We start from the raw sequence: 43,290 nt of genomic DNA, 5'->3' as shown, positions 1-43,290 counted from the left end.
GTGCATCTACTGTGTCACTTCAATGTTTCGTTGGGGCTTATGCCTGTCTTGGACCGCAATCTCATGACCCAACATGAAAATGGGCGAACCGCAAGTTACCGATATGAGTGGCAGTCTATGCGCTTAAACGCCAGCAGACCTGTTCAGATTCACAGCAGCGATAGTACGCTGGATCAGCGTTAAGCCCCCTGAAGCCATTGACTTATTCAGTCGTATCCATATTCTGTTCAATACTATCCATGGCTTGTAGATAGGCCGGATCATCAGCCTGTGCCGTGGTTTCTTCTAGTTCAAGGTCCTGAAATTCTAAGGCTTTGCGGGCGTTATCGGCAATGATGGCATTAGCTAGCTGCTCTAAAGATTCAGGCTTATCCAGATTGTTGAGAATACCGGCATATTTGCGGCTATAGGGCGGTCGAACCGATTCTTGGCAATAGTTAGACAGCTCACGACTTTTGGTCATCACTTGAAAGGCAAAATCTTGCTCTTTGCCATCCCCGCAGATCACCATATGCAGGAGATTAATCATCGAAGCATCATGGACTTGAATTTTGTACTTAGTCGTAATCTGGGGCCAATAGCGCAGTGCTTTGACGCCCTCTAAGCCCCCTTTCTTCAGTCCTGCTTCTTCGCACCACTGTTCAAATTCTTCGATACTGTAGGGGCAGCGTCCATGTTCTTTCATGGATTGGGCCAATACTTGTCCGGCTCGGAAGTTGCGGGTCGGTTTGCCAGTGGTAGGGCTGGTCATACTCCCTCGTACATCAGCCACCATCGCGGTTAATTGTGAAAAGGTATGGTCACGAACTTTTTCTTTATCTCCTCCTTGATTCAGGGTGGCTTCAATCATGGGCACACCGTACCCTAATTCCGTTAAATCAATCGGTTGTTGAGTGTAAAGCTTCTGCCGATCGCGGCGATACATGGAAACCGTTGCCGCTTGATCCAAGCATTGATCTAATAGCAGAGTCAGGAGGGTTGGCAAAATGCCCGTGTTATCCCAGTGAAACTTATAGCCAAACCCCGCAAAGATCGAGGCCATGTTTTTGGCTGCTTTGATATATTGGGCTTCGACATTATGGACACCGGGCGACACTTGAATATTCAAAGAGATACCATCTAGAAGAAAGGCACCAATCAAGGCCGTTAGGGCATTAGGATGACAAAAATTAGCCGTGAAGCTATCCACGGGATCTCTTAAGGCCCCATCCCGATGAAACCCTGAGAAAAAAGCCAGGTTCGGATTTTTTTCACAAAGAACGTAGGAGGTATTGGTTATCTTGTCATGGCTAAAGGACCCTGCCAAACAAGCTAATACGACATTGGTGCGGCCCAGATCTCGCCGAAGGGTACAGGCTTCTTCTAAATCCTGTTCGATATAGTTACTGTTGGCACTCAGAACCACCAAATCACAGTTCTGAATCAGATACTCTAGGGTATTTGTCACCGAGGCATGGCCTTCCGTGTGGCGAGCCATACGATGTAAATTCACTACATGATCTGGATCCATCCCGCTTTTAGCGTCTTCTGAGAAGGCCCCCATGAGATCTCGGCCCGGTCGGGGGGCCAAAATTAATGGAGTCCCCCCCGCTTGCATGACGGCATTGTAGGCTAGGGATCCAGGATAAAGACCAATACTATAGAAGCCAACGGTGGCCTGCTTTAATTCGCGGATGCGTTGTTTGATCGAGGCTTTGTCCAGGGAATCGTCAAAAAAGCTGTTCCGCATTAATTTCTAAGCTCAATACAATCGGGAAATAAGGAGTTCTGGCCATCTATCTAAAATGCTACCCTCAGATAGTCATTGTAAAACGCCGACCCTGAATGACCGACTTGATTCATCCCACTGCTGTGATTCATCCAGGTGCAAATTTACATAAAACGGTCCACATTGGGGCCTATGTGGTGATCGGTCAACAGGTGACTCTTGGCCCTCGAACACGGGTGGGGCATCATGCTGTAATTGAAGGCTGGGCTGAGATTGGGGCCGATAATCATATTTTTCCAGGTGTGGTCATTGGCATGGAACCCCAAGATCGGAATTATCGTGGGGAGCCGAGTGGGGTGAAGATTTGCGATCGCAACCAGATTCGCGAATATGTCACCATTCACCGAGCCAGCGGGGACCAACAATTTACCTGCATTGGTAGCGATAATCTGCTGATGGCAAATGTCCATATCGGCCATAACTGCCAAATTGCAGATCAAGTGGTGATGGCCAACGCCGTCGCCCTCAGCGGCCATGTCCAGGTGGAATCCCAAGCCAATATTAGTGGTGTTCTGGGGATCCATCAATTTGTCCATATTGGACAGCTGGCCATGATTGGGGGGATGAGCCGGATTATCCGTGATGTCCCGCCTTTGATGCTGGTCGAGGGTAATCCCGCCCAGGTCAGAGCCTTAAATCAAGTTGGGTTACGACGTTATGGCATCTATGATCTCTTGCAGGGGGAGATGAGATCAATTCTCAAGCAAACTTTTCGGTATCTCTATCGGTCGGGTTTAAAACTAGAAGAAGCCCTTGCCCAAGTCGAGTCACTCTCGGATCATCCGCTGGTTCAACATTTGTGCCAATTTATGCGAGCAGCGCAAAGCAGACGCGGCTTAACGCCTGGACGGCAGCGCTGGTCTGCGGTCTAATCCACTATGGGGCGGTCCTACCGAATTTTAATTAGCACAGGAGAAGTCTCTGGCGATTTGCAGGGGAGTTTACTCGTACCGGCTCTTTATGCGGAAGCGCAATCGCGGGGATATTCCCTGGACATTCTGGCTCTTGGGGGGCCAAAGATGGCCGCCGCAGGCGTACAGCTCCTGGGTGATACGAGCCAGATTGGCGCCATTGGCCCCATCAATGCCTTGCCCTTTGTCTGGCCCACGCTCAAAATGCAAAGGCAGGTGATGGACCAGTTAAAACAGACGCCTCCTGACCTTACGGTTTTAATCGATTACATTGGCCCCAACCTTCGCCTGGGCAAACGTCTGAAGCAAATGTTCCAGATGCCTGTGGTCTACTATATTGCCCCACCCGAATGGGTCTGGTCTCAGGGGTTAGGGGTAACCCGACAAGTGGTCGATCTCAGCGACAAAATGCTGGCGATCTTTCCCCAAGAAGCCACCTATTACCAGACGATGGGGGCCAATCTGCAGTGGGTGGGACATCCCCTAGTGGATCAGCTGCCCCAGTTCCCGACCCGTGAGCAAGCCCGCCAACAATTAGGCATTGACGCCCGACAGCCTATGGTTGGCCTGATGCCTGCTTCTCGGTCACAAGAACTGGAGCATTTGTTACCCGTCATGCTCGAAGCAGCTCAAATCATCTCCCAGAACATTCCAGATATTCAGTTTTGGATGCCTTTAGCCTTACCGGCCTATCGCTCCGATGTCACAAGAGCTATCCAGAATACAGGGCTGCCGATTTCGATCACGCCCGATTCTCAAGCCGTGATAGCAGCAGCCGATATGGTAATTACGAAATCTGGAACAGCTAATTTGGAAGCAGCTCTGCTCAATATTCCCCAAGTGGTGATTTATCGGGTGGGTCCTATCAGTGCTTGGCTGTACCAACACCTCTTAAGCTTCAAGGTTGATTTTATCTCTCCCGTTAATCTGGTCGCGGGTCAGGCGGTGGTGCCGGAATTATTGCAGCAAGAGGCGACACCGGAGAAGATCGCCATTTTGGCCTGCCAACTTCTAGAGGATGAGGTCGCAAGACACAAGATCAGAGTGGGATATCAAAAGGTGCGATCGCAACTGGGTTGCCCAGGTGTGCTGCAGCAAACGGCACAGGCAATTCTGGATGTTCTAGAACGGGGATACCCCACTAATCCTTAGTTAGGATTGAGATCCGTAGGGAGTTCACCAATAATCGTTTGCCGACTCGCAAACGTAGCCGTACTCAGATTGGGTTTTATGGCTAAGAGTGCTGCAGATAAAGGGCCTTGCTCAATGGGACGCCAATTGAGCGTCGCCAGCACAATCCTGACCTTGGCCATCACATCAATCAAATTTGAGAAGATACTATCTTCATCAAAGGCTGCAATCAGTTCTGAAGCGCCCTGGTGGGTGGCCCATTTTCGCTCAGATGCGGGGACAAAGGTCCGGGTCCCACTGGTAAGAATAATGTTGAGCGTGGGGTGAAGATTATGGCACCATCGACAGAAACTGTAGGGGTTGGGTTTCAGGATCGTCATATCTAACAGCAATAGATCGGGTATTCCTTGTCCCGACCTCATGGATTGAGTCAGATATTGAGCCAAATCAATATTTTCATTGAGCCAAGTCAGTGAAATCCCTTGAGAACTCAATGCTTCTTTCCAAACCTGTCCTTGCAGGTGCGAAGACTGCACCATCAACACATTTTTGGGGGCTGTTTCGATGGCACTCAAAGCCGATTCGCTCACACGATGATGAAATTCCAGTTGGGAGTGACCGATGGTGATCAGGTCCCCGTCCTTCAGCGCCACTGGCATGGTGACGCGTTCACCATTGACCACAGAACCATTGCCGCTTCCCAAGTCAATCAGATAAAACTCGCCAGTTTCCGTTGCCCGAAGTTGGGCATGATTGCGAGAGGCCCACCGATCAGGGAGCACAATCGAGTTATCAGGACTTCGACCAATGGTCCAGGTTCGCTTGCCCACTAAGGGAACTTGAGACTGACCAATCGGACTAAAGATAATCAAAAGTGACATGGAGGATGGAGCCATATTGTCAAGAGGTTGGGAGAATGAGGGTTCTAGCCAAGGATCAGCGGCCTGGGCCGGGAGAGCAGCAGCAATATGAGGACCTTGTCCATAATCGCATTTCAACGCGCTCATTAACATATGCTGTTTAGGCGTCTGAAGGTGGTCAGCCAGCATACGAATTCCCGAACGCTTTGCCAGCGTGAATATCGGGCGAATCGCGTCTAAATAGCCTTGTTGATTCAAGTTATCTAGTAGCGATGAAGACAGTTTTATCCATTCTATGGGCAATGGCAGGTCTGTGGATAACCAGTCATAGTCTTGATTCGTTTGGATACGAGCGAAGTGAACCCCTTGAGATCGCACCGCTTTTAAATTCGCCAGCACCTGTTCGGACGGTTGGGGCCACAGGGAATCTGGCAATTCCAAGATTAAGTGTTCTGGATTAATCTGATCCTTGGCTAACATCCGCTCAAATTTGGCCTGAAACTTGGATGAAGCCAACTGTGGTTCAGACGCTGGAACCCAAATAAATAGAGGTTTTTGGCTGGGAATTCGCTGCCATTGATGGAGCTGCTGACAGGCTTTACGTAGTAACCACCAGCTCATTGAGGCTTGCAAGCCGGACTCTGTCACGCCGTGAATAAACTCAACGGGAGGGAGTAGTCCTTTGGTGGGGTGTTGCCAATACATCTGCAGGGTAAATCCCCCCACTTCGCTGGTCTCGAGCGATAAAAAGGGTTGGCAGTATAGACGAAATTCTTCATCTTCTAGGGCCTGGCGCAACTCGGTTGCCTTTTGCACCTGAGCCAACGGTTGCATGGGCAGCTCTGGCGTGAAGACCGCATAACACCCTTTACCCGAGGCCTTGGCTCGATATAGGGCAATGTCAGCATGGCGGATCAAGTCTTCAGGTTGGTGGTTAAGACTGCCACTCATGGCAATGCCAATACTGGTCGAAATGAAGACTTCGGTATTGTCGAGGGTAAAGGACGCACTCAGGGTCTGGAGAATGCGATCGCTAATATGTATCGCATCCTCTACCCGCTCAATATTGGGTAGCAAAACCGTAAACTCATCTCCTCCTAAACGAGCCACGGTATCTTCAGGACGGAGACAGGCTTGGAGACGATGGGCCACAGCCATCAAAAGCTGATCCCCCACTAAATGGCCGAGAGTATCGTTAATGATTTTAAAGCGATCCAGATCGAGAAATAGGACGGCAAAAATCTCCTCTGGATGACGTTGAAAAGAGCGACAGGCCTGCTGTAGTCGGTCCGTAAACAGAATGCGATTGGGGAGATCCGTTAAGCCATCATGTAAGGCATCGTGTAAGAGTTCCTGTTCAGCTTGCTTCCGTTCAGTGACATCCACTAAGGTTCCGGCAGTGCCGACACAGCTCCCATCTTCAGCCTGGAGGACTTGGCTATGTATCTCTAGCCAACAGCAGCCTCCTTGCTTGCTTAAATATCTCAGTTCATGGTGATAGCCTGTTTTGGTTCGATCAACCAGGCTTTGAAAGGCTTCTTGAAGCCCTCGGCGATCATCCGGATGCACAAACTCCCACATCGGGTGTCCCAGGCTGTCCTCCACTGAGTACTTCGTGAGCGCAGCCCAAGCCGGATTGAGATAGGTCCAATTCCCGGTTTGATCAGTTTGGAACACCACAACCTGAATCTCAGACAGAAAGCTCTGATATTGGGACAATTGCTGCTGATGCGTGATGTCTGCCTGTTTCCGCTTGGATATATCGAGGAGGGTACCCACCACCCGAGTCGGGCGTCCTTGCAGATCCCGTTGGATCAGTCCGCGATCGCAGATCACAATTTGATCATCGACCTGTAGGCGATATTCGATTTCAAACTGCTCTTGCCCTTCAAACTCTGTTGCGATCAGAGATTCAAAGATAGGGCGATCATCGGCATGAATCTGATTGATCCAAGCTGTATGGGTCAATTCTTGAGTCGGTCGCGCTGCTGAACCCGTCCCATTGGCAAACTGAATAATGCGGTTAGCGGGCAGATCCCAATCATAAAAGCACCCTTCAACACTGGTCGCTGCTAAGGTCAATCGGGATTCAGCTTGGGCCAGATGATCTGCGCCTTGTTCAGCTTGAATGAACCAGGCTAGGTAGCTGGCTAAGTTTTTCAGCCAGGGGCACAGGCTGTCTGGTGCAGGGAACAGCTCAGAACTGGCCAAGCTCAAAATACCCACGACGGTAGAACCCGCCACTAAGGGCAGTTGAATAATCGTCTGGACAGAGACTGATGTGGATAGATAGGGCGCTAAGTTGGTCTGGGTCGTAACCCCTTGCTCGTCCGTCTGGGCAATGGGGGTTAGCGCTCGGAGGGCCTGCTCGGACAGTGGATCGACGGGCTGAGAGGTTATCCCGCCCTCAGGGAGCAAGCAGATCGTTCCAGCTTGAAATTGAAGGCTGTGCTGTTTGGCGTCATAGAGATCCAGCACAACAATGGCAAACCCTAAGGTCTCGCTCAGAATTTCAACCGACTGTTGCAGACGTTCGGAAAGAGATAACAGCCGGGAATCCAGATCGGTGAGTTTCTGGTAGGCCAGTAAGATCTGACTGCCCGTCATCAGGGATTGCGTAACCTCGGGCAAGGGTAGGGCAGAGGTTTCTAGATAATGGATAAATGATTTTATCCCCGAGGACATTTGCTGGGGAAGGGTTGTTAACTGACTCCAAATTTTCTGAATTGCCGCCAACCTGATTTACTCTGCAACCACAACGTAAAGACTTAAATCTGGACCGCTAAGCATAGACGAGCGTGTCCACTGCAGATACCATTGAGAACCAACATTCCTTAATGCTCTGCCACCCTCAGAGTTAAGGAATTGCCATGCTCTAGCGTAATAGCATTACCAAAATAAAGTTAAGGTTGCCCACTATTCCCTGAGACTGGATCATTCCCAATCGTTTGAAAACCCCACCAGACCTAGTGTACCCTTGTAGGCCGCGGACTATAAACTCGATCGATGCAACCTTGATAGAGTACTCATCCCTAATTTGATTGAGGGAGAAGAATTATTGAGTCGCAAGCTGACTGAGCTGCACATGCTCCGATTCCATCAGCGCTTTCCAAGCTTGCTTGACGGTTGGGCTTTGGGGATTGATTCGCTTTTGCGCGACCAGCTCTCGCACGGCATCATACCAGTACCCTGCTTCTGCATAGATATTGTATTGATCTTCAGGTGGGGCGCTAGCCAACTGATTCATCACCTCTGGACTAGGGGGAATATAATTCAGCCAGCCCATTGCCGATAAGCCTCGCCGACTTGTTTCAGAACAATGGAGCTTAACCACCCATCGATAGTTCACACCAGGCTCTAAAGCAGCCGTGTCCTGTTCAGGAATGGTGACACTGGCTAATTCTGGCTGACCCGATACCTCTAACCTGGACGTGTAAATGAGGTCTTGAGGGTTATCTTCTGCATCCATGACGTATAGCGAGAAGGTCATGAATTTATAGGTGTTTTGAGGGATAAACCAGTGTAGCGTCGGGGTGGCTGAGGCGGATAATCCCATATTATTCTTGGGAACTAATGCCGTGAGTGTAGGTTCCCCACTGACCTTACAGCCGCCGCCTCGGGTCGCTAGACCTCGGCGATTGCCAGGTTTACCTACGGTCCCTCCTGGATTAAAGCGGGCATCGCTGGGCAATGCTGGTAAGCACAGTCCGATCATGGATGCGATCGCAAAACTCTTCACAATCAACGGTAGGCGATGGGACGACTTTTTAGACATACAGCCTGCACTTCTTTAAACCCTTCTACTATTTTAGGGGACTGAATTCTGATACGCTGTGTTCCAGTTCACTCATCCGTTGTGACCAGCGATATTTTGGGTTTCAGCCCTTTGAATCAGCGATTCAACCCTGACAATATGTAAAGAAGGCTGTCCATCATCCTGGGAAAGGCATCAAGATAATGATCTCTGCATCGGGTTAGTTCAAAGTTGGGTTGGAAACGATTGAGGAGGAAGAGCAATGGCCAATGGAGTTGCTTCGCAGCAGGCCGTAGGAGCACTAGAAACATCGGGACTACCCGGCAACCTATCGATTGCCGATGCCATGATCAAGGCAGGCCGAGTGACTTTGGTCAGCTATATCAAGGGAGGAAGTGCTCGATTTGCCATTTGCTTTAGAGGCGATGTGTCTGAGGTGAAGCGAGCCATGGAAGCTGGGATTGCCGTAGTAGAAAAGACCTATGGGGCGACGCTACACACCTGGGTGATTATCCCCCGTCCTCATCCCAATGTGGAGCGCGTTTTACCCATTGGTTACCCCCCCGAAGTGGAAGACTATCGTCTGCAAGCGAATGCAGGGAAATAGCTTCAGCTTGTCTGACGACTAAATAGGTTGATTGCAGCCATCCTTTGGGTGGGCTGTCGGTATAATTTTTTCGGAATTTGGCAATGGCACGTTTAGCGCTCTTAAGTACATCGGATAAAACGGGTCTGGTTGAGTTAGCCCAGCAGCTGATCAAGGTCTATGGTTTTACCCTGATCAGCAGTGGCGGCACAGGGGCAACGCTGGAACAAGCTGGATTGCCAGTGACCAAGGTGTCAGACTATACCGGATCACCGGAAATTTTAGGGGGGCGCGTCAAAACCCTCCATCCTCGGATTCATGGTGGTATTCTGGCCCGTCGGAGTTTAGCGTCAGATGCCCAGGATCTGTCGGATAACGATATTCAAGGGATTGACTTAGTGGTGGTCAATCTCTATCCCTTTGAGGAAACGATTGCCCAACAAAAGGCTCAAGGCATCGCTGATCCCCATCAAGCCCTGGCGGATGCAGTGGAACAAATTGATATCGGTGGGCCGACGATGATTCGGGCCGCCGCCAAAAATCATGCTCATGTGACGGTGTTATGTGACCCTCAGCAGTATGGCACCTATTTACAGGAGCTGAAACAGGGTGAAGGAGAGACGTCTCTATCTTTCCGACAAGCTTGTGCCCTGAAGGTATTTGAGCGAATGGCGAGTTATGATAGTGCGATCGCAACCCACCTTCGCCAATCCATTGCCTCTTCCGATCCCCAAACCCATCTCTCCATCTCAGGTACAGCTAAACAAACCCTGCGTTATGGTGAAAATCCCCACCAAGATGCTATTTGGTATCAAGATAGCGATACGCCTTCAGGATGGGCGGCTGCTCAGCAACTCCAGGGTAAAGAACTTAGCTATAACAACCTGGTGGATTTAGAAGCGGCTCGACGCATTATCGCCGAATTCGCCCAGGCCGAAACCCAACCTACGGTAGCGATTCTTAAGCACAACAACCCTTGTGGTGTTGCCCAAGGCGACACCTTGCTGCAAGCCTATGAGAAAGCCCTAGCCGCCGATTCCGTCTCCGCCTTTGGCGGTATCGTTGCCATGAATCGTCCTATTGATACCGATACGGCTCAGGTGCTCACCAAAACCTTTTTAGAATGTATTGTGGCCCCTGAGTGCCAGCCTGAGGCAGCGGCTGTTCTCCAGGCCAAGTCTAATTTACGGGTGTTGGTGCTGCCGGATTTAGTCAGTGGTCCTGCGGTTACGGTAAAAGCGATCGCAGGCGGTTGGCTCGCTCAAGCCGCCGATGAAACCTTAACTCCCCCCGCAGATTGGCAGATTGTTACCCAAGCAAAACCCACTGAAGCTCAGTTAGCAGAACTTCTGTTTGCCTGGAAAGTAGTCAAACATGTCAAATCCAATGCCATTGTCGTCACCAAAGATCACACCACGTTGGGCGTTGGCGCAGGCCAAATGAACCGAGTAGGCTCGGTTAATATTGCGTTGCAGCAAGCCGGAGACCAGGCCCAAGGCGGGACCTTAGCTAGTGATGGTTTCTTCCCCTTTGATGATTCAGTACGAACAGCCGCCGCTGCCGGAATAACGGCTATCATCCAACCCGGTGGCAGTATTCGAGACAAGGACTCTATTCAAGCTGCCGATGAGTTGGGAATAATAATGGCCTTAACGGGCACTCGCCACTTTCTTCATTAACGTCATCATCAGGCGGTTTGCAGGGAGGTTTTAGGTTGAGATCGCGCCCCTTGTTTTTGGATCTGGATCGGCGTTATCGGGCCTGATGTAATGCCTCGTCGCCCCGGTTGGACCGTCTTTCGGTTCAGTAAGCCAAAACTAAACTGCGTCAACATCGTCCCGAGAACAATTTTGAGTTCGTATTGAGCTAACGCAGCCCCCACACAACAGCGCACACCACCGCCGAAAGGCATATATTCGTATGGGGAGAACTGGTTTTGTAGAAAGCGTTCTGGACAGAACTGTTGGGGATTGGGAAAGAGATCCTCCCGCTGGTGCAAGCTGTGGATACTACCGACCACCAACGTCCCTGGTTCTAACGGGTATCCACCCAATTCCATCGGAACTTTAACCCGACGAGGGAAGGTCACCATGGCAATCGGATGGATACGCAACGTTTCACTGCAAACGGCAGCAAGGTAAGAAAGTCGTAAGAACTCAGCCGAATTCTGTGGATTCGTTACGGTGTCCAGCTCAGCCATCAGCTTTTCCTTAACGTCTGGCAATGCGTGAATCCAATACATCGCCCAAGCTAAGGCGGTTGCAGTCGTGTCATGTCCTGCGGCTAACAGGGCCATCAGCTCATCCCGTAAATCTTGATCCGTCAGGCCCTTTTCTTCTTCGTCCGTCGCCGCTAGGAGTAACGAGAGAATATCTGTACGATTTGGGTCAAGATTAGCTCTTCTTTCCTGAATTTCACTAAATAGGAGCTGGTCAGTTTGGACTGCAAATTCCAAAAAACGATGACCTGGACTCCAAGAACCAAAGTCTTGTTGTAACCACGGTAAAAATATAATGGCCGACGTGATTGGGGAAGCCGTGATGCTGAGTCGCGAATGAAGCAAGTGCTCAATTTGCAAATAGCGTTCGCCTTCATGCATGCCAAACACAACTTGGAGAATGACGCGCATGGTAATTTTCTGCATTAAATCGCGAATGTCCAAGGAGGCTTCCATGGGCCACTGCTGGAGTAAGTCTAAGGTAATCTGGCGAATAACTTGGCCATAAACATTGAGACGTTCACCATGAAAGGGGGGCATCACTAACCGTCGGCGACGCTGATGTTGTTGACCACTGAGCAAGATGAGATTCTGCCACCCCATCACCTGTGCCAGTATAGAATTCACCTCTCCTGGGGCCGTAAATTCTTTCCCTGTATCGTGAGTCAAAATATACTGCAACGCCTTCGGATTGTTGATTAAAACCCAAGGCTCACCACTTCCCGATGGAACTTGGGCCTGAAACAGATCTCCAAAGCGGCTGAAGTTAGCGTTCATGTAGCTGAGGGGATCCAGAATCCACTGAGTGGCTTGCCAGAACTTAGGGGTTTTTGGAGTGGGTATCGCCTGCATCGTGTTGGTAATTTAGCGGTACTGGACTGATAGCTACGATCATTTTAAGTAATGCTGAAAAATTTGACTTCGGCAAGTCGATGGGACAGCTATTGGCGACATCTGAACGTATAGTAATGGGGTTGATCAGACACCAGTCACCACCATGAAAATTTCCGGCACTTTTTTGGATGAGATTACCCACGATATTCCATCCAATAATTGGGGAAGAGCCGAATGGGCCGAAGATTTCCGAATTATGAAATCCATCGGTATCGATACGGTGATTATGATTCGGGCGGGAGTGGGACGAATTGCCGTCTGCCCTTCACAAGTGCTCTTGGAGCAGGCTGATATTTTTCCAGTCTATGAAGATCTAGTAGAGCTGTTTCTAGACCTAGCCGAAGAGAATGAGATGGCCTTTTTCTTCGGCACCTATGATTCAGCCACTCGACCGTCTCGGGAACGCACCTTAGATCAAGAGGTGCAGTTGGGTAAAGACTTTATCGATGAAGTCTGGCAGAAATATGGGCATCGGTCCGCCTTTAAGGGCTGGTATCTCACCTTTGAGCTGGGCAAAATGGAGAAACACCGGGTTGAGTGTTTAAGGCAATTGGGTGCCCACTGCAAAGGGCTCTCCCCGCATCTACCGAATATGATTTCCCCCTATTTGCATGGCCGCAAATTAGTCGATGATCCGATTTCCTTGGATCAGCATTGTCAAGACTGGAATGAAATTCTAGGGGTGTTGGCAGGCGCTGTTGATATTGTCGCCTTCCAAGACGGCCAGGTGGATTATGATGACTTGCCCGATTTCCTGCGGGCTAACCGAGAACTCATTGCTAAACATGGGATGCAGGCTTGGTCTAATTTAGAAAGCTTTGATCGAGATGTTCCCTTTGATTTTCCGCCTTTAGACTGGCGAAAGCTGTGGTGGAAAATGCAGGCGGCAGAGCAATCGGGGGTGGAAAAGCTGATTACCTTTGAGTTTTCCCATTTTATGAGCCCTAACTCTTGCTGGCCAGCGGCAAAAAATCTCTTCAATCGCTATTGCGACCATTTACATCGGACAGGTGAATTAAGCTAGTTTTCGAAGCTTAAGGTAGAACAAGTTCGAAGGGAGATAGGCGACCGATGGTTGATGGCGAACTTTTTGTGATCGCAAAGCATTGCTTGGCATTTTGGCTTTGTTAGACGAGAAGCGTATCAAAGCACGTCAGCTTAATCTAATCCGCACTAACAAAAATTAGGGGACTGTTCAATAAGCCAACAGCCCCCTATTTAACCTTTATGCTTTTATGGTTTTAATCCACTTCACTAATTGGAAGGCGCCATATCAGGTGCAGTAGAACCATCAGGACTATCTGGTGTCATTCCTTCACCAGAAGGCTCCATAGTTCCACCAGGTTGTTCAGCGCCCCCTTCTGAAGGGACTTCCACGGCATCAGGACTATCCGGTGTCATTCCTTCACCAGAAGGCTCTATGGTTCCGCCAGGTTGTTCAGCACCTCCTTCAGGAGGGGCTTCCATAGCATCAGGACTATCCGGTGTCATTCCTTCACCAGAAGGCTCTATGGTTCCACCAGGTTGTTCAGCGCCTCCTTCAGAAGGAACTTCCATAGCATCAGGACTATCCGGTGTCATTGTGCCCTCGGGAGTATCAACGGCCCCTGCCTCAGGAGTATCAACAGCTCCCTCAGGATTTGAATCCTCTGGAGCAGCCTCCGTCTGGTTAGTTCCAGCACAACGAGAATTGAGTGGGAAATTTTTACAGAGAACTTCCATCACTCCTGGTGGCAACTCTTCATCCTCTGCTCCAGCTTCGGCCTCATCAGCCTGGGCAATACGGACATCAATACTATTGGAAGCAGACATCACTGAAGACACATTTGCACCAGCAGGCAAACTCGCCAAAACACCTACAAGGATAGAAAGTAGTGGCCATGAAAAGTTAGCTCGTGACATATAGATTTCCTCCACCTTAGAGCACTTACTGCTCCTGAGATTACGATGCAAAAGTGAATAATATGGGAATTGTGCCTTAATCCCTGGGAGCATGTCACTTTTACAGATTGAGCTGTTTCAGCAGAGGACATCAAGTGTTGCTCAAAAATCTTCTTCATCAATGAGCTTCAACTCAAAAGCCGTCTCGATGCAATTGCTCAATCTCTTGATGAGGAAATTGGTGATTCCCTCCAACGTCTCTACAAGGCAAAACAACACTATATTGCAAGAGAAGGTTGATGAAACCCTCGCTCTGTTTGAGCCTTCGAGAAAAAGCAAGCCTAGGTCTTTGGCGACTATAATTCGTGAACATCGGCATCGGATCGCCAATTATGACCATTTCCAGAATGAGTAAGTCTGCTCCATTGGGGCGAGGGCCGTCGAATCTGCTATCCAACAAATTAGTCGTAAAGTCAAAATCTCAGGAACTCGGTGGAATGAGAGCAATATTCCGCAGGTGCTGGTACATCCGTGTGCTTATTCTCAATAGACTTCTTGCATGAATAGCAACCCTACATTGGCCCCCCGGCCCCCCAGTCATGAGGGGCCAGGGGGCTAATGCAACCCGTAATGGATCGCGAAATAGGCAAAGGCAATAACCGCAGAAAAGGATTCATGCAAGAGGCCCAATGGCTTAATTGGTTTGCAAAGGTGACATGTTCCGTCAATACCTCTTAACTCTCAACCTGGATTTCTCACAAGCAGTTATCAGACTTACCCTAATCCTCAACAAAAAACTCAACTAAAATACAAAACTAGGGAATTAGGTGTCTAAAAAGGGGAAATACTAATCAGAAATCTTGTATACACTAGAGTATCTCTCGTAGATTGATAGATAATTCAGCTGCTAGACAATTAAATTGCCAACGATTTACCTGAAGAATTAGACATGTCATAACCTTCAAAAGCAGTGGGCAGAAGAGTTTCTTTTTTATTCTCCGAAAAAACAAGTAAGAGATCAAAACAAGCCTCATTCACCTGGCTTTCCCCAGAGATGTAACATAGACTACTCGATAATACATTGGGATATGTGTATGATGACCGCATTAGAGGATTCAGTTAAAGTAGCCTAAAAGCCTCTCCTGGTAGTAAATACAGAAAAATGTGAACTCATTGAAACGAACCTAATCTTGGGAACTATCACTCCTATATAATTCGTCCCTTCTTATATTAAAACCTTAGATTTTGGGTGATTGCTGTATATCGTAGCTAGATCGTTCGCGCTGACATACAAATAGTCCTTTACAAAGCGGTATTTTTCTTGTAAATTAAAATCTTTAGCATACGCTGGTATAGTAATTCGAAAAACTAACAAACCAGTCTAATTCGTTCAATTGCTGTTCTACGTTTTTTGACTTGAGTTCACCGTACCCTCGAACCAAATGACCTGAATTGAATCATTCAGTTTGCGCTCTCCATAACCTTACTAAACAAGTGAGTTTATGATTTTCGCCTTTCCCCTAGCCTGAATGCCAAACTATTAAGTTAGTATGCTTTATTAATGCAGAATCTAGTATTAGTAACTATTGATCGAATAAATCCTTCTATTGCCAGCATATTTGGCAATAGAAGGATTACTAAAAATGTCAGAGGGTATTTACATCAAGGAGTTGATACTAAGCTAGTTAGGAATACCGCAACCACAAATTATTGCTTTGGTTGCCAGAAGGTTATCAAAGTCGAGCAGGGGAAAGAAATTTCTCTAGACTCTTCTCGCGTAAAAGATAGCTATGTCAGGCTTCCTACAACACCCACTACCCCTAAAAGTGTTTTCTCTCAAATCTCAAATTTTAATGCAAGCTTTCCAATTAATCCCTTTCACGTTCTAGCTACATTTTATTGTCGTCGGCGCGAGCAAAAAGTGTTTTTAGTGCGTGATGGAAGTCTAGAGCAGACAAAGGGCCATGCTATTTTATGGAGATGCCTGTCAATCGCTCACTTTAACTTTGAGCATTTTCTATCCAAGAATTTCTCTGAGGTGACGTGGCTACATATCAAATCATGCAAACTTTTCGAAGCCGCTTATTTCAGCTTCGCAAATACATTGAAACAAATTAGCAATACTGTTAATGGCAAAATCCTCCTCTATAGTTCAGTAGATAAAAAGTGCCATCGAGGGTATTGCTCCATTAATGTTAAAGCTTTCCTCATTGAATCTGCATAGTCTCCCAATCAAGCCCATGCAGAACGACAGTATTTGAATTTATACCAAGGAGATTATCAACAATGAAAAAATGGTAGACAAAGATTCAGTAAACTATGCTCAGCTGATTCATTTATGAACTCTTTGTCCACGAAAGGAGACCAGCCCTTAATCAAGGAGTTCAAAGACTGAAAGCATAGCTCGAATACCTTTTTAGAGAGCAGCCCCCGACGCCAATCTTAGACTGCTCTCTTGTCTTTTAACCAAGCACCTACATTTAAGGAGCCTTAACCAATGCTAGCAGAATTCTATCAAAATCAGACATTTATCACCAAATAAATCCTGTTTCTAACGTTTTGACGCTTTCAAGGCGTAGATTCGGCGAGTACTTAAGTTTTTTTTGTTGTGGATGTCAATTAGTTGACAGAATCAAGTATTGATAGTGGTTCCATATATTTCTTTGATAAACGGCCCCGACGCCAATTTGAGGCCGTTTTCTCCAAGTACTTAATCATCAAAATAGGATAGCCGAAATGAAAGTTGCTGTTATTGGTCCTAAAGGTTTGCCTGCGAAACAGGGTGGGATAGAGCATCACTGCTCAGAGGTTTATCCACGGATGGTTGCACAAGGCACCTCAGTTGTGTTGTTTGCACGTTCTTCCTATACAAATTTTCCTTGGTTTCAAAGATATGACTATGAAGGTGTAGAGGTTGTAAATCTTCCCAGCCTATGGTTGCGCGGCATCGATGCTTTTATCTCTTCATTGTTAGGTTCAGTTTCAGTCTGCTTAGGGCAATACAATATTGTTCATTTCCATGCCTTAGGACCTGCCTTGTTTTGTTGGTTGCCAAAACTAGTCCCTTTTGTAAAAAAACCAAAGATCGTAGTGACTTGTCAAGGATTAGACTGGCAGCGGGCAAAATGGGGGAAATTTTCTAGTACGCTAATTCGTTTAGGCGAAAGATCTGCTGCTCTCTTTGCCGATGAAATTACAGTTGTATCGAGAGACTTAGAAGCTTATTTCTGGCAAACCTATCAAAGGAAAACTGTTTATATTCCCAACGCTCCAGCAAGCTATTCAGACTCAGATCCGGACTTTAAATTTGGCACTTCACTAGGATTGGAATCAGGAAAATACATTGTCTTTTTAGGTCGACTTGTTCCTGAAAAACGTCCAGAGCTTTTGATAGAAGCTTTTAAGCAGCTAGATGAAAAGGGCGACTGGAAGCTAGTTCTTGTTGGTGGTGTCAGTGACACATCTTCTTATCAAAGAGAGTTAGTCCAAAGGGCAGAGCAAAGTCAAAATATAGTTTTTGCTGGTGAGCTAAGAGGAAAGTTGCTGGCTGAGATTGTCAGAGGAGCAGGTTTGTTTGCATTGCCATCTGATCTTGAAGGTCTGCCGTTAGCCATGTTAGAGGCTATGCGAGAAGGAGTTCCTATCTTGGCTAGCGATATTTTAGCTCATCGACAACTACTAGGTAATGATAGAGGAATTCTTTTTCAAGCAGGTAATTTATCATCTTGCGTTGAGAAAATGCAGTTTTCTTTAGGCAATCTTGAACAACTTTCATCGATGGCTATAAATGCAAAGAAGCATGTCGCAGAACATTACACGTGGGAAAAAGTTACTACTGAAAACTTAGATGTTTACTCTACACTATTAGCCCTTAATTCAAGAGAGGATATACCTAGAGAAACTGTTACGAGAGCATAAAAAATGTTAACGCAAGGGAATGTGAGTGAGGCTAATCTATTAAGAATCTATTAAGAACCTATTTGATTGCTAATCTTGAGTTTAATGACTTCTGTTCTAATGATGAGAGTAAATCTACTTCTATAAAATTGTTTTCCAGAAGTAAAATATTATTATTTTTGGTTTCTTGCTTTTAACAGCTGAGTCTAAGGTCATTTCTGATTTGTAGTTCTATCTTGAATTGATTATTTTTTGTTGATATGGACCAATCTATTTCTAAAATATTAAAGGTAGCTTACAGAAACCGCTGGGCAGCCGCAGGGGCATTTCTCTCAGTATTTGGAGGGCTGTTGATTTACATATTAATTACGCCTCGCATGTACTCTGCTAAAGTCCGTTTGATGTTAGACGAGAAACCTGCAACAAGCATCTCGCCACTAGGGCGGGATCTTGCACAGCCTCCTGGTAATAGTAATAAAGCGCTTGCAACTCAAGAAGAGTTAGTTCGCTCTAAAAAAGTCTTATCTAAGGCCATTGCCCTTTACCAACAAAGCACAGATAACAATCTTGCAGAGGAAATTACTTTTGGTGCTGTTAAAAATGAACTAGAAACCCAAGTTGTTCCGGGTACTCAGATCATTGAGATTAGCCTCAATCATGTGGACCCTAGTACAACTGCTGCTCTATTGAATTTGATAGCAACAGGTGTAGTAGAGGAGAATGCGGAAACCATTCGCTCAGAAGCGAGGGCAACCCGACAGTTCTTAGAAAAACAAATCCCGCATAGACAACAGCAACTGGTAAGTATTGAAGCAGCCATTAGCCAATTTAAACAGAAATACAATATTGTTTCTCTGGGAGACACTGATAATAAGCGGCTAACGCAGAGTATCGCTGATGCAGAGAAAGTTGCTGAAGACATTTCTGCTCAGATTCGTCAGACTCAGGCAAGAAATATTGCTCTAAGTCAGGTGACAGGCAGGAGTACACCGCAAGCAACATATGAATCTACTAAAGCTGGACAAGATCCAGAGTTAATCAGTTTGAGAAGCAAACTTGCTGATTTAGAATCTCAATTAAATCTAAAACGAGAAAGCTTAACTGAAGAGCACCCTGATATTCAAAAACTCTTAAATGAAAGAAGTGCCGCTCAGATTCTATACCAGGAAAAGCTATCAAGCTTATCTGATAATCAATCTGGGACCCAAAATCCTAATGAAGTTGCTGCTGATAAAGTCACTCAGGAACTATCGGAAAAATTGATTCTCAGTGATGTCGAACAGAAGGAATTAAGGCAAAAACTACTCTCTACTGAAGCCTATATTTCTAGTTTGAATGATCGTCGTCAACAATTTCCAGTTTTAGAAAAGACTTTAGCATCGCTGACTCGGCAAATGGAAACTGCAACTCAGTCGGTAAAACTGCTGAAGCAGAAGTTGGATGAAGCTCGCATTGCAGAAGCTCAGTTAGTTAGTAATCTTAGAATTATTGAGGAAGCTACAAAGCCAAGTTTACCAACGTCTCCAAATGTTCCTAGCTTACTGCTTTTAGGTACTGTAGCAGCCTTTGCATTTTCAGTAGGAATCATCTTATTAATTGAGGGACTAGATGGTCGCTTAAGAGATCTTGAGGATCTTGAAGCGTTTACCGAACTTCCCTTGCTAGGTTCAATACCTAAGCAAAGAAATGGCATTTTTAGATCTACACCATCTGCAGATTTATGTAGTGATCCTGCTCTCCTTGAAACGTTTAGATTACTTTCCAAGAACGTCCAGCATCAGATCAATAGAGAGAGCAATGTTCTAATTATTACAAGTGCGATATCTGGCGAAGGAAAATCATATGTTGCTTCTAATTTGGCAGTTGTTTCGGCAATGCTATCGAAAAAAACTTTGCTAGTTGATGCAGATATCTTTCGGCCTTCAATCCATTCTATTTTCCAAAGTCCCCTTGAACCTGGATTGCTAGATATCCTAAATAGTAATTCAGCCTCAGAAGAGGAAAGTGCAAGCTTAGCTATTCAACGTACGTCGGTTAGGAATCTTTCAGTTATGACTGCTGGAAAGCCCTCTCAAGATCGCCTATTTCCTTTTGAGTTAGAGAATGAAAATGTAAGCAGCTTATTAGAAAAGTTATCCCGAAATTATGAATTGGTTATTGTCGATACTCCACCAGTAATGTCTTGTGCAGATGCCCTTACCCTTTGCCATGGCCATCAAGCTGTCATGGTTGCTAAGCTTGATTTAACACCTAAGAGTATCTTAAAGAAAGCCATTGATACATTTAATTCTAATAATGCAAAATTAATTGGTTTAGCCATTAATGGAGATGCTTCAAAGAATAATGACTATTACCAATATTTACAGAAAGACTATGCCCTTGCCTCTTGACTTAAGAATCAATCTCTAGTTTTATTCGAAAATACTTAAAATTATAGATGTTTTATATTTCTATTTATGGCTTTAGATACTAAAAACAAGTTGAAGCTAGGTGTCTTTTTGTTATCTGTAGCTATTTGCATATTAACGGCTATTTTGGGTGAGCTTAGCTTGCAGTTGCTAGTGCTAGTATCTGTAGGAATACTAGTAATTATCTACTTTTTTTCTGAATTTGAGAAATCGGTTCTTGGCCTGCTCATTATTCGCAGTTCTCTCGATCTATTTTCTGCACAACAATTACCAGCACTTTATGGTGTTGGCATTGAGTTTCTAGCTATCTTATTTGTCATCGTCTTGATTATTACAGGTCATTCTATACAGACTGACAAGTTTTGGCTTTTCTTGATGAGCTGGGCTCTCTTTCAAAGCATGTGGTTAATTTTAATGCTTGTCGGTGGGTTAGGATTTGATGATTCCTACTTATCGGAGAGCATACGTGAATGGGTTCGCTTGCTTTTGTGGCCAACGATATACCTACTAGTAATGCAACTGAAAGGGAGAGTCTCACCAAGTCGCATAATTTCATCAATGTTTTTCTCTCTTCCCATCCCCCTAGTCGTTGCCCTATATCAAATTCGTTCAGGTGAATTAAGAGTTTTTTCTACTTTTGGACATGCAAATGCCTTTGCAACTTTTTTATTACTTTTTATTGTTCTGGCTTGGTGGAAATTGAATAATACTCAAGGCCATAAGTGGCTTTGGATAGCATTAATAAGTACACTAGCCTTCTTTCTGGTCAGTACAAAAGCATTATTCAGCTTAGTTATGCTTTCTATCTGTATGTTAGTGATCACTATCTCTAAAGTTAGTCCTTTGAAATTAATCAGTGGATTACTCCTCATAGTTTTTGTGATTGGTCTATTTGCTAGCTCAGAGTTCGGTCAGGAGCGTCTTGAGTCAGTTCAGAAAACGCCTCTAGGAAATCCAGAAATTACAGTATCGCGAGCAATTCTAAATTCTGAGATTGATAGCAATAGCTTTAATTGGCGACTATCTCAATGGCATAAAGTTCTTAAAGCTTGGGAAAAACATCCAAACTTTGGCTATGGCTTGGGCTTAAGTATGCAATCAATAGATAGTAAGTATCTCCCTCACAATGAATATATCCGAGCTATGGTAGAAGGAGGGATTGTAGGTCTTGGAGCCTTCTTAACCTTCTTTATTGCTCTATTCTTGCGTACTTTAAATCTCTATAGATCTGCTTCTGACCATAAACCACGCCAAGATCTATGTCTAAGTTTGTCTGCTCTAATCGCTGCCACTATGATTGGAATGATCACTGAAAATATTTGGGGCCATACTGTTTTTCTCTTCTACTTCTTTGCTTTACTACCAATTACAGGATGGGAGTGGACAGACGACAGTATATCGAGCAGTAAAATAACATCATTTCCATAAAAAACTTCTACTTCTTGAACATACTATTAATTAAATAACCAATCAATAAAAGGTTTAACATACATGTTTGGTATCAAATCTAAACTTAATATTGAGCACATAACTCCAGATCTATATGTAACCTATCTAGTTAAATATATCTACCAGAATTTTTTTCTTCAATCAAGGGATAATCATCAATCTTTATTTATTATTGGTTGTCAGCGGTCTGGCACAAGTTTGATTAATCGTGTTTTTGCAAGAGACCTCAATGTCCGTGTTTATAGAGAGTCAAGTCGTTTATCATCAAATGATCCATCTCCTATTGCAAAAAACAAGCTGAGATTAAATTCATTCAATGAGATGAAAGCTACGTTAGACAAAGACAAAGCCCCAATTATTGTCTTTAAACCTCTAGTAGAAACACAAAACACTCTAGAGATATTAGATTTTTTCCCAGAAGCAAAGGCATTATGGATGTACAGACATTACAAAGATGTTGTTAATTCTTTGTTGAAAAAATTTAGTGTAAATGTCGGCATTCGAAACCTTAAGTCTATCGTTGAGAACAACCAAGAAAATTGGTATTCAGAGAAAGTTCCTGAAAATATTCGTAGAGTGGTAATACAGCATTTCTCTGAACAGATGAGTCCTTATGATGCAGCAGCTTTATTCTGGTTTGTTCGCAATCAGCTGTTTTATGAATTACAGCTTGATAGTAATCCACGTGCTTTGATGTGTCGTTATGAAGATCTTGTCACTCAACCGGATCAAGTCATGCATTGTATTTATGAGTTTATAGGAGCTCAATATAACGATAAAAATAGTTGGGAAGTGCATTCCAATTCAGTCAAAAAAGGTCATTTAGTTCAACTTTCACCAGTGATCGAGCAGCTTTGTGATGATCTGTTGAGGAAGCTAGAAAACACATATAATAATCAGAACGTATTACAAAGGAAGCCAGTTGAGATGCTCCATCAATAAGTGGTTTCCTAGAATGAAGAAAATCTCATTTATTTAGAGACAGTGAGCTAGGGAAGCAGAGAAAAGTGAGCACTTTAATCAGCAATATTTTCCAAGACTGGCAAGCAAATCAAAAAACAAGTCTCAAATCCCGGCTAATTCTGCTAATGTTCCGTTTAGCTCAAATTTCGGGCCAGTTGCCTGCTCCTTTATCAATATGTCGACTAATCTATCAAGTATTCGCGGAAGTATTGCTTGGAATTGAGTTGCCTTGGAATACTCAGGTTGGTTCTAGTCTGCAGCTTCAGCATGGTACAGCTTTAGTTGTGAATTGCGATACTAAGATTGGTTCCAACTGTATTTTGCGACATTCCACAACGATTGGTAACAAAATACTACCGGATGGCTCTGTGAGTGATTCTCCTACTATTGGAGACCACGTTGAGATTGGGGCCCATGTCGTCATTATCGGTCCCGTAAAAATTGGAGAGTATGCGGTGATTGGTGCTGGTTCTGTCATAGTTAAAGATGTTCCATCTAGGACAGTCGTAGCTGGAAATCCTGCGAAAGTTATACGTAAGCTTGAGGACTGTGTAGATGTCGATAGCCCTAGAGCGCTTATTTCAGAATCTCCCATCACAACTAATGAGCTTAGTACACCAGGGGCTGGAAGTTGAGTCTAAAGTATGTTGACTTATCCATATATAGAGAAGCTCAATTCGAAACAGACGCCATTAGGTGTAGTGGTATTTAATGATTATACGATTGTAATTTTACTGTCAATAGAGCTTGTTGATAATTTTTTAGCTTTCATTCGTTTTTTATTGATCATTAGCTGTCAAAAAATTGTTGGCAATTGTGTTAGCGGTTATGTTGAAATCCTCCGGGGCATTGAAATTATTACCATGATCTATGATCAAGGGGAATCTTTGAGAAACGTGTTTTGTGGATTAGTGAGTTGGACTTTAAAATATCTCTTGTGTGCAAGGTGTCTTAGAAAAGAGGAAAGTTTTTGGAGGCATTGTTATACCATGTCATAATCTTCAGGTTTTAGTCACAATTTTACTAATTACTCCAACTTTATACCGAGAGCAACAGCTTTTTGGTGGAGTCTGGATAGAGTCCATCTTTTCATCTATTGACCACCGACTAAACAATGACTAGTTTTCAACTGAAGCAATCATGTTCTCTCCACTTCAAACGTTCTGCGGAGTTTTATTGAATGCCTAAAGTCTCTGTTATTATCACAACTTACAATTCAATGCCTTACTTCCCAGAGACTTTAACTAGTGTGTTAAGGCAATCCTTTACTGACTTTGAGATTATTATTATTGATGACGGTAGCACTGATCAAACTACTACTTGGACTTCCCAGATTAACGATCCTCGAGTTAAGCTAATTTCTCAATCTAATCAAGGTGTTTCTGTCGCGCGCAATACAGGGATTAGCCATGCCCAAGGGAAGTATCTTGCTTTCTTGGATGGGGATGATCTTTGGAAGACCACTAAATTAGAACAACAAGTTCGACTGTTAGACGATTACTCTGAAATCGGTTTAGTCCACACTTGGCTAGCCTTGATCGATGAACAGAGTCATCTTACCGGCAGGGTCATGCAACCTGTTGCAGAAGGGGAAGTTTGGCAACAGATTATTGAAAATAATATGGTCGCCTGCTCTGCAGCAATGGTCCGTCGATGTTGTCTAGAAAAAGTCGGAGGTTTTGATCCTGATCTACTAGTTGCCGAAGATTGGGACTTATGGATTCGACTAGCTGCGTCTTATCCATTTGCTGTTATTAGAAAACCTTTAGTTGAATATCGTCTTCATACTCAAAGTAAATCAAAACGGTATCCAGCAATGGTCCAAAATTTTCATGTCATTATTGAACGTGCCTTTGAGTCTGTGCCCTATGAACTCTTACATCTTAGGAATCGGAGTTATGGTCGAGTGAATTTGTGTATTGCTTGGAAATGTATACAAAGGAGTGATCCAGAGTTTGAAATGGCTACCAATTTTTGTCATCAGGCATTACTGCACTATCCACAACTGCGATTTTCTCGGGAATATATACGTCTAATAACTGCTATTAAGTTAATGCAGTGGTTTGGCCCACAGAATTATAGTTGGCTCCTTAACCGATTTAATACTTTGCGAAGACGACTGGCTACATCTAGCAGCTCATAAGCCCTCTCTAGAGTGCTCCTATTCTATAGAATTTAACATGCCTTTAAAACTACCCATTCCCATTCAAAAATTCTTGAAAGCTACCCGCTTATGGCAAGAGAATCGTCTGATTTTGCAAGAGTTCAAACACTTTCGAAATATTACTCTTGCAGCAGTTTTATTCTCTTTAGTAGCTGCTTTAATGGCAGGCTCAACAATAGCCCTTATTGGCATCTTTTTGCAAGGGCTCACTAATCCTACTGAACCCCCTATCCAAACCGGTATCAGCTGGTTTGATATTCTGATATTGGGTACTCAAGCATCCTCATCAGAAAGAATTTTCCGGCTATCTGCCTTGATTTTAGCTGTGATCTGGCTACAGTCCTGTTTTATGTATTTAGGACTGTTATATTCTAGATTAGCTTCCATTAACCTCACTGATCGTCTGCGGAAAAGTCTTTTTGAACAGTTACAGGATCTCAGTTTGAGTTTCTACTCAACAACGCAACCGGGTGAGTTAATCAATAGTATTCGTGGAGAGACCAATCAACTTCAGCAAGCGTTTAATGTTGCGTCGATATTCATCACAAAAGGTTCTACGTTGCTTGTATACATAACCTTAATGTTTATCTTGTCATGGCAACTTTCTATAGCTGCATTTATGGTTTTTGGCTTGCTGTCCGTAGGGGTCTCAACAATTACGGCGAGGGTAAGAGAAGCAAGCTTTGATGTTCCCGAAGCAAATGGTCAGTTCTCATCAACAACACTTGAGTTTATTAATGGGATCCGCACCGTCCATGCTTCAGCAACCCAAGACTTTGAGCGTAAACGCTTTCATCACGCAACTAAGCGAGTTGTCAATGCTACTACTAAAGTTGCTAGACTTTCAAATTTAGTGGGTCCCCTTACGCAAGGCATCTCAGGCACAATGCTCATACTTATGGTTGCAATTGCGTTCAAAACTTTGGTAGAAAGTGGCCAGATGCGAGCAGCCACACTACTTACATTTTTGCTGACCCTATCCCGAACGATGCCAGTAGTGACTCAAATCAATGGAGCTTGGACAAAACTCAATGCTTTTCAAGGCGCATTTCACAATATTAAAGAGCTTTTAAGACGAGATGATAAACCCTATCTAAAGAATGGTAAGTTGCCATTCTCGGGTTTAAAACATTCTATTGACTTTGTCTCTGTAGACTTTAGCTACACTACTGATGAGTTCGTCCTGCACGATCTGACCTTATCAATTGCTAAAGGACATACTACTGCTTTAGTGGGAGCCTCTGGTGCAGGGAAAACAACATTAGCTGATTTGATCCCAAGGTTTTATGACCCTACAGAAGGGAAAATTTTGGTTGATGGGACTGATTTGCGTGAGTTTGACGTTCACTCATTACGAAAGCAGCTAGCGATTGTAAGCCAAGATACGTTTATTTTTAATGCTTCTGTTCGATATAACATTGCCTATGGTTTAGAAGACATTGACGAGAAAGCTATATGGGAATCTGCAAGGCAAGCTAACGCACTTGAGTTTATACAAAAACTACCTCAAGGGCTAGAAACGCCTTTAGGCGATCGCGGTGTCCGGTTATCGGGTGGGCAACGGCAGCGAATTGCAATTGCTCGAGCCTTATTGCGCAATCCAGAAATTCTCATTTTAGATGAAGCAACTAGTGCTTTAGATTCAGTGACTGAGCGATTAATTCAGCAAGCTTTAGAGAAACTTGCCAAAGGACGCACCGTCATTGCAATTGCTCACCGGCTTTCTACCATCATCAATGCTGACCGAGTTGTCGTGCTTGAGCAAGGCCGGGTTGTGGAACAAGGTAAGTACCAAGAATTACTCAGTCAACAAGGAGAGCTTTGGAAATATCACCAAATGCAGTTCACAGCAGGGCAATCTATCTAAATTTTGGATATTAGTTTTTATATAAAAACGCAAAATCAATTATAATGCCAAGAAATAATATAATATTGAGTCGAAAAATGTACTAGTTAAAACAGTTGTATAGATAAAACTACTAAATTTTTTTGTTATAGATAAATTAGGGAACCCGCACAAATGTTAAACGCAGCTGACAATCGATCTATAGATGATTCAGTATCTCGAACAGGGACAATTAAGCTAGGACTGATTGCCAATGAATTTTACGATTTGTCTTTAGGCAGGATGGGTGGCTTTGGGGTTGCAATTCGCCAAGTTGCTGACCTATTCAACAAGAATCAAAATCTAGGTGTTGAGCCAGTTTTTATTGCTGGAAATTTATCGAATGTCAGTGACCAAACTGAAGTAGTAGCTCATGGGACTCGCCTTTTACTGTTGCCACAGGACAAATCCAAACGCACTCAGCAGTTAAAAGATGAAAAGTTCGATATTATCCTAACAATGGATTATCGGTATAATTACCGCCCAATTATCGAGTCTTTACCTCGTGTTCCCGTTGTTATTTGGGTTCATGATCCTAGAACCCCTTATGATATGAAACGAATAGAAAGCACTCGCATCCCTGGACAGGGAGACAATGTTCCCCAAGGACTAAAGCCAGTAAACTGTACATCTCTTTCAGAGGTTGTAAAAAAATCAAGTTCTTTATTCTCTAAACGGTCAATATTATTTGCTCAGCCTGCTGCTTATTACGAAGAGAAAGTGGTTGGCACTTACGGTGTTCAACCTCCAGAAATCACTTTCTTACCAAATATTATTGAACATATTATTGAGGAACCCGCCAATATTGTAAAAAGTGAGCGTCCGAGTGTGGTATTTCTAGCCCGTCTCGATCCCTACAAACGTCCATGGTTATTTGCCGAACTTGCTACTTATTTCCCTAATGTAGATTTCATCTTTATGGGTAAAAATCATTTTCAAGGGCTAGGGGCTTGGGAGCCAGACTCTCTTCCTAGTAATGTAAAAATGATGGGTCATATTGATGGGGAAGAAAAAATCCAGCTCCTTTCTTCCGCATGGGTTTTAGTCAATACCTCCATTCATGAAGGGCTTGCAATTAGTTTTCTGGAAGCACTGATGTGTGAAACGCCAGTTCTAAGTTGTGTCGATTCTGAGAACGTTGTTTCACGATATGGGATTTATGTCGGTAGATGGGATGGTTCTGGGCGTGAAGCAGTACCAAGATTTGTTGAAGGTTTACAACGACTCTTAGATGACAAGGACTTACGAAATCGCTTAGCGAGTCAGGGTAAGAGATGGGTGAAAGAAACTCATAATAGATCTCAATTTATTAAGTCATTTCAGTATCTTTGCCAACAAGCAGGGGTAACGGCGAAGAAATCATAAACTTAAATAGAGGTAAGTTATCAAAATAGCTCATCAATATAGCTTTTGATATATATAAAATATCCTCAATTCGGAGTGCTTACATAATTATCTGTAAATTGAAAGGTAGTCTGAGGGGCTAAGCATCAAAATGATAATGCCGAATTTTCTAATTATTGGTGCACCTAAAGCAGGTACGACTTCTCTGTATCATTACTTAGATGAACATCCGCAAATATATATGAGTCGGCATAAAGAACCTCGTTTTTTTGCGTTTGAAGGGGAGTCTAACTTCAGAGGACATGAGGTGCATCGATATAAGATTGTTACCGATCTCGACGCTTATCAGAAATTATTTACTAAAGTCACCAATGAGACAGCCATTGGTGAAGCTTCGACTTGGTATCTAGGCTCCAAAAAGGCACCTGAGAAGATAAAGCACTATGCCCCTAATATCAAACTAATTGCCATTTTGCGTAATCCCATAGAGAGAGCGCACTCACACTATTGGCACTTGTATAGAAAAAATTTGGAGCCACTAAACACCTTCAAAAAGGCAATTGAGGCTGAAGAACGACGAATGGACTGCGGTTGGCTCCCAGATTGGTACTATACTACCGAGGGTTTCTATTATAGACACCTTAGTCGCTATATGGATCTATTTTCTGGGGATCAAATTAAAGTCTATTTGTACGAAGATTTTTGCTCCAATCCTCATTATATATTGAAAGATATCTTTCAATTCTTAGAGGTAAGTGATGATTTTTTGCCAGACATAGGAAGAAAATATAATGTAACTAATGTAAAGAAGTCAAAAATCATAGATCAATTGATTAATAGACCTAGTAAATCAAAGCAGGTGCTAGGCTCTTTTATAAATCCAAAAATCAAGGAGCAAATAAGGTCCATGCTGACGAGTTACAATGTTGGGAGTAGGCCACAGAAAATTCCAGAAGAATCTAAAGAGAAACTATTCCAAACGTTTAAAGATGATATTTTACAGTTGCAATCTCTCCTAAACAAAGACTTGTCATCTTGGCTCTCTGCTGACTAATTTACATATTTAATAGTCTAGTTTTTTGATGTAAATTAAATTTCGATCTACATTATGCTTTAATAAGTTAGACTTTTACTATAAGCTAACAAATTGAGTGGCCAAGGATTGCTACTTCATTGATTAGCTGCAAGTGATTTAAAGGTGAGAATCGATTGAGGTTTAAACGCTCAAAATCTTTCAAGATGCTGACTACTTTTGAGATGACCTATAAAGTAATTAGCTAATGACTGAAAGGTTGAAGGGTAAATGTTTTTCTCTTAAAACGTTCACCATAGGATTTGGCAAATAGCGAAATAACTTAGCTTTTTAGTTAGTGTATCGCCAGAATCGTCTCTGACATTTGGAAGTCAGAACTAATAGATTCTTTCAGTTAATTGACTTGTCTGAGTTGCTTGCCTATGACAAAAAAGGTTATTGATTTCACATGAAAATGCCTAATTTCTTGATAATTGGCGCTGCAAAATCTGGCACAACATCACTTTACTCATACCTTAATCAACATCCCCAGATTTATATGAGTCCTGTAAAAGAGACAAACTTTTTCGCCTTTAAGGATGAAAAAGTTGCCTTCAAGGGTCCAAATGATATGCAACAAACCTATATTACAAGTATACGTGAATATCAGTCTTTATTTGAAGATGTTACTGATGAAATTGCTGTTGGCGAAGCATCCCCAATGTACTTGCGAGTCCCGAAAGCAGCTTATAACATCAAAAGATATTTACCTACAGTCAAGTTGATTACAATTCTACGGAACCCAGTTGATGCAGCGTATTCAAGATTCAGAAGTTATGTGATTCGAAAAGAACGAATTACAAGCTTCTCTAAAGCTTTAGAAGCAGAAGAAGAAAGAATAAATCATGGATGGTCTCCTCGTTGGTTTTATAAGCAACAGGGGTTCTATTACTCTCAACTAAAGAAATTCTATGAGTTATTTGATTACTCTCAGCTGAAAGTTTACTTATATGATGACCTTATCTCTAACCCCAATCATGTTCTTTATGATATTTATAAATTTCTTCAGGTAAATGAAGCATTCAAAGCAAATGTGGCTACTATATCTAACCGAACATTAAATCCGAGAAGCCTGACATTATATAGAACTATTCATGGCAAGAATAGGATAGGACAAACAATTAAACCAGTTTTAGGAAAGCGGCCAATAAAGTCTTTTATCCCATTCCTTGACTCAGTTAATATGGCTAAAAAGGCGAGGCCTCTTTCTATAGAAACAAGGAAGAGATTAGTTCAAGTTTACAAAAATGATATTTCAAGTCTACAAAATTTGATTAATAAAGATTTATCTCATTGGCTGCAAACGGGAGGTTTTTAATTTTTAGATAGGTGATTTTTAAAAGCTTAAATATTATTCTCATCAAGGTAACAAGGAGTAGAACTTGTGTATGCACCAATATTCATTGTTGGCTGTGAGCGTTCAGGGACAACTTTGCTTCGACTGATCCTAAATCAAAGTCCTGAGTTACATATCCCAGGTGAATCATGGTTCCTAAAAAAGCTGAATGCTAATCATGAAGTATATGGAGACTTTAGTAAACCTTATCAGCGGTGGTTTTTTATTCGGGATCTCCAACTAAATAATGCAACTCAAGACACTTATACTTTTGATATTTTTCAGCTATCTATAGATGAAGCTGAAAAAGTAATTGAAGATGTTTCACCAACAGATTTCTTTGGCGCTTCGTCGGCTTTGTTTCAAGCTTCAGCATGCAAGCACGGTAAGCAGAGATGGGCTGATAAAACGCCAAGACATGTGATCCAACTTCAGTGGTTAGCTAATGCTTATCCTAGTGCAAAATTTGTACATGTTATCCGAGATGGCCGAGATGTTGCTCTTAGTTTAGTGAAAGCAGGTTGGGCAAACAATATTCAAGAGGCGGCAGGTCGGTGGCAACAGCGAGTTCGCTCAGGAATAGATGAGGGAAGAAAATTAAGAAGCACACGATATTATGAACTTCAATACGAGAGCTTGGTAACCCAGCCTGAAGCCGTTTTGAAGGACCTTTGCCATTGGGTTGACATAGAATATTCCTCTAAAATGCTGCAACATCATAGCCAGGCTACTGAACATATTAATAGGGACTGGCATCTCCATGAGATGGTTGCAAAACCTATTAGTTCTGACCATGCCTATAAATGGAAGAAGAAACTAACTAATCTGCAAATAGCAGAAATAGAGGGAGTTGCAGGGGTAATGTTGGAAGAACTAGGTTATGAACTAGCGAGCAAAGCAATATTTCAATTGTCTGATAAAATTCGTCGGTATTCAACTAAGATCTCTAAAAAAGCAAGTCATTATATACTTAATTATCAGACATAGTATTTTATGCATTCTTAGCTATTTCTACTTATGGAAATATTTTAGATTTAGATACTTGAACAATATAATAATGGACATTGCGTTTATTGTTGGGAAATTTCCAGTTGCATCTGAGACCTTTATCCTAAACCAAATCATTGGGCTAATTGATCGAGGTCATAATGTTGATGTGTATGCTAAATCCCCCAATCAAAAAGGGGTTATCCATCAAGATATTGAAGTATATCAATTACAGAACTCTACATATTATGATATTTCTTTGTCTTCTAACCTTGTTAAACGTCAATTCCAGAAGATAAAAGTCTTGCTAGAGTGTAGTTGGGCTAATCCTAGGGTTTCACTTTATTACCTAAATCCCTTGCAGTTTGGAAAACAAGCGATTACGTTAAATAGACTCTGTTTAGCAGCTCCAGCAATTATTAATAAAAAATCAAAATATGATGTTATTCAATGCCATTTTGGCCTCAATGGCTTGAGGGGGCTTTCACTAAGAAACCTTAAAATTCTTCAAGGGAAATTAGTTGTAACCTTCCATGGTTCTGATGTTAGTAAGCAGCTAAAACAGTACGGCAATGATATTTATACTACTTTGTGGTCTGAAGCAGATTATTTCCTGCCCATTAGCGAGCATTGGAAAGATAAAATAATTTCACTTGGTTGTGATGAGCATAAGACGACTGTTCACCATATGGGAATAGATTGTAGTCGATTTAAATTCAAGACTAGATCTCTTCAAGCTGACTTGAAGGTACAGTTTGTCTCCGTATGCCGATTAGTTGAAAAGAAAGGGATTGAATATAGCATTCGTGCGATCGCAGCTCTAGTAAAGACTCATCCGAATGTTCAGTATACAATTGTTGGAGATGGCATCCAACGCGAATACTTACAACACTTGATTCGAGAGCTTGGTATGGAACAGTATATTCATTTGCTTGGATGGAAGAGGCAAGATGAAGTGGTACAAATTCTTGATCAGTCAGATATACTTGTTGCTCCCAGTATTACCAGTCAGAACGGAGATCAAGAAGGTATCCCTGTGGCACTCATGGAGGCTATGGCAATGGGAATGCCTGTTGTCAGCACTTTCCATAGTGGTATTCCTGAACTTGTGAAAGATGGCGTATCTGGGTGTTTAGTACCTGAAAAAGATGTTGATGGTCTATTAATAAAACTGAAATATCTGGTCGAGAATACAGAGGAGTGGGCTAAATTGGGTAAAGCTGGTCGTGATTATGTCGAGGACTCCTTCAATATTCAAATCCTCAATAATCATCTTGAAACTCTATACAAAAAATTAATTCATTAGAGATAAAGCTTAGAAGATTTTTTGCTTAGGATAAATATTCTATTGAATTAGGAAATTAATATTTATAGATATAAGGACTATTAGTACTTTAGTAAATTAATGTTTTAGAGCTATGAAAAATCTAATTTTTCTTATGCAAAAACTTCAAGGAAAGATAGCACGAACAGTGCAATCTTTAAATAATAAGCAGGTAAGACAAATAACTCCCTCAAATAATGACTATTGGGAAAAGAGGAAAACTTTAGATTATTATAAAAAAGTTATTAAGCTTGCTAAAAAGCATTCACCTGAAGCTCAGTCAGTGATAGACGTTGGTACACATATTTCACAAACTATTACTCGCTTAGATTGGATTCCTGATAAGACCGCGATCGATTTAAAACATTTGCCCGAGATTCCAGGTGCTCGAAATATTCAATGTGACTTTATGACATTTAAGCCAGAACAAAGGTATGACCTGGTTTTATGCTTGCAGGTTTTGGAACATCTTGATTGCCCGGAATTATTTACTGATAAGTTACTAAAAATTGGTAAAAAAGTTATTATCTCTGTCCCTTACAAGTGGCCAGAGGGTCAATGTCAGTATCATGTTCAAGATCCTGTTGATGAAGACAAACTTTTAAGCTGGACACACAAATCGTGGATTGAAATGGCTATTGCACATGATCGAGCTAAGCGGATGGTTGCCGTTTTTGATGGTTCTCTAAGCTAGTCAAATCCGCATAAAAAACCTTAGTCTATATTCGATTTGCTCCTTGACTTACTGCTGCTTCCTAGCAGCAGCTAACTTATCCCTTCTTTTGTAAAAAAATAATATTAAATTAAGTCATCTAATGCAATGGAAACACATGAGTTAAAGAATTATAAAATGGGAGTGTCGGTTATTATTCCAGCTTATAATCGAATTTCCATGCTAGAAGATGCACTCCACAGTGCTTTAGCCCAAGATTACACTGGTGAAGTTGAAATTATTGTCGTTGATGACAACTCGCAAGATGGTACATCAGAAATTGTTAGGGAAAAATATCCAACCGTTGAATTAGTGAGCCTTAAACAAAATGTAGGTGCTTATGCAGCAAGAAATATAGCACTGCGGCAGGCCCAAGGCCAATATATTGCTTTCCTCGATTCTGATGACTTATGGGAAAAAGAATATCTTTCTACACAACTTCTGGCTTTAGAAAGTCAAGTTAAGCAATTTTGTGTCAGTGCTTTAGTCAGTTGGTATGTCTCTACTGGCCAAAGAGTTGTGAAATCGCAAAAGCCAAAACTTAAAAAATATACTTCTGCATTACATCATCTTCTGTCTGGAGGAAGCTTTATTTTTACACCCACATCAGTTGTCTTTCCCCGTGGGTTATTTGATGACGTCGGTTTATTTGATGAAACGCTGCGAATGGCAGGTGATACCGATTTTTATATTCGCTGTCTACTAGCAGGGTATGAACCTATTTTTACCGAAGAACCTATGGCGATAAGAAGAATGCATGGCAAAGGTCAACTTACAGGGGTTAGCAACATTGAAACTCGCAAAGCAGGTCGAATAGAGCGGGCAACAAAGTACTATCCCTTGATACCTGAAGTAAATAGAGTTGTTCCAATAAAAAGGATCTATGCTGAAATTCATTCTTACTTTTCAAGCCGATATTTTCAGGAGAAATATCTATATCAGTGGATAGCAACCTCTATGAATGCTGCAGCGTATGACCCTATTTTTGCAATGTCTAGCTTAGTTGGCGATATTAAAAACTTCCTGCGCTATCGTCTCCAAATCTGATAGGGAACATTTTCTCACCATGCCTAGTCCTAAAAAGGCTGAAAAGATTATTCCTTGATTGCAGTATATCTAAAGATACTAAGGGATATACTTTTTTCTGATTTCTTGGAAATATTGATAGTTCTGCCCAAGCGGAGCGAATGAGGCTCTTCGTAGATTGAGTGAAATTTATGCGATTACTGATTTTATGAGATAGATTGTTTTATCGCTTAGGAGTAAAGCATTTAAATATGAGCAATTTATTGGTTCATCAAAACTTATGACTATTTAAAATCTAGAGGCCCATAAACAATGAATATTGACGCTCCTCCCTTTGTATCAGTAATAATTCCTGTCTTCAATGATTCAGAACGGCTACAGCATTGTTTACAAGCCCTGGAGCAACAGACCTATCCTGATGGCGCTTATAAAGTGATTGTAGTTGATAATGCCTCTGATGATGATGTGGAAGCCACAGTAGATCCATTTCTCCACGCTTCAATGGTGGTTGAAACTCAGCGGGGTTCCTATGCTGCTCGGAATACTGGAGTTAAGATTGCAAAAGGCTCAATACTAGCCTTTACTGATGCAGACTGTATTCCTTCTCCTGACTGGATTGAGAAAGGAGTTCAGAGCTTACAAAGCATTCAAAATTGTGGCCTCGTTGCTGGCAAAATCCAATTCAGTTATCAAGATCCCCTTCGGCCTAATTCGATTGAACTCTGTGACAGTGTGCTTTATTTACAGCAGGACTTGTATTTGAAATATAGTAAATTTGGAGCAACAGCAAATATTTTTACTTTTAAAGAAGTCTTTAGCGAAGTGGGACTGTTTGATTCATCTCTTAAATCTGGAGGAGACTATGAGTGGGGACAGCGAGTGTTTGCCGCTGGGTACCAGCAACTCTACTCAGAAGATGCTTATGTCTCTCACCCCGCCCGTTACTCATTTCAACAGCTTTACAAAAAGATTTTAAGAACAACTCGAGGTCCTTTTGACTTAAGTCGAAAGAATACCTATTCTTTGAGAAAATTTGCACGAGATATTGCTAGAGATATTTTCCCTCCATTCAAAACCTTTGCACGTGCTCATGTAGATAACCAACAACAGAAAATTCATTTTTGGTTTGTGTTGACCTTTATTAAGCATTTAACAGCCCTTGAACGATTGAAGGCTCAGCTTAAGTTGGGTTAACTATCTGTCACTGGTTTGGTCATAAAGCCATTGTTGGCCGTCAAGATAAAGACTCTTCCCTTATGTTCAAAAGATTTCGCTCTCAATGGTTTCTTACCTTTCTCTGTATTGCTTGTGCGTTTTTAGGATTACTGGCCTGCCAACAAACTAGTGGTCACTCCTCAACCCCACTGAATCAAGTGGCTGCCCAGCCGATTGACTATAGTCGCAATGCCCCTAGCTCTAGGGATAAATTTCTTTGGCCGTTTTCCTCTGAATCCATCTGGAATATGCCGATTGGCTCTGATGCTCGTTATCAGGCTGCTGGGATTAAACCTGCACCTCGCTTACGGTCAGATGAAGAGTATTTTTTTAAGCTTAATGGCTCTGACCCTCGCCGACCTGTTTATGCACCAGGTTCATGGAGAAAGCGCTGTCGTGGCAAAAAGAAGTTTATGAAAATTTCGCTACCCGTTCCTGACAATCTGATCATTCCAGATGCAAGGCAAGGGAAAACTCCAAACAATGCCTCTGCATTTCTGATGCCGGATGGCCGGACGTTGGTTCAGCTTGAACCTCTAGCACGTTGTGAGCCAGGTGGCTCTATCTATGGTTGGCGTTATTTCCCCGATGTAGATATTTATGAGGACGGAATTGGCGGGGCTCATTTTGGCTCTGGTTTATCCTCTATCGGCGGTTCAATTCGCAAAGGTGAGTTGGTTGGTGACGCCCCTATTCGGCATGCACTCAAGCTTAACTTGTGGGGTAAAAAATATCTTTACTACTCCAAAAACATTCCTGGATATCGTTGGCCAGCCGATCGCGCTGATAAGTATGCTGCCAAGCAGTATGGGGGTAAGAATCCTGAACTCGTTCAAGGCACACTATTAGCGATTACACCCGATATCACAGTGTCGAGTCTGGGGCTCAAAACACAACCTGCTAAAAAGCTCTTCCACGCGTTTCAGGACTATGGCGCCTACGTTGTGGATGATGCAGGATGGAATACCCATGCCATTCCCTTAGAAAATAGCGCTCTCAAAGAGTTCCGACGGACGTATGGTTATTCATTTAATAGCTCTAAGGGACCATTTTACGAAGATATGATGAGGGTGCTGACCTCACTTTCAGTCGTCTCTAATAATACGCCTGAAACAGTGGGTGGAGGAGGCGAACCTAGAGCCCCTTTAGCGCCCCCCATCCGTAACTGAACGTTTAAGCTACATATTCTATAAATGAACCATTCAGATCAACAGAGCTTGCGCCTTTGATCACGGCTACAATTTCGTCTTCTTGACTGAAGATACCGTCTCCATTGGTATCGAGGTATATTTCTGTTCCTCCATTACCCGACCCTAGAACATAGTGACTGGCAGCCCCTAGAAGAATAAGGGTGTCTTCTGACGGATTGAAGTCATTAATCTGAGCAAATTCGCCATCTCTAAGTGGATTAGCGCGATTGCTTTGTAAAAACTCAACTCTTCCAGATACATCGAACGTATCTGCACCTGCCCCTCCTGTCAGAGTGTCATTCCCTGAACTGCTGACTAGAATATCGCCCTGTTTCCCACCGATTAATTGATCATGACCTCTGCCACCGTGTAAATGGACTGTGCCTTGAAATTGGGAGGCATCTAGTTTGTTATTGCTATTTCCACCACTGAGAATGACCTGTTCAATACTGTCGAGGGTATCGGTCCAGGTACCAATCAGTCGGTCCTCAGTTAGCTCAAAGTCAATATCATCAGACTCGATCACGGTGTCAAAGCCAGCTCCACCGATCAAGCGATCTTTACCTGTTCCTCCTGTCAGATGATCGTCCCCCTTTCCCCCCTCTAGGATGTCACCATAGGCTCCTCCATCTAAGTAGTCATTTCCATCCCCCCCTAGCAAATGATCGGAGCTGGAATCGCCAATGAGATGATCATTGCCTTGACCACCATCAAGGGTATCTTTACCCGATCCACCCGTGATGAAATCATGTCCACCTCGTCCTTGGATCAGATCATTCCCTCCTTTCCCGTCCATCCGGTTGGCTTGGTCATCCCCCGCAAGACTATTCGGGTCGGCGTCTCCAATAAATGCTGGAGGAGGAGCAATATTAAAGTCTGGGGCCAGGGGAGCGCGAGGTGTTCCACCACCGCCGATATTATCTAGGGCATTGTTATCAATGACATGTAATGCCGAAAATAATTGCATGTAGTCTGTATAGAATGGACCACTATTGTCAGTAAAGCTGAAACCGTAGTGGTTCGAAAATTCTTGAGTAACGCCTTTTTCAACGGCAATGGCGTGGGCATCCCATCCCGTATCGTCAGCGAGATAGGCCCCATAGTCTTGGAATGCATAGAAGAGTTTTCTACCGGCTTCTGTTTGAATTCCCAACTGTTCCGGTGTCATGTCGGGTGGGATCGCTAGTAAGCTCCCATTGAGCAGTTCTGGCGTTGTGCCTGCGTAAGTTCCTGGACTGGCATGGGTATCTGCTTTAACCGCAGGCCAACGGTACCCCAGTCCCCCAGCTTCTCCTTGAGTGTAAGAAAAATATTTTTGACTCCAAAGATTAACTTTCAGGGCATGGCGAATGGGGTCAGCACCAATGAGTTCACCCAAGCGGAGCGTACCGCCGATAGAGGATAAGCCTGAACCCGCATGAGCTCCCTCTATACCCGTTCCATAGATATCTTCATATTTGGCGACACCAAGATTAAAGGGTAATCTCTTGCCATAGACGAAATCACTGTTGCGATCGCGAGTTAATGCATTCACCTGAACCAACGTACGACCATCTGGCATTAAAAAAGCAGCAGAGTTATTGGGAGTCTTATTGTTGGTCGAATCAGCAATCAATAAATCATCTGGTAGAGGGATGGAAATCCCTTGATAGGTACTGCCAGTTGTCCGACCAGGTCCCCAAGTACCGTGGTTATAGAGTGGCTGTAAAGGGGCATCTCCGTTGAGGATATAGAAATGATCCACATCAACCGTTGCATTTTTAGCCCATTGAATATTGGCATCAATATAGATAGCATCCGAACCAATCGGTGTATTCCATATTGAGTTGCCTGCAAAAGGCTGCTGGGTTACATCCCGCTTCGCTGCAGTTCCTTTTGGATCTGTTGTAGAGTTTGCAACTTTAGAGCCTTGAAGTACCCCATTGCCTTGAATGGCTAGGAAGCTAACCACTTCACTGGTGTGGGACGTTTCCGCATCCGCAGAGGTATCTTCTTCTACCTTGACTTCTACAGACGTATTGTGAAGATGACGATAGCGAACACCTGCAGAATCACTCCCATCGTAAGAAGCAAGAGATGCTAGAAAATTTGGTGCTGATGTGAAACCTGAGAGATCAACAGATTCCCAATCATGGGTAACAGAATCTCCCGTTTGCCCGACTTGATAAGTTAGCCCTCCCCAACTTCCTGTCCCAGCCTCGATAGCCAACCACCCCACCGATTCTGACGTATGGCCAGAATATTTTTTCTTTTCCTCCTCTTCCATGCCCACTTCAAAGCCATTGGCTGTCGCAGCTTGTTGCCGAGTACGAACAAAGTCGGGACCGTTCGCAGTTTGGACTTGACTAAAGACAACAGGAGCGTCAGTAAAATTTTGGCCAAAGTGAATGGTTTCAAAACCGCTGGTGACCAATTGGTCACTGTCTAATGAACCAACCTCTAACTGAGTACCATCCTCTAAGGTCCATGAACCTGCTTCCAAAACGATATAACTAACGTCTTCAGTGGTATGCAATCCATCCAAGTTACTGGGTTCTTGGATAAAGAGTTCAAAGCTGTTGCTTTGAATGTTATCGACCCGAACGGCCGCAGGTTGGCCCCCGTTGAAGCTAAGGGTCTGGGCGAAAATGACTGGATTATCGTAATGGTGCTGAAGGGTAACGTTTTGCCTAAGGTGAGTTAGTCCAGAGATACGGCCAACTTCACCGATAGCATCCAGAGGTGAAGCTACAATATTTGAAGGGTTAGATGTCTGCGTTAATGGCGTATCAACTGCTTCATAGATCCTGAGGTTTTTGAAGAGGCTTTCAGCCTTGGGAAGAGATATATCTTGGTCGTTAGTAAATGTTAGGTAGGAAACCTCCCCTGTATAAAATTGGCCCACAGGAATTGAATAAGTTTGCCAGCCTCCAGCAAATTCTGTATAGGTATTAAACGCATCAATCCCCCACTTCTGAGTGCCGTAGAGTTTAAAAGTGCGCTCCTTGCTGATTTTGTTGTCAACATCAAAACCAATGCCATGAATCTCGCCCTGTACGCTACTTTTGAACTCGAACTCTAGAACAGTATTTTGCGTGATTGCGTAAGGTAAATCGATTTTTCTCCATCCATTTCCTGACAATTGCAATGTATTGCCATTGTTTTGAGTGGATACTGTGAGGTCTTGATCTTGGGTATCCCCATAGGATTGAATGTCAAATTCTTCAAAGTTAATCATGATACTTAAGTTGTGAAATATGTAAGGATCGATGTGCGATAGTCTCCGACTGGCCTATGTCCTATGGACAGCAAGCAACAGCCATCGCAACCTCCTCCTGTCAACGAAAAGCTTTGACAGACAGGAGAGGAAGTCAGCTGAGAAAGTGCTTAGACCTTATGGACCTAGGAAAGACAATGTTTAAATTGGTCAATTCAGAATAGGAATAGGGCCAGCCTATTTTTCCTATTTCAATCTGCTGAGGTCGATCAGCAAAAAGGGATTCTTCATTCCCTGATCTATTGCTGAGTTATAAAATTTGCAAAGTGAGAAGATTTATCTGAGACCGTTCTCATCTATATCGACACGTTAAAGCTGATGAAATTTTTGTAGTGAATTCGATGAATTATATATGGATGAGAAAATAAATCTTGAATCGTAAAATTTAGCATGTGAATATCCCCCGATCATGCATTATTAGTATTTATTGAAATACTAATAACATTACCTAATAACTAACTTAGCCTTGACTCATCTGAGAACAAGTTTATTTTCGAAGAAGGTTGTATAACTTCAGCAATCTAAATGTATAAGTTCAGCTGAAATTGTATAAGTTGATATGAATTATATTTCTCATTATTTGATGAAATAAAACCTGTATTGGCAAATCTATATCAAAGCAACCTTCGCTCAAACTTATAGTGCCCTAATAGCTCTATGAGCAAGCATATAAGCCTACCCAATTAACGGCAAAATATCAGCATATGATAACAAAATAAAATCGCCAATTAATATGAATTGAAGCTATAATGCCGCAGTAAAAATCTACTCAGCTAACATCTGATCAACGTGCTTTTGCATTGAATCAGCCCAAATCTGATACCCTTTTCGAGATAAATGTAAATAGTCAGGCATGATCTTTCTGGGAATCTGACCATCAGCTTGGAGAAACTCAGATCCAATATCAAGAAATCGGATGGTATTGCCATTGTCAAGCGTTTCGGATCGGGTATTAATTGCCTGAATTTTGCGACGAATGGGGGTATTAGGCTTTTTCCCCGTCGGTAAAATACCAATGATTAGAATTTTTGTTTGTGGACTTTTAGCCTGGATAGCCTCAACAATTTTCTCTATACCTGCTGAAATTCGAGCTGCACCATATTTATCCCCCCAGAGATTGTTCACACCGATATTCAGCACAACTAATTTGGGCTGTATCTGATCAAATAGTCCTTGCTCGATCCGCCACAGAACTTGTTGTGTGCGATCGCCTCCAATCCCAAAATTAACCGCACCCTTATAATGTTTTTGCCAAAGCTTTTTGTGCTTCTGCCATCCCTGGGTAATCGAATCTCCCAAAAAGACCATGTTGACTTTTTTTCGCTTATGGGCTCGCTTTAGATGTTTCTGATGGAGTTTTAACCAAGCTTGAGGATACTTAGGAAAGTATCCATGCATCGGTACCGTTGGATCTTGTTTTTTCGGTGGTGGGAGTTCTGAAGGGTTACCGGCGATATTTTTGACGTCTCGCCCTGCAAGCTTAACTTCATCTAACCAGGCCTGACCTTGCCCTTCTAAAAACAAAGCAATCCCAAATTGATGGGTATTCGGAGGGAGAGTAATGTCTTGCGAGAAGGCCGTCCAATCTTGGCTATTGTGCAAATTCTGGACTGTTTGGAACTGGATCGGACGTAATTTCTGGGAAAAGGACTGAACTGCAACATTGACGTTGACAGTCCCTTTCGACTTAACAAATCCACTGAGCACAAAAGACTGTCCTGAAGACCCCTGCAACAACTGATATGTTTGCCCTTTCGTAAAATCGGAAGTGCTGGACACCCGCAAGGCTGCAGGGCCTTCCTTAAACACCTGCGTATCTCGAGAAACGTTGACTTTGCCTGTCTCAACCCATCGGTGATGCCAAAATCCGGGCACCTTATCCCCTAGGGTCATATCTCCGTTCCGCAAAATAATCTTGGGCTGTGAGGAAGGATGGCTTGGCGTTAAATCAGAATTTTTTTGGGCGGTGGAGTTTTGACACGAAATGCTGCCAAGCAGAGCTCCTAAGGTCAACAATAATAAATTTCTAGTTGCCCTATATCGATTCATTGGTATATGCCGTAGTGAGTGATAGACGTGAGGCCGTCTAGCCAGTGTTTATTCTGACATTGATGTCATTTCACTCGGGGTAATTTAGATTACGTGAGGAAAAGACAACTCAGCGTTCTCAGCTCAACCTCGGGTGAAGCAGCCAATTTATCCGAGAACATCATTCCCCCAGCTACAACCCTGGGTAGGTCTAAAGCGAATGCTTTAGACCGAAAGCAATCTAATATTGGGGCGTTTATCCGATCAACACAGCGGTTCTGGATGGAAACTAGAGCGTTTCCCCAGGCTCCACAATCCGCTGAAAAAGGTAGCCTGTCCCTCGTGCGGTCAAGATGAGTTCGGGGTTACTGGGGTCCTCTTCCAGCTTGGCTCTCAGACGGGAAATATGGACATCGACCACTCGGGTATCCACATGCCGTTCTGGTGTATAGCCCCAGACCTCTTGCAGAATGTCAGACCGAGAGAATGCTTCTCCAGAACGACTCACCAATAATTCCAGGAGGCTAAATTCCATGCCGGTTAGACGAATCCGCTCTTCACCTTTATAGACTTGGCGCTTATTGGTATCAATCCGTAACGTATGGACACTAATCACTCCTGAACTGGGAATCCCTGAATTACCATTTTTGCTAACCCGACGGAGCACAGATCGAATGCGAGCTTCTAGTTCTTTGGGTGAAAACGGTTTAACCACATAATCATCCGCACCGAGTTCCAAGCCAGTAATCCGATCGGCAACGTCGCCCAGAGCAGTCAACATAATAATCGGGACATCAGATTCTTTACGGAGTTCTTGACAGACGCCGTAGCCGTCTAGTTTTGGCATCATCACATCAAGGACGACTAAGTCAGGAATAGCATGATGGAATGTATCGATGGCTTCTTCTCCGTCTGCGGCGGTGACCACATCGTAGCCAATCATGGAGAGGCGCGTTTCTAGGATGCGACGGATACTCGCTTCATCGTCGACCACCAGAATCTTTTCTTTATGATTTTCCAATTTCCGTAAT

The 43,290-nt window shown here is 43.3% G+C and carries 31 protein-coding genes; 23 read left to right on the top strand and 8 right to left on the bottom strand.

Annotation, left to right across the window (positions count from 1 at the left end):
• The coding region (locus Q0986_RS17650) for a hypothetical protein (RefSeq protein ID WP_299413550.1) at positions 1–183 on the top strand (183 nt) is incomplete at its 5' end.
• 19 nt (positions 184–202) lie between these two features.
• On the opposite strand, the gene Q0986_RS17645 is transcribed toward Q0986_RS17650, so the two are convergent.
• On the bottom strand, positions 203–1,729 hold the full coding sequence (locus Q0986_RS17645) for a hypothetical protein (protein ID WP_299413545.1): 1,527 nt from the start codon (positions 1,727–1,729) through the stop codon (positions 203–205).
• A 95-nt stretch (positions 1,730–1,824) separates the two neighbouring features.
• On the opposite strand from Q0986_RS17645, the gene lpxA reads away from it, so the two are divergent.
• Together lpxA and lpxB are read left to right on the top strand one after the other, a co-directional pair.
• Complete coding sequence (gene lpxA, locus Q0986_RS17640) at positions 1,825–2,640, top strand: acyl-ACP--UDP-N-acetylglucosamine O-acyltransferase (protein WP_299413541.1); 816 nt, start codon at positions 1,825–1,827, stop codon at positions 2,638–2,640.
• Between the two features lie 6 nt (positions 2,641–2,646).
• The gene (gene lpxB, locus Q0986_RS17635; RefSeq protein WP_299413536.1) at positions 2,647–3,831 is read left to right on the top strand and encodes a lipid-A-disaccharide synthase; all 1,185 of its coding nucleotides are present in this window, start codon (positions 2,647–2,649) and stop codon (positions 3,829–3,831) included.
• On the opposite strand, the gene Q0986_RS17630 is transcribed toward lpxB, so the two are convergent.
• Entirely contained in the window at positions 3,828–7,406 is a 3,579-nt protein-coding gene (locus Q0986_RS17630) for a diguanylate cyclase (protein WP_299413532.1), read from the bottom strand. The genes lpxB and Q0986_RS17630 overlap by 4 nt on opposite strands.
• 319 nt (positions 7,407–7,725) lie before the next feature.
• A complete protein-coding gene (locus Q0986_RS17625; RefSeq protein ID WP_299413528.1) occupies positions 7,726–8,445 on the bottom strand; it encodes a DUF928 domain-containing protein in 720 nt (239 codons plus the stop codon).
• A gap of 241 nt (positions 8,446–8,686) precedes the next feature.
• Between Q0986_RS17625 and Q0986_RS17620 the strand changes: the two genes are divergently transcribed.
• Both Q0986_RS17620 and purH read left to right on the top strand, forming a co-directional pair.
• On the top strand, positions 8,687–9,031 hold the full coding sequence (locus Q0986_RS17620; RefSeq protein ID WP_299413525.1) for a carbon dioxide-concentrating mechanism protein CcmK: 345 nt from the start codon (positions 8,687–8,689) through the stop codon (positions 9,029–9,031).
• 83 nt (positions 9,032–9,114) lie between these two features.
• A complete protein-coding gene (gene purH, locus Q0986_RS17615; protein ID WP_299413522.1) occupies positions 9,115–10,689 on the top strand; it encodes a bifunctional phosphoribosylaminoimidazolecarboxamide formyltransferase/IMP cyclohydrolase in 1,575 nt (524 codons plus the stop codon).
• An 8-nt stretch (positions 10,690–10,697) separates the two neighbouring features.
• Here the strand turns inward: purH and Q0986_RS17610 are convergent, their stop codons facing one another.
• Complete coding sequence (locus Q0986_RS17610) at positions 10,698–12,080, bottom strand: cytochrome P450 (protein ID WP_299413520.1); 1,383 nt, start codon at positions 12,078–12,080, stop codon at positions 10,698–10,700.
• A gap of 145 nt (positions 12,081–12,225) precedes the next feature.
• Here Q0986_RS17610 and Q0986_RS17605 point away from each other — a divergent pair, with 145 nt between their 5' ends.
• Positions 12,226–13,146 (top strand): DUF4434 domain-containing protein, encoded by a 921-nt coding sequence (locus Q0986_RS17605; RefSeq protein WP_299413515.1) that lies wholly within the window; start codon positions 12,226–12,228, stop codon positions 13,144–13,146.
• A 230-nt stretch (positions 13,147–13,376) separates the two neighbouring features.
• Here Q0986_RS17605 and Q0986_RS17600 read toward each other — a convergent pair whose 3' ends face one another.
• On the bottom strand, positions 13,377–13,934 hold the full coding sequence (locus Q0986_RS17600) for a hypothetical protein (RefSeq protein ID WP_299413513.1): 558 nt from the start codon (positions 13,932–13,934) through the stop codon (positions 13,377–13,379).
• 1,630 nt (positions 13,935–15,564) lie between these two features.
• Between Q0986_RS17600 and Q0986_RS17595 the strand changes: the two genes are divergently transcribed.
• The 17 genes from Q0986_RS17595 (at position 15,565) to Q0986_RS17515 (ending at position 36,954) form a co-directional block, all read left to right on the top strand.
• Complete coding sequence (locus tag Q0986_RS17595; RefSeq protein WP_299413510.1) at positions 15,565–16,227, top strand: hypothetical protein; 663 nt, start codon at positions 15,565–15,567, stop codon at positions 16,225–16,227.
• Positions 16,228–16,739: 512 nt separating this feature from the next.
• The gene (locus Q0986_RS17590; protein WP_299413507.1) at positions 16,740–17,921 is read left to right on the top strand and encodes a glycosyltransferase family 4 protein; all 1,182 of its coding nucleotides are present in this window, start codon (positions 16,740–16,742) and stop codon (positions 17,919–17,921) included.
• A gap of 239 nt (positions 17,922–18,160) precedes the next feature.
• Entirely contained in the window at positions 18,161–20,290 is a 2,130-nt protein-coding gene (locus tag Q0986_RS17585; protein WP_299413503.1) for a P-loop NTPase, read from the top strand.
• Positions 20,291–20,356: 66 nt separating this feature from the next.
• The gene (locus Q0986_RS17580) at positions 20,357–21,736 is read left to right on the top strand and encodes an O-antigen ligase family protein (protein ID WP_299413499.1); all 1,380 of its coding nucleotides are present in this window, start codon (positions 20,357–20,359) and stop codon (positions 21,734–21,736) included.
• A 63-nt stretch (positions 21,737–21,799) separates the two neighbouring features.
• Positions 21,800–22,699, top strand: a complete 900-nt coding sequence (locus tag Q0986_RS17575; protein WP_299413494.1) for a sulfotransferase — start codon at positions 21,800–21,802, stop codon at positions 22,697–22,699.
• A gap of 65 nt (positions 22,700–22,764) precedes the next feature.
• Complete coding sequence (locus Q0986_RS17570; protein WP_299413491.1) at positions 22,765–23,355, top strand: DapH/DapD/GlmU-related protein; 591 nt, start codon at positions 22,765–22,767, stop codon at positions 23,353–23,355.
• A gap of 545 nt (positions 23,356–23,900) precedes the next feature.
• The gene (locus Q0986_RS17565) at positions 23,901–24,863 is read left to right on the top strand and encodes a glycosyltransferase (RefSeq protein ID WP_299413487.1); all 963 of its coding nucleotides are present in this window, start codon (positions 23,901–23,903) and stop codon (positions 24,861–24,863) included.
• Positions 24,864–24,900: 37 nt separating this feature from the next.
• Complete coding sequence (hepA, locus tag Q0986_RS17560; protein WP_299413484.1) at positions 24,901–26,751, top strand: heterocyst formation ABC transporter subunit HepA; 1,851 nt, start codon at positions 24,901–24,903, stop codon at positions 26,749–26,751.
• Positions 26,752–26,904: 153 nt separating this feature from the next.
• Positions 26,905–28,134 (top strand): glycosyltransferase family 4 protein, encoded by a 1,230-nt coding sequence (locus Q0986_RS17555; RefSeq protein ID WP_299413479.1) that lies wholly within the window; start codon positions 26,905–26,907, stop codon positions 28,132–28,134.
• A gap of 136 nt (positions 28,135–28,270) precedes the next feature.
• Positions 28,271–29,167 carry a sulfotransferase gene (locus Q0986_RS17550; RefSeq protein WP_299413474.1) on the top strand — a complete coding sequence of 299 codons (897 nt, stop codon included), beginning with the start codon at positions 28,271–28,273 and terminating at the stop codon, positions 29,165–29,167.
• 427 nt (positions 29,168–29,594) lie between these two features.
• Positions 29,595–30,503 carry a sulfotransferase gene (locus Q0986_RS17545; protein WP_299413470.1) on the top strand — a complete coding sequence of 303 codons (909 nt, stop codon included), beginning with the start codon at positions 29,595–29,597 and terminating at the stop codon, positions 30,501–30,503.
• A gap of 66 nt (positions 30,504–30,569) precedes the next feature.
• Positions 30,570–31,508 carry a sulfotransferase gene (locus tag Q0986_RS17540; protein WP_299413468.1) on the top strand — a complete coding sequence of 313 codons (939 nt, stop codon included), beginning with the start codon at positions 30,570–30,572 and terminating at the stop codon, positions 31,506–31,508.
• A gap of 70 nt (positions 31,509–31,578) precedes the next feature.
• Positions 31,579–32,814 carry a glycosyltransferase gene (locus tag Q0986_RS17535; RefSeq protein ID WP_299413465.1) on the top strand — a complete coding sequence of 412 codons (1,236 nt, stop codon included), beginning with the start codon at positions 31,579–31,581 and terminating at the stop codon, positions 32,812–32,814.
• Positions 32,815–32,947: 133 nt separating this feature from the next.
• Complete coding sequence (locus Q0986_RS17530) at positions 32,948–33,526, top strand: hypothetical protein (protein WP_299413460.1); 579 nt, start codon at positions 32,948–32,950, stop codon at positions 33,524–33,526.
• 126 nt (positions 33,527–33,652) lie between these two features.
• The gene (locus tag Q0986_RS17525) at positions 33,653–34,591 is read left to right on the top strand and encodes a glycosyltransferase family 2 protein (RefSeq protein WP_299413457.1); all 939 of its coding nucleotides are present in this window, start codon (positions 33,653–33,655) and stop codon (positions 34,589–34,591) included.
• Positions 34,592–34,882: 291 nt separating this feature from the next.
• Entirely contained in the window at positions 34,883–35,764 is an 882-nt protein-coding gene (locus Q0986_RS17520) for a glycosyltransferase (RefSeq protein WP_299413454.1), read from the top strand.
• A gap of 62 nt (positions 35,765–35,826) precedes the next feature.
• Entirely contained in the window at positions 35,827–36,954 is a 1,128-nt protein-coding gene (locus Q0986_RS17515; RefSeq protein WP_299413451.1) for a hypothetical protein, read from the top strand.
• 4 nt (positions 36,955–36,958) lie between these two features.
• On the opposite strand, the gene Q0986_RS17510 is transcribed toward Q0986_RS17515, so the two are convergent.
• The 3 genes from Q0986_RS17510 to rpaB form a co-directional block, all read right to left on the bottom strand.
• Complete coding sequence (locus Q0986_RS17510; protein ID WP_299413446.1) at positions 36,959–40,192, bottom strand: calcium-binding protein; 3,234 nt, start codon at positions 40,190–40,192, stop codon at positions 36,959–36,961.
• A gap of 804 nt (positions 40,193–40,996) precedes the next feature.
• A complete protein-coding gene (locus Q0986_RS17505) occupies positions 40,997–42,124 on the bottom strand; it encodes a GDSL-type esterase/lipase family protein (protein ID WP_299413443.1) in 1,128 nt (375 codons plus the stop codon).
• 424 nt (positions 42,125–42,548) lie between these two features.
• Positions 42,549–43,280 (bottom strand): response regulator transcription factor RpaB, encoded by a 732-nt coding sequence (gene rpaB, locus Q0986_RS17500; RefSeq protein ID WP_299413553.1) that lies wholly within the window; start codon positions 43,278–43,280, stop codon positions 42,549–42,551.
• Positions 43,281–43,290: the final 10 nt, after the last annotated feature.

It is taken from the genome of Acaryochloris sp. IP29b_bin.148, assembly GCF_028285565.1.
Taxonomy (GTDB): domain Bacteria; phylum Cyanobacteriota; class Cyanobacteriia; order Thermosynechococcales; family Thermosynechococcaceae; genus Acaryochloris.
Note: the sequence above shows the minus strand (reverse complement) of the source record. Positions and strands in the feature narration are given on the sequence as shown.

What these genes read in the sequence shown, in the direction of transcription:
- Q0986_RS17610 (WP_299413520.1), bottom strand. Translation starts at nt 12,080, where the DNA reads ATGCAGGCGATACCCACTCCAAAAACCCCTAAGTTCTGGCAAGCCACT.
- Q0986_RS17620 (WP_299413525.1), top strand. Translation starts at nt 8,687, where the DNA reads ATGGCCAATGGAGTTGCTTCGCAGCAGGCCGTAGGAGCACTAGAAACA.
- Q0986_RS17645 (WP_299413545.1), bottom strand. Translation starts at nt 1,729, where the DNA reads ATGCGGAACAGCTTTTTTGACGATTCCCTGGACAAAGCCTCGATCAAA.
- Q0986_RS17605 (WP_299413515.1), top strand. Translation starts at nt 12,226, where the DNA reads ATGAAAATTTCCGGCACTTTTTTGGATGAGATTACCCACGATATTCCA.
- Q0986_RS17520 (WP_299413454.1), top strand. Translation starts at nt 34,883, where the DNA reads ATGAATATTGACGCTCCTCCCTTTGTATCAGTAATAATTCCTGTCTTC.
- Q0986_RS17565 (WP_299413487.1), top strand. Translation starts at nt 23,901, where the DNA reads ATGCCTAAAGTCTCTGTTATTATCACAACTTACAATTCAATGCCTTAC.
- lpxB (WP_299413536.1), top strand. Translation starts at nt 2,647, where the DNA reads ATGGGGCGGTCCTACCGAATTTTAATTAGCACAGGAGAAGTCTCTGGC.
- Q0986_RS17545 (WP_299413470.1), top strand. Translation starts at nt 29,595, where the DNA reads ATGAAAATGCCTAATTTCTTGATAATTGGCGCTGCAAAATCTGGCACA.
- Q0986_RS17525 (WP_299413457.1), top strand. Translation starts at nt 33,653, where the DNA reads ATGGAAACACATGAGTTAAAGAATTATAAAATGGGAGTGTCGGTTATT.
- Q0986_RS17590 (WP_299413507.1), top strand. Translation starts at nt 16,740, where the DNA reads ATGAAAGTTGCTGTTATTGGTCCTAAAGGTTTGCCTGCGAAACAGGGT.
- Q0986_RS17585 (WP_299413503.1), top strand. Translation starts at nt 18,161, where the DNA reads ATGGACCAATCTATTTCTAAAATATTAAAGGTAGCTTACAGAAACCGC.
- purH (WP_299413522.1), top strand. Translation starts at nt 9,115, where the DNA reads ATGGCACGTTTAGCGCTCTTAAGTACATCGGATAAAACGGGTCTGGTT.
- Q0986_RS17625 (WP_299413528.1), bottom strand. Translation starts at nt 8,445, where the DNA reads ATGTCTAAAAAGTCGTCCCATCGCCTACCGTTGATTGTGAAGAGTTTT.
- Q0986_RS17600 (WP_299413513.1), bottom strand. Translation starts at nt 13,934, where the DNA reads ATGTCTGCTTCCAATAGTATTGATGTCCGTATTGCCCAGGCTGATGAG.
- Q0986_RS17575 (WP_299413494.1), top strand. Translation starts at nt 21,800, where the DNA reads ATGTTTGGTATCAAATCTAAACTTAATATTGAGCACATAACTCCAGAT.
- Q0986_RS17505 (WP_299413443.1), bottom strand. Translation starts at nt 42,124, where the DNA reads ATGACCCTAGGGGATAAGGTGCCCGGATTTTGGCATCACCGATGGGTT.
- Q0986_RS17530 (WP_299413460.1), top strand. Translation starts at nt 32,948, where the DNA reads ATGCAAAAACTTCAAGGAAAGATAGCACGAACAGTGCAATCTTTAAAT.
- Q0986_RS17555 (WP_299413479.1), top strand. Translation starts at nt 26,905, where the DNA reads ATGTTAAACGCAGCTGACAATCGATCTATAGATGATTCAGTATCTCGA.
- Q0986_RS17595 (WP_299413510.1), top strand. Translation starts at nt 15,565, where the DNA reads ATGCAGAATCTAGTATTAGTAACTATTGATCGAATAAATCCTTCTATT.
- Q0986_RS17510 (WP_299413446.1), bottom strand. Translation starts at nt 40,192, where the DNA reads ATGATTAACTTTGAAGAATTTGACATTCAATCCTATGGGGATACCCAA.
- Q0986_RS17580 (WP_299413499.1), top strand. Translation starts at nt 20,357, where the DNA reads ATGGCTTTAGATACTAAAAACAAGTTGAAGCTAGGTGTCTTTTTGTTA.
- lpxA (WP_299413541.1), top strand. Translation starts at nt 1,825, where the DNA reads ATGACCGACTTGATTCATCCCACTGCTGTGATTCATCCAGGTGCAAAT.
- Q0986_RS17515 (WP_299413451.1), top strand. Translation starts at nt 35,827, where the DNA reads ATGTTCAAAAGATTTCGCTCTCAATGGTTTCTTACCTTTCTCTGTATT.
- Q0986_RS17535 (WP_299413465.1), top strand. Translation starts at nt 31,579, where the DNA reads ATGGACATTGCGTTTATTGTTGGGAAATTTCCAGTTGCATCTGAGACC.
- Q0986_RS17550 (WP_299413474.1), top strand. Translation starts at nt 28,271, where the DNA reads ATGCCGAATTTTCTAATTATTGGTGCACCTAAAGCAGGTACGACTTCT.
- hepA (WP_299413484.1), top strand. Translation starts at nt 24,901, where the DNA reads ATGCCTTTAAAACTACCCATTCCCATTCAAAAATTCTTGAAAGCTACC.